This is a genomic window from Priestia sp. FSL P4-0332 (assembly GCF_038005845.1).
In the GTDB taxonomy this organism is placed as follows: Bacteria; Bacillota; Bacilli; order Bacillales; family Bacillaceae_H; genus Priestia.
Window position 1 is genome coordinate 40,001 of sequence record NZ_JBBOUA010000001.1, and the last position, 52,500, is coordinate 92,500.

51 protein-coding genes, 2 tRNA genes and 4 rRNA genes (2 of these 57 only partly in view) are annotated in these 52,500 nt (G+C 38.5%); 54 read left to right on the plus strand and 3 right to left on the minus strand.

The annotated features are described in order from the left end of the window. The 12 genes from MKY06_RS00225 to rsmI all read left to right on the plus strand — a co-directional run. A 23S ribosomal RNA gene (locus MKY06_RS00225) occupies positions 1 to 535 on the plus strand; it begins 2,401 nt to the left of the window's first position. Positions 536 to 598: 63 nt separating this feature from the next. Beyond that, a 5S ribosomal RNA gene (rrf, locus tag MKY06_RS00230) occupies positions 599 to 714 on the plus strand. Positions 715 to 853: 139 nt separating this feature from the next. Further along, on the plus strand, positions 854 to 1,036 hold the full coding sequence (locus tag MKY06_RS00235; protein ID WP_013054842.1) for a sigma factor G inhibitor Gin: 183 nt from the start codon (positions 854 to 856) through the stop codon (positions 1,034 to 1,036). A gap of 158 nt (positions 1,037 to 1,194) precedes the next feature. After that, positions 1,195 to 2,619, plus strand: a complete 1,425-nt coding sequence (locus MKY06_RS00240; protein ID WP_025601520.1) for an aminotransferase class I/II-fold pyridoxal phosphate-dependent enzyme — start codon at positions 1,195 to 1,197, stop codon at positions 2,617 to 2,619. A 16-nt stretch (positions 2,620 to 2,635) separates the two neighbouring features. Beyond that, the gene (tmk, locus tag MKY06_RS00245; protein ID WP_013054844.1) at positions 2,636 to 3,262 is read left to right on the plus strand and encodes a dTMP kinase; all 627 of its coding nucleotides are present in this window, start codon (positions 2,636 to 2,638) and stop codon (positions 3,260 to 3,262) included. Between the two features lie 63 nt (positions 3,263 to 3,325). Next, on the plus strand, positions 3,326 to 3,655 hold the full coding sequence (locus tag MKY06_RS00250) for a cyclic-di-AMP receptor (protein ID WP_013054845.1): 330 nt from the start codon (positions 3,326 to 3,328) through the stop codon (positions 3,653 to 3,655). 33 nt (positions 3,656 to 3,688) lie between these two features. Further along, positions 3,689 to 4,681 carry a DNA polymerase III subunit delta' gene (gene holB / locus MKY06_RS00255; protein WP_013054846.1) on the plus strand — a complete coding sequence of 331 codons (993 nt, stop codon included), beginning with the start codon at positions 3,689 to 3,691 and terminating at the stop codon, positions 4,679 to 4,681. Positions 4,682 to 4,685: 4 nt separating this feature from the next. Beyond that, on the plus strand, positions 4,686 to 5,513 hold the full coding sequence (locus MKY06_RS00260) for a PSP1 domain-containing protein (protein WP_013054847.1): 828 nt from the start codon (positions 4,686 to 4,688) through the stop codon (positions 5,511 to 5,513). Positions 5,514 to 5,527: 14 nt separating this feature from the next. Next, entirely contained in the window at positions 5,528 to 5,893 is a 366-nt protein-coding gene (yabA, locus tag MKY06_RS00265; RefSeq protein WP_013054848.1) for a DNA replication initiation control protein YabA, read from the plus strand. Between the two features lie 78 nt (positions 5,894 to 5,971). Further along, positions 5,972 to 6,718, plus strand: a complete 747-nt coding sequence (locus MKY06_RS00270) for a tRNA1(Val) (adenine(37)-N6)-methyltransferase (protein WP_013054849.1) — start codon at positions 5,972 to 5,974, stop codon at positions 6,716 to 6,718. After that, entirely contained in the window at positions 6,705 to 6,992 is a 288-nt protein-coding gene (locus MKY06_RS00275) for a GIY-YIG nuclease family protein (protein WP_013054850.1), read from the plus strand. The genes MKY06_RS00270 and MKY06_RS00275 overlap by 14 nt, the downstream gene beginning before the upstream one ends. Further along, on the plus strand, positions 6,970 to 7,842 hold the full coding sequence (gene rsmI, locus MKY06_RS00280; protein ID WP_025601516.1) for a 16S rRNA (cytidine(1402)-2'-O)-methyltransferase: 873 nt from the start codon (positions 6,970 to 6,972) through the stop codon (positions 7,840 to 7,842). Before MKY06_RS00275 ends, rsmI begins: the two co-directional genes overlap by 23 nt. Positions 7,843 to 7,874: 32 nt before the next feature. On the opposite strand, the gene MKY06_RS00285 is transcribed toward rsmI, so the two are convergent. Continuing rightward, complete coding sequence (locus tag MKY06_RS00285) at positions 7,875 to 8,165, minus strand: AbrB/MazE/SpoVT family DNA-binding domain-containing protein (RefSeq protein WP_170836841.1); 291 nt, start codon at positions 8,163 to 8,165, stop codon at positions 7,875 to 7,877. A 565-nt stretch (positions 8,166 to 8,730) separates the two neighbouring features. Here MKY06_RS00285 and metG point away from each other — a divergent pair. The 25 genes from metG to MKY06_RS00410 all read left to right on the plus strand — a co-directional run bounded on the left by metG (position 8,731) and on the right by MKY06_RS00410 (position 32,302). Further along, positions 8,731 to 10,713: a methionine--tRNA ligase gene (metG, locus tag MKY06_RS00290; protein ID WP_025601514.1), complete on the plus strand. Its 1,983-nt coding sequence runs from the start codon at positions 8,731 to 8,733 to the stop codon at positions 10,711 to 10,713. A 71-nt stretch (positions 10,714 to 10,784) separates the two neighbouring features. Beyond that, on the plus strand, positions 10,785 to 11,555 hold the full coding sequence (locus MKY06_RS00295) for a TatD family hydrolase (protein WP_025601512.1): 771 nt from the start codon (positions 10,785 to 10,787) through the stop codon (positions 11,553 to 11,555). 223 nt (positions 11,556 to 11,778) lie between these two features. Continuing rightward, entirely contained in the window at positions 11,779 to 12,342 is a 564-nt protein-coding gene (gene rnmV / locus MKY06_RS00300; RefSeq protein ID WP_013054855.1) for a ribonuclease M5, read from the plus strand. Then, positions 12,336 to 13,214, plus strand: a complete 879-nt coding sequence (gene rsmA / locus MKY06_RS00305) for a 16S rRNA (adenine(1518)-N(6)/adenine(1519)-N(6))-dimethyltransferase RsmA (protein ID WP_340960161.1) — start codon at positions 12,336 to 12,338, stop codon at positions 13,212 to 13,214. The genes rnmV and rsmA overlap by 7 nt, the downstream gene beginning before the upstream one ends. A 77-nt stretch (positions 13,215 to 13,291) precedes the next feature. Next, a complete protein-coding gene (yabG, locus tag MKY06_RS00310) occupies positions 13,292 to 14,164 on the plus strand; it encodes a sporulation peptidase YabG (protein ID WP_025601509.1) in 873 nt (290 codons plus the stop codon). A gap of 273 nt (positions 14,165 to 14,437) precedes the next feature. Beyond that, on the plus strand, positions 14,438 to 14,671 hold the full coding sequence (gene veg / locus MKY06_RS00315) for a biofilm formation stimulator Veg (RefSeq protein ID WP_013054859.1): 234 nt from the start codon (positions 14,438 to 14,440) through the stop codon (positions 14,669 to 14,671). 194 nt (positions 14,672 to 14,865) lie between these two features. Further along, entirely contained in the window at positions 14,866 to 15,036 is a 171-nt protein-coding gene (locus MKY06_RS00320; RefSeq protein ID WP_013054860.1) for a small, acid-soluble spore protein, alpha/beta type, read from the plus strand. 198 nt (positions 15,037 to 15,234) lie between these two features. After that, a complete protein-coding gene (gene ispE, locus MKY06_RS00325; protein ID WP_013054861.1) occupies positions 15,235 to 16,104 on the plus strand; it encodes a 4-(cytidine 5'-diphospho)-2-C-methyl-D-erythritol kinase in 870 nt (289 codons plus the stop codon). Between the two features lie 56 nt (positions 16,105 to 16,160). Beyond that, positions 16,161 to 16,982 carry a pur operon repressor gene (gene purR / locus MKY06_RS00330; protein ID WP_013054862.1) on the plus strand — a complete coding sequence of 274 codons (822 nt, stop codon included), beginning with the start codon at positions 16,161 to 16,163 and terminating at the stop codon, positions 16,980 to 16,982. A 21-nt stretch (positions 16,983 to 17,003) separates the two neighbouring features. Beyond that, on the plus strand, positions 17,004 to 17,381 hold the full coding sequence (locus MKY06_RS00335) for a RidA family protein (RefSeq protein ID WP_013054863.1): 378 nt from the start codon (positions 17,004 to 17,006) through the stop codon (positions 17,379 to 17,381). A gap of 155 nt (positions 17,382 to 17,536) precedes the next feature. Beyond that, the gene (spoVG, locus tag MKY06_RS00340; RefSeq protein ID WP_013054864.1) at positions 17,537 to 17,827 is read left to right on the plus strand and encodes a septation regulator SpoVG; all 291 of its coding nucleotides are present in this window, start codon (positions 17,537 to 17,539) and stop codon (positions 17,825 to 17,827) included. 194 nt (positions 17,828 to 18,021) lie between these two features. Continuing rightward, entirely contained in the window at positions 18,022 to 19,401 is a 1,380-nt protein-coding gene (gene glmU, locus MKY06_RS00345; protein ID WP_025601867.1) for a bifunctional UDP-N-acetylglucosamine diphosphorylase/glucosamine-1-phosphate N-acetyltransferase GlmU, read from the plus strand. A gap of 18 nt (positions 19,402 to 19,419) precedes the next feature. Further along, entirely contained in the window at positions 19,420 to 20,373 is a 954-nt protein-coding gene (locus MKY06_RS00350; protein WP_013054866.1) for a ribose-phosphate diphosphokinase, read from the plus strand. A gap of 187 nt (positions 20,374 to 20,560) precedes the next feature. Then, positions 20,561 to 21,190, plus strand: coding sequence for a 50S ribosomal protein L25/general stress protein Ctc (locus MKY06_RS00355; RefSeq protein WP_098278399.1), 630 nt, complete (start codon positions 20,561 to 20,563; stop codon positions 21,188 to 21,190). A 139-nt stretch (positions 21,191 to 21,329) separates the two neighbouring features. After that, positions 21,330 to 21,887, plus strand: a complete 558-nt coding sequence (gene pth / locus MKY06_RS00360) for an aminoacyl-tRNA hydrolase (protein WP_013054868.1) — start codon at positions 21,330 to 21,332, stop codon at positions 21,885 to 21,887. 59 nt (positions 21,888 to 21,946) lie between these two features. After that, positions 21,947 to 22,177, plus strand: a complete 231-nt coding sequence (locus tag MKY06_RS00365; RefSeq protein WP_013054869.1) for an anti-sigma-F factor Fin family protein — start codon at positions 21,947 to 21,949, stop codon at positions 22,175 to 22,177. 69 nt (positions 22,178 to 22,246) lie between these two features. Then, positions 22,247 to 25,777 carry a transcription-repair coupling factor gene (gene mfd / locus MKY06_RS00370; RefSeq protein WP_098322115.1) on the plus strand — a complete coding sequence of 1,177 codons (3,531 nt, stop codon included), beginning with the start codon at positions 22,247 to 22,249 and terminating at the stop codon, positions 25,775 to 25,777. Positions 25,778 to 26,213: 436 nt separating this feature from the next. Further along, complete coding sequence (spoVT, locus tag MKY06_RS00375; RefSeq protein ID WP_013054872.1) at positions 26,214 to 26,750, plus strand: stage V sporulation protein T; 537 nt, start codon at positions 26,214 to 26,216, stop codon at positions 26,748 to 26,750. 229 nt (positions 26,751 to 26,979) lie between these two features. Further along, positions 26,980 to 28,593: a putative polysaccharide biosynthesis protein gene (locus tag MKY06_RS00380; protein WP_098278397.1), complete on the plus strand. Its 1,614-nt coding sequence runs from the start codon at positions 26,980 to 26,982 to the stop codon at positions 28,591 to 28,593. Between the two features lie 4 nt (positions 28,594 to 28,597). Then, a complete protein-coding gene (mazG, locus tag MKY06_RS00385) occupies positions 28,598 to 30,058 on the plus strand; it encodes a nucleoside triphosphate pyrophosphohydrolase (RefSeq protein ID WP_029325202.1) in 1,461 nt (486 codons plus the stop codon). Positions 30,059 to 30,078: 20 nt separating this feature from the next. Further along, on the plus strand, positions 30,079 to 30,345 hold the full coding sequence (locus MKY06_RS00390) for an RNA-binding S4 domain-containing protein (protein WP_013054875.1): 267 nt from the start codon (positions 30,079 to 30,081) through the stop codon (positions 30,343 to 30,345). Positions 30,346 to 30,444: 99 nt separating this feature from the next. Further along, positions 30,445 to 30,750, plus strand: coding sequence for a sporulation protein YabP (yabP, locus tag MKY06_RS00395; protein ID WP_013054876.1), 306 nt, complete (start codon positions 30,445 to 30,447; stop codon positions 30,748 to 30,750). Then, a complete protein-coding gene (gene yabQ / locus MKY06_RS00400) occupies positions 30,747 to 31,370 on the plus strand; it encodes a spore cortex biosynthesis protein YabQ (RefSeq protein WP_029325203.1) in 624 nt (207 codons plus the stop codon). Before yabP ends, yabQ begins: the two co-directional genes overlap by 4 nt. A gap of 4 nt (positions 31,371 to 31,374) precedes the next feature. Further along, positions 31,375 to 31,746 (plus strand): FtsB family cell division protein, encoded by a 372-nt coding sequence (locus tag MKY06_RS00405; protein ID WP_013054878.1) that lies wholly within the window; start codon positions 31,375 to 31,377, stop codon positions 31,744 to 31,746. Positions 31,747 to 31,834: 88 nt separating this feature from the next. After that, positions 31,835 to 32,302: a S1 domain-containing RNA-binding protein gene (locus MKY06_RS00410; RefSeq protein ID WP_013054879.1), complete on the plus strand. Its 468-nt coding sequence runs from the start codon at positions 31,835 to 31,837 to the stop codon at positions 32,300 to 32,302. A 120-nt stretch (positions 32,303 to 32,422) separates the two neighbouring features. On the opposite strand, the gene MKY06_RS00415 is transcribed toward MKY06_RS00410, so the two are convergent. Beyond that, positions 32,423 to 32,494, minus strand: a tRNA-Glu gene (locus tag MKY06_RS00415). Between the two features lie 10 nt (positions 32,495 to 32,504). After that, positions 32,505 to 32,578, minus strand: a tRNA-Met gene (locus MKY06_RS00420). Positions 32,579 to 32,890: 312 nt separating this feature from the next. On the opposite strand from MKY06_RS00420, the gene spoIIE reads away from it, so the two are divergent. The 17 genes from spoIIE to MKY06_RS00505 form a co-directional block, all read left to right on the plus strand. Then, complete coding sequence (spoIIE, locus tag MKY06_RS00425) at positions 32,891 to 35,368, plus strand: stage II sporulation protein E (RefSeq protein WP_013054880.1); 2,478 nt, start codon at positions 32,891 to 32,893, stop codon at positions 35,366 to 35,368. Between the two features lie 71 nt (positions 35,369 to 35,439). Further along, positions 35,440 to 36,180 (plus strand): VWA domain-containing protein, encoded by a 741-nt coding sequence (locus tag MKY06_RS00430; RefSeq protein WP_013054881.1) that lies wholly within the window; start codon positions 35,440 to 35,442, stop codon positions 36,178 to 36,180. Next, a complete protein-coding gene (locus MKY06_RS00435; protein ID WP_098449802.1) occupies positions 36,149 to 37,114 on the plus strand; it encodes a protein kinase domain-containing protein in 966 nt (321 codons plus the stop codon). The genes MKY06_RS00430 and MKY06_RS00435 overlap by 32 nt, the downstream gene beginning before the upstream one ends. Positions 37,115 to 37,210: 96 nt before the next feature. Then, positions 37,211 to 38,587 (plus strand): tRNA lysidine(34) synthetase TilS, encoded by a 1,377-nt coding sequence (tilS, locus tag MKY06_RS00440; protein ID WP_029325205.1) that lies wholly within the window; start codon positions 37,211 to 37,213, stop codon positions 38,585 to 38,587. Positions 38,588 to 38,614: 27 nt separating this feature from the next. Beyond that, the gene (hpt, locus tag MKY06_RS00445; protein WP_013054884.1) at positions 38,615 to 39,154 is read left to right on the plus strand and encodes a hypoxanthine phosphoribosyltransferase; all 540 of its coding nucleotides are present in this window, start codon (positions 38,615 to 38,617) and stop codon (positions 39,152 to 39,154) included. Between the two features lie 93 nt (positions 39,155 to 39,247). Then, a complete protein-coding gene (gene ftsH / locus MKY06_RS00450; RefSeq protein ID WP_013054885.1) occupies positions 39,248 to 41,158 on the plus strand; it encodes an ATP-dependent zinc metalloprotease FtsH in 1,911 nt (636 codons plus the stop codon). Between the two features lie 217 nt (positions 41,159 to 41,375). After that, positions 41,376 to 42,143, plus strand: a complete 768-nt coding sequence (locus MKY06_RS00455) for a type III pantothenate kinase (RefSeq protein WP_098526852.1) — start codon at positions 41,376 to 41,378, stop codon at positions 42,141 to 42,143. Positions 42,144 to 42,155: 12 nt separating this feature from the next. Then, entirely contained in the window at positions 42,156 to 43,034 is an 879-nt protein-coding gene (hslO, locus tag MKY06_RS00460; protein WP_013054887.1) for an Hsp33 family molecular chaperone HslO, read from the plus strand. Positions 43,035 to 43,234: 200 nt separating this feature from the next. Further along, positions 43,235 to 44,173 carry a cysteine synthase A gene (gene cysK / locus MKY06_RS00465; RefSeq protein WP_013054888.1) on the plus strand — a complete coding sequence of 313 codons (939 nt, stop codon included), beginning with the start codon at positions 43,235 to 43,237 and terminating at the stop codon, positions 44,171 to 44,173. Positions 44,174 to 44,270: 97 nt separating this feature from the next. Beyond that, on the plus strand, positions 44,271 to 45,686 hold the full coding sequence (gene pabB / locus MKY06_RS00470) for an aminodeoxychorismate synthase component I (RefSeq protein ID WP_097813011.1): 1,416 nt from the start codon (positions 44,271 to 44,273) through the stop codon (positions 45,684 to 45,686). Between the two features lie 2 nt (positions 45,687 to 45,688). Beyond that, a complete protein-coding gene (gene pabA / locus MKY06_RS00475; RefSeq protein WP_013054890.1) occupies positions 45,689 to 46,270 on the plus strand; it encodes an aminodeoxychorismate/anthranilate synthase component II in 582 nt (193 codons plus the stop codon). Positions 46,271 to 46,274: 4 nt separating this feature from the next. Then, positions 46,275 to 47,138: an aminodeoxychorismate lyase gene (pabC, locus tag MKY06_RS00480; RefSeq protein ID WP_013054891.1), complete on the plus strand. Its 864-nt coding sequence runs from the start codon at positions 46,275 to 46,277 to the stop codon at positions 47,136 to 47,138. Between the two features lie 21 nt (positions 47,139 to 47,159). After that, positions 47,160 to 47,519, plus strand: a complete 360-nt coding sequence (gene folB, locus MKY06_RS00485; protein WP_013054892.1) for a dihydroneopterin aldolase — start codon at positions 47,160 to 47,162, stop codon at positions 47,517 to 47,519. Next, entirely contained in the window at positions 47,520 to 48,065 is a 546-nt protein-coding gene (gene folK / locus MKY06_RS00490) for a 2-amino-4-hydroxy-6-hydroxymethyldihydropteridine diphosphokinase (protein ID WP_013054893.1), read from the plus strand. Between the two features lie 272 nt (positions 48,066 to 48,337). Continuing rightward, complete coding sequence (gene lysS, locus MKY06_RS00495; protein WP_013054894.1) at positions 48,338 to 49,822, plus strand: lysine--tRNA ligase; 1,485 nt, start codon at positions 48,338 to 48,340, stop codon at positions 49,820 to 49,822. Between the two features lie 282 nt (positions 49,823 to 50,104). Further along, positions 50,105 to 51,656 (plus strand): 16S ribosomal RNA (locus tag MKY06_RS00500). A gap of 225 nt (positions 51,657 to 51,881) precedes the next feature. Next, positions 51,882 to 52,500: ribosomal RNA gene (locus tag MKY06_RS00505) — 23S ribosomal RNA — on the plus strand (it continues 2,317 nt past the right edge of the window). Together the 16S and 23S rRNA genes form the textbook arrangement of a ribosomal RNA operon.

Here is a 52,500-nt window from a genome sequence, read left to right on the forward strand (position 1 = left end):
GAGCAGGGACGAAAGTCGGGCTTAGTGATCCGGTGGTTCCGCATGGAAGGGCCATCGCTCAACGGATAAAAGCTACCCCGGGGATAACAGGCTTATCTCCCCCAAGAGTCCACATCGACGGGGAGGTTTGGCACCTCGATGTCGGCTCATCGCATCCTGGGGCTGTAGTCGGTCCCAAGGGTTGGGCTGTTCGCCCATTAAAGCGGTACGCGAGCTGGGTTCAGAACGTCGTGAGACAGTTCGGTCCCTATCCGTCGTGGGCGTAGGAAATTTGAGAGGAGCTGTCCTTAGTACGAGAGGACCGGGATGGACACACCGCTGGTGTACCAGTTGTCTTGCCAAAGGCATCGCTGGGTAGCTATGTGTGGACGGGATAAGTGCTGAAAGCATCTAAGCATGAAGCCCCCCTCAAGATGAGATTTCCCATAGCGCAAGCTAGTAAGATCCCTGAAAGATGATCAGGTTGATAGGTCAGAGGTGGAAGCGTGGCGACATGTGTAGCTGACTGATACTAATCGATCGAGGACTTAACCAAAACTTTAAAAGCGTAAGCTTTACTCAGCAAACTGTTATCTAGTTTTGAGAGAGCAATCTCTTGTCTGGTGGCGATAGCGAAGAGGTCACACCCGTTCCCATACCGAACACGGAAGTTAAGCTCTTTAGCGCCAATGGTAGTTGGGACTTTGTCCCTGTGAGAGTAGGACGTTGCCAGGCACCTGAAAAAGGACTAGCTATTTTAGCTAGTCCTTTTTTTATTATTCACAGAGTATAAGCTATCTACATAAAATGGGTTAAATGAACTGCATAAAGAAGTTGCATCTTGTCGATACTTATTTAGTGGAGGTGGAGAGTAATGGAAAAACAAATTAAAACATGTTCCGTTTGTCATGAACAGCATACAAAGGGTATTGAGGTGTTTTCCAGCTTTATATGCCAACACTGCGAGGTAGAGATTGTAGAGGTGGATTCATCTCATTTTCGTTATCAATTGTTAGTAGATCAATTAAAGAGAATATCAGGAGCGTTTTCTTACTAAAAGCCCTTTTTTATAAGGGCTTCTTTATATGGTTCAAAAAAATCATCTAAGTTTGTTATAATGAAAGAAAAATGAATTTTGATAGGAAAAATACTTACATATTATATTCTTTTATCAAGTTAGCAATGTTATATTTACAAAAAGTAAGGAATGGATGTATGGATACATATTTACCTTTATATAACTGTTTAGTAAGGCACAGCGAAAAGAGGTCACTCTCTTATCACGTGCCCGGCCATAAAAATGGTCAAATTCTACCTTCACATATTCAGTCTTCTTACGCAGACTTTTTGCAATACGATCTAACAGAAATTAGCGGATTAGATGATTTACATGAAGCAGAATCTGTTATTAAAGAAGCACAAGAGTTAACGGCAAAGTTGTATGGAGTAGATGAAAGCTTTTTTTTAGTTAATGGTTCTACTGTAGGCAATCTCGCAGCAATTTTATCTCTTTGTCAAGAAGGAGATAAAATTGCTGTCCAAAGAGATTCTCATAAATCTATTTTTAATGCTATTGCTTTATCAAAGGCATCACCTATTTTTTTAGCTCCTGAAATAGATTCAAAAACACATCTTAGTACAGGTGTATCCATTAAAACAATTAAGGCGGCTTTAGAGCATTCTGAGGATATAAAAGCATTTGTGTTAACAAATCCTACTTACTACGGGGTGGCGCGAGATTTAAAGGAGATCATTGACTTTATTCATGGCTACAATATTCCTATAATTATTGATGAAGCTCATGGAGCCCATTTTATTTTAGGCAATCCTTTTCCTTCTTCAGCTGTTACGTATGGAGCCGACCTTGTCGTTCAGTCAGCACATAAAACGCTGCCAGCTATGACAATGGGTTCTTATTTACATATGCAAGGAACATTAGTAAATAAGCAAGCCGTGCGGCATTATCTACAAGTACTGCAGTCAAGCAGTCCTTCATACCCTATTATGGCTTCTCTCGATTTGGCACGGTATTATCTTCAGCAGTTTACACAGCATGATATCGATAGAATGACTGACAATATTCATTCGTTTGCTGAAAAAATTAATGAGATTGATACACTTTCAACTATCGATGTGGAAACAGATCAAACTGCTACCGACCTTTTGAAAATGACGTTGACTTGTTCGGCGGCAACAGGATATCATTTGCAAAAGGAACTGGAAAAGCAAAATATTTATACAGAACTAGCTGACGTTAACTATGTATTGTTTGTTCTACCGTTAAGCAGCAGTTGGGATTTTAATGATACAATTAAGCGGGTTAGACAAGCAGTAGAGAATATACAGCGTAAGTCATATGAAAAACCACTAATCAAACCATTTCGTTTTTCAAGAGCAACCGTTCTCCTGTCTATGGAAGAAAGAAAACTAAGATCAAAGCATATGTGTTCGTTTGAAGAAGCGATTGGGTGTGTAAGCGCACAATCTGTTATTCCATATCCTCCTGGAATTCCTATTTTAATGGAGGGAGAAACGATTACGAGCAATCATATTGACTATATTTTGCATATTCAAAGGTTAAACGGTCATATTCAAGGCGGCTCTTGTATGGAAAAAGGAAAGATAGAAGTATTTAAATAGAGAAAGGAATTTATACATGTCAGGAACGTTTATTACATTCGAAGGGCCAGAGGGTGCTGGTAAGACGACCATCATCCATATGGTTCAACAAAAATTAATACAAGAGGGCTATACCATTGTATTAACAAGAGAGCCTGGAGGCATACGAATTGCTGAACAAATTCGTGAAATCATCTTAAATCCATCTAACACGGAAATGGATGCCAGAACCGAAGCACTTCTTTACGCTGCGGCTAGAAGACAACATCTTGTGGAAAAAGTGATTCCTGAGCTAAATAAAGGGAATATAGTATTATGTGACCGTTTTATTGATAGCTCACTTGCTTATCAAGGAAATGCGCGGGGTATAGGCGTAGAAGATATTTTTGCTATCAATCAATTTGCTATTGAGCAAACGATGCCACAGGCCACTTTATATTTTGATATTGAGCCTGAGGTAGGGTTAGAAAGAATTAATAATGGTCGAAAAGATGAGATTAATCGATTAGATTTAGAATCCTTAGACTTTCATTACAAAGTACGAGATGGATATTTATCTCTTTTGAGTGAATTTCCAGAGCGTATTCGAAGAATTGATGCAAATCAATCCGTTGAAAAAGTCTGTGAAGAAGCTTATAAACAAATAAAATTGATTTTAAAATAAATACAGATGATCGTTATTCTTGCTATACTATTCTTAACAAAAAAGTAAAATGAGGTGTTATTCATGAAATTAGTAATGGCCGTTATTCAAGATTCAGATAGCTCAAAGCTTTTAAATGCACTTGTAGAAAGAGGGTTTCGTTCAACCAAATTATCAAGTACGGGCGGATTTTTAAAATCAGGGAATACAACAATTATGATTGGTACAGATGATCATAAAGTAGATGAAGTACTTGATATTATTAAGGGCCAATGTGAAAACCGCAGACAGATGATTTCTCCTGTGGCACCGATGGGCGGTAATGCAGATTCATACATTCCGTATCCTGTTGAAGTTGAAGTGGGCGGAGCTACAGTATTCGTACTACCAGTAGATCAATTTCATCAATTTTGAGAGAGAAGATTTTAAATAGAAAGTGATGATTGAATGGGAAATACATGGGAACAGCTTGAAGCTCTTCAGCCGAACGTATTAAAGATTTTGCAAAACAGCTTACTTAAAGAGCGAGTTGCTCATGCTTATTTATTTGAAGGAAGCAAAGGAACAGGTAAAAAACAAATTAGTTTTTTGTTTGCTAAAGCGCTGTTTTGCCAAAATCCAGTTAATCATAGGCCATGTCATGAGTGCAGTAACTGCCGGCGAATTGATTCAGGTAATCATCCAGATATTCACTTGATTGAGCCAGCTGGTCTATCGATTAAAAAAGAGCAAATTCAATTCTTGCAATCAGAATTCACAAAAACTGGTGTTGAATCTAATAAAAAGTTATATATTGTGAATCATGTTGATAAAATGACAGTAAGCGCAGCAAATAGTTTACTGAAATTTTTAGAAGAGCCTGGCAACGGAACTTATGCAATTTTATTAACAGAAAATATACAGCGCTTATTAGATACGATTATCTCACGTTGCCAAGTAATATCATTTCGATCTCTTACACCAGAACAGTTAGCTGAAAAACTAGTAGAAAATGGCCTTTCGGCAGTAGATGCGTCCATCTTGTCTAATTTAACAAACAGCATTGATGAAGCAATTGAATTAAGTAAAGATGAATGGTTTGGACTTGCAATAAAGTTAGTGATACAATTATATGAAGTGTTAACAACGAGACCTCAACAAGCTCTTCTTTTTATTCATGAAAAGTGGGTAACACATTTTAAAGAAAAAGAACAAGCTCATATTGGTTTAACTTTATTGATGCTTCTTTATCGTGATTTGTTGACGCTGCAAGTTGGACAAGAGTCTAAAATCGTCTATCGTCATAAAATAGAAGAATTAAAACAGCAAGCTCTTCAGACAACGCAGGAAAAAGCGATTTATCGCTTAGAGGTTATCTTGAAGGCCAAAAATAAATTAAATTCAAATATGAATCTACAGTTATTAATGGAACAGCTGGTGTTGGATTTGCAGGAGGGATAAAAGCTTGTATGATGTAGTAGGCGTTCGCTTTAAAAAAGCGGGAAAAATATATTATTTTGACCCTGGAGAACTTACAATTCCAGATGGTGAGTTTGTTATTGTAGAAACAGTTCGTGGTGTTGAATTTGGCAGAGTGGTTATTAATAAAAAGCAAGTAAGTGAACATGATGTCGTACTTCCTTTAAAAAAAGTAATCCGCATTGCCGAACAAAAAGACAGGCTGATTGTGGATGAAAATAAACAAGCTGCTAGAGAAGCGTATGACGTATGCGTGCAAAAAATTCAATCACACGATTTAGATATGAAGTTAGTAGATGTAGAATATACGTTTGATCGTAATAAAGTCATTTTTTATTTTACAGCAGACGGCCGTATTGATTTTAGAGAGTTAGTTAAAGATTTAGCTGCTATTTTCCGTACGCGAATTGAGCTTCGTCAAATCGGTGTACGAGACGAGGCAAAGCTGTTGGGCGGGATAGGTCCTTGTGGACGTATGCTATGTTGCTCAACGTTTTTAGGTGATTTTGAGCCGGTTTCTATTAAAATGGCCAAAGACCAAAACCTATCGCTTAATCCAACGAAAATTTCTGGTTTATGCGGACGTTTAATGTGTTGTTTAAAATATGAAAATGATGAGTATGAAACGGCAAAAGAACAGCTTCCTGATATAGGCTCAACAATTAAAACTTCAGATGGTTCAGGACGTGTAGTGGGGTTGAATATTTTGGAAAGAATTATTCAAGTGGAACTGTCAGATCACGAACAAATTTTAGAGTATACTCTGGATGAGATCAATAATGAAGGTGCTGTTTCGTTTCAAGCCACAGATTAACGAGGTGGGCAAAGGTGGATAAAAAAGAGATTTTTGATTCGGTGACAAACATGGAGGAACAAATTGGTCATTTATATAAGCAGTTAGGTGAGTTGAAAGAGCATCTTGCTGAGCTAATTGAAGAAAATCATCACCTGCAAATAGAAAATGATCATTTGCGCCGTCGCCTTGACCAGACAAACTTCGAAACGAAGCTGAAAAATAGACATTCAAAAGCAAGCGCTCAAACAAAAGAGCAAAAACAAATTGATATCGGAGAAGGATATGACAATTTGGCTCGCCTTTACCAAGAGGGTTTTCATATTTGTAACATTCATTATGGAAGTGTGCGTAAAGATGGAGACTGTTTGTTTTGCTTGTCATTTTTAAATAAAAAGTAACAACACCTCTCCCTTTTGGAGAGGTTCTTTTTATGAGTAAAAGATATAAATAATAGATGTACAAGGAGAAGAACGACTATGGTTGAGTTATATGGAGATGAACGTTTAGATTATCTATTAGCCGATGAGGAGATGCGCATTATTCAAAGTCCGTCTGTCTTTTCCTTTTCATTGGATGCTGTGCTTTTATCTCACTTTGCTTATGTCCCAATTCGTAAAGGTAACTTGGTTGATTTATGTTCAGGAAACGGTGTAATCCCACTGTTTTTATCTAAACGAACAAAGGGAAAAATCATTGGTGTAGAAATTCAAGAGCGGCTACACAGTATGGCGCAAAGAAGTATTGCGTATAATCAGCTGGACGGACAGATTAAAATGATACATGGCGATTTAAAAAATGCGCCTCAAGAACTGGGTTATGGAAAATATGATGTTGTAACATGTAATCCTCCTTATTTCACCACATCCAATAAAGAAGAGATAAATGAAAACGAACACTTTGCAATCGCTCGCCACGAAATTCATTGTTCGTTGGAAGATGTGATTAGAGCCAGCAGTCAACTAGTGAAGCAAGGCGGAAAAGTGGCATTAGTTCACCGTCCAGGAAGACTATTAGATATCGTTACGTTAATGAGGCAGTACCGTTTAGAGCCAAAGAGACTTCAGTTTGTCTATCCTAAAGATGGGAAAGAAGCAAATACACTTTTAATTGAAGGTACGAAGGATGGAAGTCCAGATTTAAAGATTCTTCCTCCGCTTGTGGTCTACCAAGATAATGATGAATACACGGACGAATTAAAAAGGATTTTATATGGAACAAAATAATCATTATTTTTATGTAGTTGAATGCAAGGACTGTACGTATTACGCTGGTTACACGAATAATTTGCAAAAACGTATTTCTGTCCATAATGAAGGAAAAGGGGCAAAATATACGAGAGCAAGAAGGCCTGTTTCACTAATTTGGCATGAGGTGTTTACTTCTAAAACAGAAGCTATGCAAAAAGAATATTGGTTCAAACAGTTAAGCAGAGTGCAAAAACAGGCTTACATTCGAAGGGAGCAAGAAAAGCAGAATGAAATCACAAAAAAGTTATGATGTATCAAATGAGCGAGGCGTTTTATATTTAGTTCCCACTCCTATTGGAAACTTAGAGGATATGACATTTCGTGCGATTCGAATTTTAAAAGAAGTTGATTATATTGCCGCAGAAGATACGAGACAAACGAAAAAACTATGTAACCACTTTGAGATCGATACGCCTATTACAAGTTATCATGAACATAATAAACATACAAAAAGTGAACAGCTGTTAAGCGACTTAGACGGTGAAAAAAATATTGCTTTAGTAAGCGACGCGGGCATGCCTTGTATTTCAGATCCCGGTTATGAGTTAGTGGTAGCTGCCGTTAAAAAAGGGTATACGGTTGTTCCGCTGCCGGGGCCTAACGCAGCATTAACAGCTTTAATTGCTTCGGGACTACCTACAGGGCAGTTTTATTTTTATGGATTTTTAAACAGAAATAAAAAACAGCGTAAAGAACAGCTTCAAGAGCTTCAGTATATTAAGGAAAGCATGATATTTTATGAAGCCCCTCATCGATTAAAAGAAACACTAAAGAGTATAGAAGAAATTTTAGGGAACCGATCTATTGTGTTATGTAGAGAGTTAACAAAACGCTATGAAGAATTTTTAAGAGGAAGCGTATTAGAAGCAATTGAATGGACAAATGCCACAGATATTAGAGGCGAATTCTGCTTAATTCTTGAAGGGACAAATGAAGAAGCGCCAGATGAAAGTCATCTATGGTGGGAACAGCTCACCATTATCGAGCATGTTGATCACTATGTAGAAGAAGGACTTTCAAACAAAGAAGCTATTAAGCAAGTGGCAAAAGACCGAGATGTGTCAAAGCGAGACATTTATAGTGAATATCACGTACATTAAAAAAAGCTGTCTATCATAGACAGCTTTTCGTTTTATTTAGAAGCTTGTAAAGAATCTTGAAGTTCTTTCATGATTTGTTCTGCACCTTCACGGCTTAGAATTAATTTGCCGCTAGCAAGTTGAATGTTATCATCAGATACTTCACCTGTTACTTGGCAAGTCATGTTTGGTTTGTATTTTTTTAAGATGATGCGCTCTTCATCTACATAGATTTCTAGAGCATCTTTCTCTGCAATTCCTAATGTACGACGTAATTCAATTGGAATTACTACGCGTCCTAATTCATCAACTTTACGAACAATACCTGTAGATTTCATGTTAATCGTTCTCCTCTCAGTAATCATTTTTCTATGTTATTACTTTCGTCATTATTCGACAATTTCAACGTACTTTCATAATACCAGCGTTTCCAAAACTAGTCAATCATTTTATATGTAAAAAAATGTAGCTGGTAAAAAATTTTTTTTCGACTTGTTTACAAGCTAATTGTGACCGTCAGTCAAGGAATGACAAGGGGTTTCATTGGAAAAAAGATTAATCGTCTAAATAGCTTGATATTAACTATTTTGAAGATAGGGTAAATATAATTCGACATAAAACGACAAAATTAGACCTATTTGTCGTTTTCATCAAAGTGACTTTTTGAATGAGGGTATATTTTATATAAAAATAGGGCGAAGCTGATACAATTAACAGGATTATTTTTTGGAAAAATAACGATTATTTAAAAATGAAGTGAATCAGTCATATTCCCGTGTATATAGGAAGAGAATGTTTTGAAATTATCATGTAAAATAGTATGATAGATAGTAGAATAAGAAGACAGGGTTTATATGATTACATACATATAAATCAAAATGTTGAAATGGAATGTTGGAGGTTATGAACATGGCAGATGGAAATAATACATTTTATATTACTACGCCGATTTATTATCCGAGTGGTAAATTACATATAGGGCATGCATACACGACGGTAGCGGGAGATGCAATGGCTCGTTATAAACGTTTGAGAGGGTTTGATGTACGTTATTTAACAGGTACAGATGAACATGGTCAAAAAATTCAGCGAAAAGCAGAAGAGAAAAACGTGACACCTCAGCAATACGTAGATGATATTGTATCTGGAATCAAAGAGCTGTGGGATAAGATGGATATTTCGTATGATGATTTTATCCGTACAACGGAACCAAGACATAAAGAAATCGTGGAAAAGATTTTCGCACGCCTTTTAGAACAAGGTGATATTTATCTTGATGAATATGAAGGCTGGTATTCAGTTCCCGATGAGACGTACTATACAGAGCATCAGCTAGTAGATCCAATCGTTGAAAATGGAAAAGTTGTAGGCGGAAAAAGCCCGGATAGCGGACACCCTGTAGAGCTCGTTCGAGAAGAGTCCTATTTCTTTAAAATGGGGAAATACGTAGATCGTTTACTAGCTTTTTATGAAGAAAACCCTTCATTTATTCAACCAGAGTCCCGTAAAAACGAAATGATCAATAATTTTATTAAGCCTGGCCTTGAAGACTTAGCTGTTTCTCGCACGACGTTTGATTGGGGGGTAAAAGTTCCAGGTAACCCAAAACACGTTATTTACGTATGGATTGATGCGCTTTCTAACTATATCACCTCTCTTGGGTATGATACAGAGAACGATGAAAACTATCGAAAATATTGGCCGGCTAACGTACATTTAGTAGGAAAAGAAATCGTACGTTTCCATACTATTTATTGGCCAATCATGTTGATGGCACTTGATTTGCCACTTCCTAAGAAAGTATTTGCTCACGGCTGGTTATTAATGAAAGATGGAAAAATGTCGAAGTCAAAAGGGAATGTAGTAGACCCAGTGACATTGATTGACCGCTATGGATTAGATGCCCTTCGTTACTACTTACTTCGTGAAGTTCCATTCGGTTCAGACGGTGTATTCACACCAGAAGCGTTTGTTGAACGTATTAACTTTGACTTAGCAAATGATCTTGGCAACCTAGTTAATCGTACAGTGGCGATGATTAATAAGTATTTTGATGGTGTTATTCCGACTTATGAAGGCAATGTAACAGAGTTTGATGCACTTATCGTCCAAGCTCAAAAAGATACAGTGAATAAATATGAAGAAGCGATGGAAGATATGGAGTTTTCAGTGGCTCTTGCTTCTATCTGGCAATATGTAAGCCGCACGAATAAATACATTGATGAAACGCAGCCTTGGGCGTTAGCAAAAGATGAGAATAAGCGTGCAGAACTTGCTTCCGTTATGACACATCTAGCTGAATCAATTCGTCACATTGCGGTATTACTGCAGCCATTCTTAACGCGTACGCCTGAGAAAATTTTTGCTCAGATTGGTGTAAAAGAAGATGTATTAAAAACGTGGGAAAGCACGACGCGTTTTAATATGCTTAAAGAAGGCACAAAAGTAGAAAAAGGTGAGCCAATGTTCCCTCGTCTAGATCGAGAAGAAGAGGTAGCGTTTATTAAAGAGCAGATGCAAGGGAGTGCTCCAAAGGAAGAAAAACCTGTTGTGAAGGAAGAGCCTTCTGAAGAGATTATGATTGATGATTTCATGAAAGTAGAGCTTCGTGTAGCGCAAGTTACGCAAGTAGAACCAGTTAAAAAGGCAGATAAACTATTAAAGCTGCAGCTTGATCTTGGCTATGAAAAACGCCAGGTTGTATCAGGTATTGCCAAGTTTTATAAGCCTGAAGAATTAGTAGGTCGAAAAGTAATTTGTGTAACCAACTTAAAACCTGTGAAACTGCGCGGTGAACTATCACAAGGAATGATTTTAGCGGGGGAAGATGAGAATGGTCTTTCACTAGCAAGCGTAGATCAAAACTTAGCAAACGGCACGAAGATAAAATAAGTATAGGTAAAAGGGGTGTTTCACGTGTAACATGCGAGGACCCCCTTTTATTCATGGAAAGGATCGATTAGATGTTATTTGATACACATGTTCATTTAAACGCAGAACAGTATGAAGATGATTTGCAAGAAGTAATTAATCGTGCGTTAGAAAAAGGTGTTCAAAACATGGTAGTTGTTGGATTCGATGAACCTACCATCAAAAAGGCTATTCAAATAGCTGAAACGTATGACTTTATCTATGCTAGTGTAGGATGGCATCCAGTAGATGCAGTTGATATGACGGATGAGCACTTAACTTGGATTGAAGAGTTAGCTCAGCATCCGAAAGTTGTTGCTTTAGGAGAAATGGGATTAGACTACCATTGGGATAAATCACCTAAAGAAGTTCAAAAAGACGTATTTCGCCGTCAAATTCGCTTAGCTCGCAAAGTGAATTTACCTATCATTATTCATAATCGTGATGCAACGGAAGACGTGGTAACCATTTTAAAAGAAGAGCACGTAGAAGAAGTAGGCGGGATTATGCATTGCTTCACGGGCAGTATTGAAGTAGCGAAGCAGTGTATGGATATGAATATGTATATTTCTTTTGGCGGACCTGTTACTTTTAAAAATGCGAAAAAGCCAAAAGAAGTTGCTACAGAGCTTCCTTTAGATAAACTATTAATTGAAACAGACTGTCCTTATCTAACTCCTCATCCATTCCGCGGCAAGCGCAATGAACCTGGTTATGTTTCATACGTAGCAGAGCAAATTGCAGAGTTAAAAGGTATAACGTATGAAGAATTAGCTGCTATTACAACAGCTAACGCCAAAAAGCTATTTGGCATTAATGATTAAAACTTTTTCTCATATAACAATCATTTTCGTGTTAAAGTAAAGATAGGCGCAGAGGAGAATGTTATCCTCTGCCTTTTTCAGTTAAAATAACAGGTAGATGTTTTTTAATTTAGTTGATAATAAGATAAAACGTTGATTTCATAGAAGAAAAATGATGTGCGTAACGAGCATTTCATTTTTACTGAAAAGCAAATGAACAAAACTGAATGTTTTGGAGGAAGCAATGAAGATTAAAGAAATTATTGTAGTAGAAGGCCGAGATGACACTGTAGCGATTAAACGTGCAGTGGATGCGGATACCATCGAGACAAATGGATCAGCTGTAAATGAAGAAACCATTGAGAAAGTAAAATTAGCTCAAAAAACAAGAGGCGTGATTATTTTTACAGATCCAGATTATCCAGGACAGCGAATTCGAAATATTGTTTCAGAACGTGTTCCCGGATGTAAACATGCATTCTTAGATAAAGAAGAGGCTCGCCCTAAAAATGGCAAAGGTATTGGAGTTGAACATGCTTCTATTGCATCTATTCAAAAAGCACTAGAAGATGTGAAGCAAGAGTGGATGGGGGCAGCTATGGAGATTTCTCAAGAGGATTTAATCGTAGCTCGTTTGATAGGAGATAGTAAAGCCAAGTCTCGACGTGAAAGAATAGGGAAGTTATTAAAAATTGGTTATGCCAACGGAAAGCAGCTCCATAAACGATTACAGATGTTCCAAATTTCAAAAGAGGACTTTATCAGAGCTGTTGAGCAGATAAATAAGGAGGAAAAGGGATCGTGTTAAAAGATATTGCAACGCCTAATCGAACCAAGGAAATTTTAAAGAAATACGGTTTTACATTTAAAAAGAGTTTGGGACAAAATTTTTTAATTGATACGAACATTTTACATCGTATTGTTGATCATGCGGAAATAACAGAAGAAACGGGAGCTATTGAAATTGGACCTGGTATCGGTGCCTTAACTGAACAGCTAGCAAAGCGCGCAAAAAAAGTGCTGGCATTTGAAATCGATCAGCGTTTGCTTCCGATTTTAGCTGATACTCTTTCTCCTTACTCAAATGCAAAAGTTATTCATCAAGATGTGTTAAAAGCGGATTTAAAAGGGACGCTCGAACAAGAATTTGAAAACATAGAAGATTTAATGGTCGTTGCGAATTTACCGTATTACGTGACGACACCCATTTTGATGAAATTATTAGAAGAGCAAATTCCGGTACGTGGAATCGTCGTTATGCTTCAAAAAGAAGTTGCCGACCGTATAGCAGCTAAACCGGGAACAAAAGAGTACGGTTCACTTTCTATTGCGATTCAATACTATACAGAGGTTGAGACGGTTATGATCGTGCCTAAAACAGTGTTTAATCCGCAGCCTAATGTAGATTCAGCTGTTATTCGATTGTTGAGAAGACCAAAGCCCGCGGTAGAAGTACAAGATGAAGCATTCTTCTTCCAAGTTGTACGAGCAAGTTTTGGACAGCGTCGAAAAACAATTTTAAACAATCTAGTGAACAACTTGCCAAATGGTAAGCAGAAAAAAGCGGACATTGAGCAAGCACTTTCAACTGCTGAAATTGATCCGAAACGAAGAGGCGAAACTTTATCTATTCAAGAATTTGGAAAGCTAAGTGATCAACTTTTAAAATCATTTCGCTAAATCATCACATTTTTATCATGAAGTCATAGGCTATGAAGAGAATTTATTTTTGAAGTAGCAAAGACGGAGTGAAGCATATGAACATCAAAATTGGTGATATAGTTACACGACCTTCTTATCAAAGAGATTTGCTTTTTCGTGTTATAGCTATTAATGACAGCGAAGCGGGGAAATATGCGACTTTAATAGGGGAAGACGTTCGGTTGATCGCCGACGCTCCTTGTACAGATCTAGAGGTTGTGGATGCTAAAGAACAGGATCAAAGAAAAAAACAAGAAGAAGAACTTTTAGAAAGATCTTTGGAGCTTATTCAACAGGATTATCGGCTCGTTCGAGAGAAAACTGAATATAGCATGACAAATGGATACAGCCATTCACATCGCTTATTTCAAATTCCAGGAAAGGTCCTGCACGTAGACGGAGACCCTAATTATTTACGTAAATGTTTGTTGGTTTACGAAAAAATTGGTGTTCCTGTTTATGGTGTTCATTGCGTCGAGTCAGAAATGCCGGAGAAAGTTGGAAAGCTAATTGAGGATGTAAGACCCGATATTCTGGTGCTGACAGGCCATGATGCCTATTCCAAAGGAAAAGGAAATAAAGATGATCTCCTTGCTTATAGACATTCCAAGCACTATATTCAAACAGTCCAAGAAGCAAGAAAAAGAGTTGGTAATTTAGATCAGCTGGTGATTTTTGCAGGTGCCTGTCAATCGCATTTTGAATTATTGATTCAAGCTGGAGCAAACTTTGCTAGTTCACCTTCACGTGTAAATATTCATGCGCTTGACCCTGTGTATGTAGTAGCAAAACTAAGTTTTACTCCTTTCACGGATCGTATTAATGTATGGGACGTCTTACGTAATACATTAACGGGTGCTAAAGGTTTAGGAGGAGTAGAAACAAAAGGGCTGCTTCGCACGGGCATGCCTTATGAAAGCGATGAGTAGAAATAAAAACAACTGGTTACAGCATGTACACGCATGATGTGCAACCAGTTGTTTTTTCGTATGAAGCCAAAGTATACGCTTAATTATACAAAATCATTTTCAATATTTGCTAAAGATATACATATTTCGTTGAAAAACGAGCATACTAACAGCGAAATGTAGATTCATGTTGAAAATTATTTATTGACACAATTAGAGATAGATTGTTATAATTTTATGTTTTTGACTATTTTTCTAACATGTGTTACACTATACATAGTGAGGTGGACCAATATGGCGAAAACTTTGTCTGATATTAAGCAAGCGCTGGATTTGCACCTAGGCCAACGATTAACTTTAAAAGCAAACGGTGGTCGTAGAAAAACAGTAGAACGTTCAGGTGTATTAACAGAAACGTACCCATCTGTTTTTATCGTTGAATTAGATCAAGAGGAAAACTCTTTGGAGCGCGTTTCGTATAGTTACGCAGATGTGTTAACGGAAACAGTGCAACTAAAATTTTTCTAAGAATGACATAGGCAATATAGCAAGTGGTGATGAGCAGTGGACATTGGTTTACTGCTTTTTTATTGGTCTTTTTTTCAAATTATATATGCATTATTTTTTATACATACTATACATATCGTCCTCGCGTTTCTTATGTAAAAGAGCGAGGAGATTCAGGTTGAAATTTCATTTTATACGTAAAGGAGCCATGTGCAATGTCAAGGCGTAGAGGGATTATGTCATCGAAGCTGAAAGAAGAACTGGCTAAAGAACTTGGTTTTTACGATACTGTACAAGCAGAAGGCTGGGGCGCTATTCGGGCAAAAGACGCAGGCAATATGGTGAAGCGAGCTGTAGAGCTTGCACAGCAGCAGCTAAAGCAATAGCATAGTGAAAATCAATGCTTATACGACTATTTAAAGTGAAATGAGGAAAACCGAAGTGTATAACCGCTTCGGTTTTTTTGTCCCAAAATGAAAGATAAAACAGAGGATTAAACAAAGATGTTTAAATGAACAGCTATATCTTGTTCATTTTATGATAAAATAGCGTTAAACTCGATAAGATGAAGTAGGTGAAGTAAGTTGAAATTAATGGTGAAAGCACCGGCTAAAATAAATTTGTCACTTGATGTGTTACATAAACGTCCAGATGGTTACCATGAAGTTAAGATGATTATGACAACAATTGATTTAGCGGACAGAATTGAACTTTCTGACCGTGAAGATGGACGAATTGTTATCTATTCTCATAATCGCTTTGTTCCAGATGACCAGCGAAATCTCGCTTATCAGGCAGCGCAGATTTTGAAGCGACGTTATAACATTTCAAAAGGTGTAAATATATTAATTGATAAACATATTCCAGTAGCTGCTGGATTAGCTGGAGGCAGCAGTGACGCGGCTGCTACATTACGCGGTTTAAATACGTTATGGGAATTAGGGTTATCATTAGACACACTTGCAGAAATAGGGGCTGAGATTGGCTCTGACGTATCTTTTTGCGTGTACGGAGGGACAGCTCTTGCTACAGGGCGCGGAGAGATTGTAGAGCATATTGAGGCACCTCCAAGCTGCTGGGTGATTTTGGCTAAGCCTGAAATAGGTGTTTCTACAGCAGATGTATATCGAAACTTAAAAATTGAAGAGATGGATCATCCTAAAGTAGATGAGATGGTTCACGCCATACAATCAGGAAATTATGATCAAATGTGTAGCCTTGTAGGAAATGTATTGGAAGCAGTAACGCTGAAAATGCATCCGGAAGTAGCTCTCATTAAAGAACAAATAAAGCGTTTTGGCGCCGATGCTGTGCTCATGAGCGGCAGTGGGCCAACTGTATTTGGACTTGTACAGCATGATTCACGTATGCATCGCATTTATAATGGATTACGTGGCTTTTGTGATAAAGTTTATGCAGTTAGGCTACTAGGTGAACGAATAACGCTTGAATAAATCCGTATGTTAATGTTATATTTACATTAAAATATTCGGATTTTCAGGAGGATGTTATGAAGTTTCGACGTAGTGGACGATTAATTGATATGACCAACTATTTCATTCAAAACCCTCAGCGCCTTATCCCTCTTACGTATTTTGCAGATAAATATGATTCCGCAAAATCATCTATTAGCGAAGATATGGCGATTATTAAACAAACTTTTGAACAGCAGGGTATCGGAACTTTGGTTACGCTACCAGGGGCTGCCGGCGGAGTTAAATTCATTCCAAAGATGACGAATGAAGAAGCCGGTCAGCTTGTTCAAGAATTATGTGGGTTGATTGAAAAACCTGAGCGTTTACTGCCAGGTGGATATTTATATTTAACTGATATTTTAGGGAACCCCCGCGTTGTGAATAAAATCGGTCGCTTGTATGCATCGCTTTTTGCTAACCGCAAAATCGATGTGGTGATGACTGTAGCAACAAAAGGTATTCCTATTGCGTATGCGGTTGCTCAGTATTTAGACGTGCCCGTTGTTATTGTGCGCAGAGACAGTAAAGTAACTGAAGGATCGACCGTTAGTATTAACTACGTGTCGGGTTCATCTAAGCGCATTCAAACGATGCTGTTAGCTAAAAGAAGTTTAGCGGTGGGGTCAAATGTACTCATCATTGATGATTTCATGAAAGCTGGCGGTACTGTAAATGGAATGGTTAGCTTGCTTGAAGAGTTCGATGCAACTGTTGCTGGTATTGGAGTTTTAGTAGAATCAGAAGATATTGAAGAACGTTTAGTGGATGAGTATGTGTCCCTTGTACAATTAACAGATGTAAATATCAAAGATAAACAAATTCGTGTACAAGAAGGCAATTACTTAAAATATATTTGATCAAGTAAGGGAGAGGAACATATGTTACAGGTTCAAACAAAAAATGCACCGCAAGCTATTGGTCCATATTCACAGGGAATTGTTGTGAATAACTTGTTTTACAGTTCAGGTCAAATTCCACTTCGTCCAGATGGTACGTTGGTCGAAGGAGATGTTCAAGTACAAGCTACTCAAGTATTTGAAAATCTAAAAGCAGTTCTTGAAGAAGCTGGAGCTTCTCTAAATACAGTTGTAAAGGCAACCGTGTTCATTAAAGATATGAACGACTTCGCAGCGTTAAATGAAGTCTATGGCGACTACTTTGGCGACCATAAGCCGGCACGTTCATGTGTAGAGGTAGCGAGACTACCTAAAGATGTACTTGTTGAAATCGAAGTTATTGCGCTCGTTAAAGGGTAATTAAATTAACAAATTTCTAACAAAAAGCAAGTAACTTCCAATTGTTCACTTTTTTTGCGAAAATTTTCTAAAAATTTTTTCTGAATAGCAGGAAAACACAAAATTCTGTGGAATTAAGTATGTAAAGCTTCGCATAGAAAAAGGTGGTGAACAAGATGGAAGTAACTGACGTAAGATTACGCCGCGTGAACACTGAAGGACGTATGAGAGCGATTGCTTCAATCACATTAGATGGTGAATTTGTTGTTCATGATATTCGTGTGATTGATGGTAATAATGGCTTATTTGTAGCCATGCCAAGTAAACGTACACCGGATGGTGAGTTCCGTGATATTGCACATCCAATCAATTCAAATACTCGCGGAAAGATTCAAGATGCTGTTTTAGCAGAATATCATCGTTTAGGTGAGGTAGAAGTTGAATTTGAAGAAGCGGGTGCTTCGTAAACATATGATACATTAAGAGTCTACTGAAAAGTAGACTCTTTTCTTTTTGATTACCACTTATATAATTTCACACCTTTGTAAAACTTTAGCATTACCAAAAAATAAAATTCATGACTTATAAATGATTCCTTGAAATGCTGTCATTTTTGATATAATATTCTTAATGGATAAAAAGGTAAAATTGGAGGCCTGTTATGTCAAAAAGATATGCAGTCATATTGGCAGCTGGTCAGGGTACACGTATGAAGTCATCTTTATATAAAGTGTTACACCCTGTGTGTGGCAAACCGATGGTGCAACACGTAATTGATCAGTTATCACGTTTGGATTTAACAAATTTAATTACAGTTGTAGGTCACGGTGCCGAAAAAGTGAAATCACATGTTGGAGATAAAAGCTTATTTGCTTTACAAGAAGAGCAGTTAGGAACAGCTCATGCAGTAATGCAAGCAGAATCTTTACTTGCACATGAAAAAGGTACGACAATTGTTGTATGTGGAGATACTCCGCTTATTACAGCTGAAACAATTGAATCTTTATTAAAGCATCATGAAGCAACAAATGCAATGGCAACTATTTTAACAGCTCATGCAGAAGATCCAACAGGATATGGACGCATCATTCGAAATGAACAAGGTTCTGTTGAAAAGATTGTTGAGCATAAAGATGCCACGGAACAAGAGCGTCTTGTACAGGAAATTAATACTGGTACGTATTGTTTTGATAATGAGAAATTATTTGAGACACTTTCAAAAGTTTCAAATGATAATGTACAGGGAGAGTATTATTTACCTGATGTTATCGAAATTCTAAAAAATGAAGGTCAAATTATTTCTGCATATCAAACATCCGATTTTGCTGAAACATTGGGCGTTAATGATCGATTTGCTCTGTCTCAAGCAGAAGAAACAATGAAAAAGCGCATCAACAAGCAGCATATGTTAAATGGAGTGACGATTGTGGATCCTTCTAACACGTACATTTCAGCAGATGCTGTCATTGGCAGAGATACGTTTATTTATCCTGGTACGGTTATTCAAGGAACAGTTGTAATTGGAGAGAATTGTGAAGTAGGACCTAACAGTGAAATTAAAGACTGCAAAATAGGTAATAATACTTCTATTCGCCATTCTGTTGCTCACGATAGTGAAATTGGTCACGAAGTCACAATTGGCCCATTTGCACATATTCGTCCTCAATCATTAATTGGAGATGAAGTGCGCGTAGGAAACTTTGTAGAAATTAAAAAAGCATCTTTTGGCAAAGGTAGCAAAGCTTCTCATTTAAGTTATATTGGAGACGCAGAGGTCGGAAAAGGTGTAAACTTAGGGTGCGGATCTATTACAGTTAACTACGATGGGAAAAATAAATTTTTAACAAAGATTGAAGATGGGGCATTCGTAGGATGTAACTCAAACTTAATTGCACCTGTAACAATTGGTGAAGGCGCCTATGTTGCAGCTGGTTCAACCGTAACGGATGATGTGCCAAGAAAAGCATTATCAATTGCTCGTGCGAAACAAGTAAATAAAGAAAACTATGCTGAAAAGCTTGATATTAATAAAAAATCCTGACGGAGGTTTCACAATAAAATGTCAAATGTATATGCTGATGAAAATTTAAAGTTATTTACGCTAAATTCAAACAAGGCTTTAGCTGAAGAGATCGCAAAAGTAATTGGTGTGGAATTAGGTAAATGTTCGGTTGATCGTTTCAGTGACGGTGAAATTCAAATTAACATTGAAGAAAGTATCCGTGGTTGTGATGTATTTATCATTCAATCAACAAGTGCTCCAGTTAACGAACACTTAATGGAATTATTAATTATGATTGATGCATTAAAACGTGCATCAGCTAAAACAATTAACATCGTTATGCCTTACTATGGCTATGCTCGTCAGGATCGTAAAGCTCGTGCACGTGAACCAATCACTGCCAAATTAGCAGCAAATATCATTGAAAAAGCGGGAGCTACTCGTATTATCACATTAGATTTACATGCTCCTCAAATTCAAGGTTTCTTCGATATTCCAATTGACCATTTAGTAGGTGTTCCAATTTTAGGTGAATACTTCAAGAGTAAAAACCTTGATGACGTTGTTGTTGTATCTCCGGACCACGGTGGCGTAACGCGTGCTCGCCGTTTAGCGGAACGTCTAAAAGCGCCGATCGCTATCATTGACAAACGTCGCCCACGTCCAAACGTAGCAGAAGTTATGAACATTGTTGGACAAGTGGAAGGAAAAACAGCAATCTTGATTGATGACATGATTGATACAGCTGGTACAATTACAATTGGTGCAAGTGCATTAATTGAAGCAGGTGCAAAAGAAGTATATGCTTGTTGTACACACCCAGTGCTTTCAGGCCCTGCGATTGAGCGTATTCAAAACTCTACAATCAAAGAGCTAGCTGTAACAAACTCTATTGCTTTAACAGAAGATAAGAAAATTGATAAAGTAACAGAACTTTCAGTAGCTCCGTTAATCGGTGAAGCGATTATTCGTGTTCACGAAGAGCAATCAGTTAGTACATTATTTGATTGATAAATAGAACCTCTTTCCATTTGGAAAGAGGTTTTTTTGAAAAAAATTTAAATGTGCTAACCCTTGATTTTAAAGCGCTTTGGACGGAATGACCAAAGATATATTACTGTTCAAACTGGGTTTCATGTTTAGCAACCTTCTAAAAAGGGTACATTTTAAGTAGAAAACATACTGGAAGGTGAATAAAATGAGTATTTCAATTCAAGCAAATAAAAGAACGGATTTCAAAAATTCTACAAATAGAAAGATTCGCGACGAAGGAAACTTCCCAGCGGTTGTTTACGGAAATAAAACAGAATCCACACCTATTTACTTAAACAGTGCTGATTTTATTAAGACTATTCGTGAAGCAGGACGCAATGGAGTGTTAACATTACAAGTGGATAAGCAAAAATATTCCGTAATGTTACATGATATTCAAACCGATCCATTAAAAAACGAAATTGTCCACGCCGATTTCCAAGTGGTCGACATGAAGAAAGAAATTGATACTGAAGTTTCTTTATCTCTAGTAGGAGAAGCAAAAGGAACAAAAGAAGGCGGCGTATTACAGCAGTCCCTACATGAAATTTCATTAAAAGGCTTGCCTCAAGATATCCCATCATCTATTGATGTAGATGTATCAGGTTTAGGAATTAATGATACAATCACAGTAGCGGATATTAAGGTAGATAAAAAGCTAAAAATTACGCATGATGCACAAGATACAGTTGCTTCTGTACTACCTCCTCAACAGGAAGAAGAGCCGGACAGCGGCGAAGTTCAGGATGCTGAAGGCGATGTTGAAGCAACAAAAGAAAAAGATAACGAAGAATAATATAAAAAGACGTAACCAAAAGGTTACGTCTTTTTGTGTGAATTGATTATAATAAAAGTGATACTATATAGTAATGTAAAACATTAAAGACATTTACCTATTATGTACAACTTACATAGAGTGGAAAGGAGTATCTATTTTGAAATTAATCGTTGGTTTAGGAAATCCTGGAAAAGAATATGACCGTACTCGTCATAACATAGGATTTATGGCAATTGATAAAATTGCTGAACAGTTTATGATTTCATTAGATAAAACAAAGTTTAACGGAATATATGGAACAGGTATAATAAAAGGAGAAAAAGTCATATTATTAAAGCCTCTAACATATATGAATTTATCAGGAGAAAGTATTCGCCCGTTAATGGACTATTTTGATATAGACGTCGAAGACTTGCTTGTTATTTACGATGACTTAGATTTACCGTGCGGAAAAGTAAGATTGCGTACAAAAGGAAGTCCGGGCGGCCATAACGGAATAAAATCAATTATTCAGCATTTAAAAACCCAAGAGTTTAACCGAATTCGTATTGGAATTGATCGTCCGAAAAACGGTATGAAAGTAGTTGATTACGTACTAGGGCGCTTTACAGAAGATGAAATGGTTCATATGGAAGAAGCGATGAAAACGTCTGTACACGCGAGTGAAGATTTTTTAGGTAAAACGTTCTTAGAAGTAATGAATCGCTATAATTAAGTAGAATAAAATTTCTCTCAATCGTCCATACTAACACTAAAAGATTTGGGAGGATTTGTATGTCTATTCATTATTTCTGTAGACATTGTGGCGCAAAAGTCGGTATGATAGAAAAGACAGCTCACAATACAGAAGCACTCGGTTTTAATCACCTAACCGCAGATGAACGAAAAGACTTTATTCACTACCATAATAGTGGAGATATCGTGGTTAAAATTATTTGTGAAGACTGTCAAGAAGCGCTAGAACGAAATCCAGACTATCATCAGTACGAAACATTTATACAATAAAAAGCTTTGGTCTCAAACCAAAGCGTTTTTCTGTTTAGTTTAGACATATCATGGGAGGAGGGAATTCCTTTGCGAGGGATTAGACAGCAATTTGAAGAAAATAAAGAAATTGGAGCTGTTGTCAGCAGTTTAGAAGAAGGTTTGAAAGAACAGTTAGTAACGGGAATTTCCGGTTCAGCTCGATCTGTATTAATGGCACTCTTAAATGAGGATAAAAAATACCCCTTATTAGTAGTGACTCATAATTTATATCAAGCTCAAAAAGTGTATGAAGACCTTTTGCATCTTTTACCGGAAAAAGACGTTTTCTTATACCCTGTTAACGATTTAGTTGCTACAGAAGTGGGGATTGCAAGTCCAGAATTAAAGGCTCAGCGAATTGAAGTACTCAATTATTGGAGTCAACATACAGGTGGAGTAGTTGTAACACCGCTTGCAGGAATTCGAAAGCTGCTGCCTCCTAAAGCAAGATGGGAGCAAACGCAGCTGCCGTTTCAAATGGGAATTGACATCGACGTTGATCATTATTTAAAAAGGTTAGTTGAGTTGGGTTATGAGCGGGCATCGATGGTTTCAGCTCCGGGTGAGTTTAGTGTGCGCGGAGGAATCATTGACATTTATCCGTTAACAGAAGAGCTACCTGTCCGAATTGAACTATTTGATACGGAGATTGATTCCATTCGTACTTTTACAATCGAGGATCAACGCTCTCAAGAGCAGTTAAAAGAAATTTCAATCGGCCCTGCTACGGAAATCATTGTGAACCGAAATGAAGTGGCCCAAGGAATTGAAGAACTAGAAGCACAGCTGGCTTCGACGCTGCAACAAGTGAAAAACGCAGCGCTAAAAGCTACCTTAACAGAAAATATTAAAGGTGAAATTGAACAGCTGCGTCAAGGTCAACTTCTTGAAAATATGTTCAAGTATTTATCATTCTTCTACGAATCGCCTGCTAGTTTACTAGATTATTTACCAGAAGACGGCCTTGTCATCTTTGATGAGACAACTCGAATTCAAGAAACGTCTGATCAGCTTGAAACAGAGGAAGCTGAATGGATAACAGAATTATTAGGACAGGGGCAAATTGTTCGAGACGTTCAATTATCTCATAAGCTCCCATCTCTTATTCAGCGAGCAAAACATCAGTTTTTATACTTATCGTTATTTTTGAAGCACGTATCGTATACGAGTCCGCAAAATATTATTAATATTTCATGTAAGCAGATGCAGCAGTTTTACGGCCAAATGAACTTATTAAAAAATGAAATTGAACGTTGGAAAAATGCTAATTATACGGTAGTCCTCTTAGGAGCAGATAAAGAGCGCGTGAAAAAACTCGAAGGTGTGCTAGCAGATTATGATATTGATTCATCTATTTTAGATGGAAATGGTCAGCTTGTGCCAGGTCTTGTTCAAATTATTGAAGGCGATTTACAAATGGGCTTTGAACTGCCGATGCAAAAATTAGCTGTTTTAACCGAGGAAGAATTGTTTAAAAAACGGGTAAAGAAATCAAAGCGTCGTCAAAAGCTTTCCAATGCAGAGCGTATTAAAAGCTATTCAGAGTTAAACGTAGGTGACTATGTCGTTCACGTGAACCACGGTATTGGCCGTTATTTAGGAATGGAAACGTTAGAGATTAACGGTAATCATAAAGATTATATCCATATCAAATATGAAGGCTCTGACAAGCTGTACGTTCCTGTTGAACAGATTGATCAAGTACAAAAATATGTAGGCTCTGAAGGGAAAGAGCCAAAAGTATATAAACTTGGCGGAAATGATTGGAAGAAAGTGAAACGAAAAGTTGAGTCTTCTGTTCAAGACATCGCTGATGACTTAATTAAACTGTATGCAGAGCGTGAAGCAAGTAAAGGTTATGCATTTTCCCCAGATGGCGATTTACAGAGAGAATTTGAAACAGCTTTCCCTTATCAAGAAACCGAAGATCAGCTTCGTTCTGTACAAGAAATTAAAAAGGATATGGAACATGAAAGACCAATGGATCGTCTGCTTTGTGGAGACGTTGGATATGGAAAAACAGAAGTAGCCATTCGTGCTGCGTTTAAAGCTGTGACAGATGGAAAACAAGTGGCTATTTTAGTGCCAACCACTATTTTAGCTCAGCAGCACTATGAAACCATCCGTGAGCGTTTTCAAGACTATCCAATCAACATTGGGCTATTGAGCCGCTTTCGCAGCCGTAAACAGCAGCAAGAAACAATTAAAGGGCTAAAAAACGGGACCGTAGATGTAGTGATTGGTACACATCGTTTACTATCTAAAGACGTGATTTATAAAGATTTAGGATTGTTAGTTATCGATGAAGAGCAGCGTTTTGGTGTAACGCACAAGGAAAAAATCAAGCAAATGAAAGCAAACGTTGATGTCCTTACACTCACAGCAACACCTATTCCACGAACATTACATATGTCTATGCTGGGCGTAAGGGATTTGTCTGTTATTGAAACGCCGCCTGAAAATCGTTTTCCGGTTCAAACATATGTAGTGGAGTATAATCCGGTTTTAGTTCGTGAAGCGATTGAGCGTGAGTTAGCGCGTGATGGCCAAGTTTACTTTTTATATAATCGCGTAGAAGATATTGAACGAAAAGCAGAAGAAATTTCGATGCTCGTGCCTGATGCTAGGGTAACGTATGCCCACGGAAAAATGAATGAAACCGAACTCGAAGCGGTTATCTTAAGCTTTTTAGAAGGCGAATATGACGTGATTGTGAGTACAACCATTATTGAAACAGGAGTAGATATTCCCAATGTAAATACGCTTATTGTCAATAATGCTGATAAGATGGGATTATCACAACTGTATCAATTAAGAGGGCGTGTAGGTCGTTCAAATCGCGTGGCATATGCGTACTTTACGTATCACAAAGACAAAGTACTGACAGAAGTAGCTGAAAAGCGTCTGCAAGCTATTAAAGAATTCACCGAATTAGGTTCTGGTTTTAAAATTGCTATGCGTGATCTTTCAATACGTGGTGCCGGAAACTTACTGGGTGCTCAGCAGCATGGATTTATCGATTCTGTCGGTTTCGATCTCTACTCACAAATGCTTAAAGAAGCGATAGAGGAAAGACGCGGGTCTGACGGAGAAAGTGTAAAATTTAATGTGGAAATGAATCTGGATTTAGACGCGTATATTCCTGATCAGTACATTACAGACGGCCGCTTGAAAATTGAGATGTATAAGCGCTTTAGAGGAATTGAAGGACTAGAGGATATTCAAGAATTGCAGGATGAAATGATTGATCGTTTTGGAGAGTATCCGGCTGAGGTTGAGTATTTGTTTAAAGTAGCTGAAACAAAAGTATATGCAACGCAGAACTTAGTAGAATCTATTCTTCAGTCAAAACAAGAAATTTCTATTCTGCTGTCTGAAGAAGCGAGCTCAACGGTAGACGGCCAAAAATTATTCATGCTAGGTGATCAATTTGGCAGAATGGTCAGCTTAGGTATGGAAGGCAAGAAAGTAAAATTAGTGGTTAATGTAAAAGGACTTGCTCAAAAAGAATGGCTCAATATTGTGTATCAGTTAGTAAAAGGAGTAGCCACTGTTAAAAAAGAACAAGTTACGAATTAAAACAGGCAAGACAAAAGTATTTTAGTTAAAGGAAAATCCGAACGATGAATTGAGGTTCTTGATAAAGAATCCAACTCGTTCGGATTTTTTTATTGATATGGTGAACGCAGGTTTCATGTATGTGGCTGCTTCTAGCTGGTGTCTCAAGCGGTTCACCTCATTTCTCCTATTTGTTCGTCTTTAGGCGAGATAGGTTTAGTTATGTCTCAGCCTCTTTTGTATAGTCAAATAAAAATATCCAAATCCCCATGTTTTGGCGGTTTTTTGGACATTTTTTTAATAAAAGCACACTTTTTAACAAAAAAAGAGATGGTTGGTGAATAGAAGTTGTAGAGTGAAGAATACTAACCTCAACAAAGGTGAACCTTTTATCATATAGCCATCAGTGATATTCACCAACTATTTTAATCATCATATGAAAGAGAGGCTTCAATGAATGAAAGCAACAGGTATTGTTCGTCGTATTGATGATTTGGGTCGCGTTGTGATTCCAAAAGAAATTAGAAGAACGCTTCGTATCCGAGAGGGAGATCCGCTAGAGATTTTCGTCGATCGCGATGGAGAAGTTATTTTAAAGAAATATTCGCCAATTAGTGAATTAGGAGACTTTGCAAAAGAGTATGGCGAAGCGCTATACGATAGCTTAGGTCATCCTGTACTTATTTGTGACCGCGATGTATTTATTGCGGTAGCAGGAAGTTCTAAAAAAGAATACTTAAATAAAAACATTAGTTCGTTAGTGGAATCTGTTATGGAAAGCCGCAGTTCTTCTTTAGTAACTGATGGGAAAAACCTGGAATTTGTCGATGGATACGAAGAAAATATTTCTTCTTACACAATCGGTCCGATTATTGCAAATGGAGATCCGATTGGAGCTGTTGTCATTTTCTCAAAAGATAAGTCTCTTGGTGAAGTAGAGCATAAAGCAGCCGAAACAGCAGCTAGCTTCTTATCTCGTCAAATGGAGCAGTAAGCGTAATTATCTTTATTTTACATTATTTACTGAAAAGGTAGCAGTTTCTGCTGCCTTTTTTCATGCTGTCTTACCTTAGAAATAAAGAGAACATGATATAATGGTACGGTATTTTATTTATTGGAAAGTGCAGGATGTTTTATAAGAACAAAGCTCTATTCTATTGCGGTTAGAGGCTAATAAAAAGAGTTGTTCATATCATTACAAGCTGCAGGTGAAAGGTGTAGGAATGCAGAAACAATCAAAGCTCTATTCTATTTTTAACGGCGCCGTTATTTTAACGCTCGCAGGTTTATTTACGAAAATCTTAAGTGCCACTTATCGTATTCCATATCACCATATCGCGGGAGATATAGGGTTTTATATCTATCAGCAAGTTTATCCGCTATATGGAATTGCGCTACAGCTAGGTACATATGGTTTCCCTGTAATTATTTCAAAGTTAGTAGCTGAGTATGCGGTAACAAATCGGAGAAAGGAAATCCGAGGAATACTTCAAGTTTCGTTTGCTTTTTTATTTATAGTAGGCTGCACGATATTTGCGTTCGAATATATTTTCGCAGAAACGATTGCCGAATGGATGGGAGATCGTAAGTTAACAGTTCTCATTCAAATTATTTCATTTTCCTTTTTACTTATTCCGTTTATTGCTGTTATTCGTGGTTATTATCAAGGGTTACATAATATGTTTCCTACAGCGTTGTCTCAAATTGCAGAACAAGTTGTACGGGTAGGGACTATTTTGTATCTGTCTATTTTCTTGATCCAACATGGTTATGATTTATATACTGCAGGGGCGGGAGCTATTTTTGGTTCTATAACAGGCGGTATAACATCCCTTGTTATTTTATTTTTATTTGTTTTTAGAACAAAGACAAATTCTAAGGGAGTATTTCAACGCATAAAAAAAGCAGACATCAAGAGAATATTTAAAATCCTTGTTATTCAAGGCTTATTAATTTGTATTAGCGGTATGGGTCTGCTGTTTATCCAGCTTATTGACTCCTTTACTTTATATTCTAGTCTAACGGCGCACGGCATGGCTGAAGAAGCAGCACAAATTTTAAAAGGTATTTACGACCGTGGTCTTCCGTTGATTCAATTAGGTACAGTAGTAGGTACAGCTTTTTCGCTTTCGCTTGTACCTGTTATTTCTTCAGCCATTGCGAAAAAGAACCTGTCATTTGTGGTTGAAAAAGTTCAGCTGTCTCTCCGTCTATCGCTTGTAGTCGGAGTTGGAGCAGCTTTTGGCTTGATTGCGCTGATGAAACCCATTAATATGCTTTTATACGGTGACTCCCACGGAACGGACGTTTTACAAATTTTGAGCTTGTTAGTTATATTTACAACAGTAGCAGCAACTGCTGGAGCTGTGCTGCAGGGGATGGGCGCTGTTTTCGCGCCTGTAATAGCCGTCATCGCTGGCATGGCAGTCAAACTGATATTGAATCTTTGGCTAATACCAGATTTTCAAACCATAGGAGCAGCCATTGCTTCCTCAACTGGATTCGCTATCGTTGCAGCAATCAATCTATTTTGTCTGTATAAAAAGCTAGCTGTACTTCTTGTTCCGAAAAAGGCGAGTGGAGGTATTTTTATAACGGGCATAGCAATGGTCGTTCTTTTGCAAAGCTATTTATTTTGTTTACATCACTTTGCATGGTCTAATGGTTTAGATACAAGCAAACAAGTGGTTGAAACAGGAGCTGGTGTTTTAATAGGCAGTTTGTTTTATTTGTTTATCATTATGAAACAAAATATTTTTACCGAAGAAGAATTACGTTTACTTCCAATGGGAAGTGTTTTAGCTAAATACGTATTAAAAAATAAATTAAGAAGGTGAAGCAATGACAGGTAAAGTAACAGTTATTGGTTTAGGAGCAGGCGATTTAGAACAGCTACCTGTAGGCATTTATCGCTTGCTACAGCAGGAAAAGCATATTTATATGCGCACAAAAGAACATCCTGTAATCAAAGAATTAGAAAGTGAAGGCTTGACGTATGTATCCTATGATGACGTATACGAATCTTATGATGCATTTGAACAGGTATATGAACATATATCAAATGATTTAATCGATAAAGCTTCAATAGAAGAAGTAGTGTATGCCGTTCCCGGGCACCCTTTAGTGGCAGAACGTACGGTTCAATTACTTTTACAAAAAGGAAAAGAACGAGGCATTCCTGTTGAAATTAAAGGAGGACAAAGCTTCTTAGACCCAATTTTTGGTGCGCTAAAGATCGATCCTATCGAAGGGTTTCAGCTACTAGACGGAACAGATTTAAAGCGAAGCGAAATAGAGTTAACCGGTCATGTTCTAATTGCTCAAGTGTACGATCAGTTCGTTGCCTCAGAGGTAAAGCTAACGCTGATGGAACATGTTCCTGATGATTACCTCGTTTACATTGTAACAGCAGCGGGAAGCAGCGAAGAAAAAATCCAGCCGGTCAAGCTGTATGAATTGGATAGAGAAATGTCGCTCAATAACTTAACGACTATTTATGTCCCTCCAGTAGCAGATGAAACAATTTTATACCATCAATTTGACGCATTCAGAAGGATTATTGCCACGCTCAGAGGACCAAACGGATGTCCTTGGGATCAAAAACAAACGCATGAATCGCTCAAGCGCTATTTGTTAGAAGAGTCTTATGAGTTATTAGATGCAATTGACCGTCAAGATGACGATAATATGATTGAAGAGCTTGGTGATGTATTGCTACAGGTATTGCTTCATGCACAAATCGGTGAAGATGAAGGAATGTTTTCAATTGATGATGTCATTCGCAGTGTTGCAGAGAAAATGGTAAGGCGCCATCCGCATGTATTTGGTGAAGTAAGCGTAAATGATGCAGACGAGGTCTTAAAAAATTGGGATGAAATCAAAAAAGAAGAAAAAGGAGAGGAACCTTCTTCTCTGTTAGCTTCTGTACCTGGGGCTATGCCTTCTTTAATGAAAGCGCATGGATACCAAAAACAAGCTGCAAAAGTTGGTTTCGATTGGTCAGAAGTTGAACCAATGTGGGAAAAAGTACAGGAAGAACTTGCTGAATTCCAAGAGGAAGTACAGCATGCTGATAAAGAAAAAATGAGCGATGAATTTGGAGATATTTTATTTGCTTTAGTGAATATTGCAAGATTCTATAAAATCGACTCTGAAGCTGCATTAGCCAAAACGAATACAAAATTTTTAAATCGATTTCAATATATTGAAGAAAAAGTGAGAGCTTCTGAAAAACCATTTGAATCTTTTTCGTTAGAAGAGTTAGATGAATTTTGGGAAGAAGCAAAAAAAACAGGTTTGTAAAACAGAAAGGTGAGGGAATTATGAGGTTAGATAAATTTTTAAAAGTATCACGTTTAATTAAGCGCCGTACATTAGCAAAAGAAGTATCAGACAAGGGCCGTATTACCATTAATGGAATCGTTGCAAAAGCAAGCACAAATGTGAAAGTAGGAGATGAATTAGCGATCACATTTGGCACGAAGAAAATTACCGTTAAAATAGAGGCTCTTCAAGAAGCAGCTAAAAAAGAAGAAGCAGCTAATTTGTACTCAATTGTCAAAGAAGAGCGTATTTCATCTGAAGTATAACTGATGAAGGCTTGTTCTAAATCACCTTTCTCATTCATATGTTTTAAACAACAGATAACAAGAGCGAATGCTCTTAATGAATGAGGTGGGGATGAAGATATGAGCCAATTTTACGAAACAAGCAATTCAAACAAAGACCATACTCCAAATCATGATTTAGTGATGAAGGGTCGGCGTCTCTTAGATATCACGGGTGTGAAGCAGGTAGAGAGCTTTGACAATGAGGAATTTTTACTTGAAACAGTGATGGGTTTCTTGTCAGTTAGAGGGCAAAATCTGCAAATGAAAAATTTAGACGTTGATCAAGGAATTGTATCGATAAAAGGAAAAATCTTTGATATAGTTTACTTAGATGAGAACCAATCGGAGAAGGCTAAAGGATTCTTTAGTAAGTTGTTTCGATGAGTTTAAACATTCAGCTCTATACAATGCTTGCGATGGTATCGATGGGAAGCGGTTTAGGTGCTTCTCTCGATACTTATCGTTACTTTGTTAATCGCTCTAAATCACGCCCATGGTTTGTATTTGTGAATGACGTATTGTTTTGGATGGTGCAAGCTCTTCTCATTTTTTATGTGTTGTTTTTAGTGAATGAAGGAGAACTGCGTTTGTATGCATTTCTTGCTTTGTTTTGCGGCTTTGCCGCGTATCAAAGCTTATTTCAATCACTGTATTTAAAAGTATTAACATTTACTGTCTCGAGCGTATTAAGTTTATATCGAGGTGTTTTAACGCTTAGTAATATTTTTTTGGTCAAGCCTATCCGCTTCTTTATTCATATTTTAGTTGTAGTCGCTTTAGGGATCTACCGAGCTGTTCATAAGCTGCTCGTATTCTGTCTAAAGCTTATTTACGTACCGACCAGGTGGGTTCTTTTCGTATTTTGGAGAATGATGCCTAAACCTGTAAAACGATTTTTACATATGGGTTTTCGGTATATAGAAGGAATTTACAATCGTGCAAAGAATATGATAATGAGAATCGTTGCATGGGTGAACACTTTAAAAAACAAGGGGGACGACTAATTCAATGAGTGCGGTACGAAAAAAAAAGGTCGCGAAGTTAAATACTGATTATAGCCATAAACAAGAGCAAATTAAACAAAATACAGATCGAAAGCGTATCGGTTTAATTAGGCGTTTGACTGTTTTCGGAGTGTTGGCCTTAATCATTGGTGGATTGATGGTATCAGCTTTAATTACGCAAACCTCAGCTATTGAGAACAAAAAAGCTGAGAAGGTGAAATTAGAACAGCAGCTGACAAAATTACAAAGCAAGCAAAAACAGTTAAAAGGTGAAATCGTCAAGTTAAATGACGATGATTATATTAAAAAGATTGCCCGCAGAGATTATTTTTTATCAGAAGACGGGGAAATTATCTTTAATGTAAAAAAAGACTAAACGTATGGTTCGTTGACAGTGTATTTTTGCTTTTTGTATAATATAATAAATTGATTTCTTTTATCATTTAAGGAGGAGCATTTTTTTTATGTCAATCGAAGTAGGCAGCAAGTTACAGGGAAAGGTAACAGGTATTACGAACTTTGGAGCTTTTGTTGAGTTACCAGGAGGTTCAACAGGCTTGGTTCATATCAGTGAAGTAGCTGATAATTACGTAAAGGACATTAACGACCATTTAAAAGTGGGCGACGAAGTTGAAGTCAAAGTAATTAACGTTGAGAAAGATGGTAAAATTGGTCTTTCAATTAAGAAAGCGGTAGACAAACCAGAACGTCCAGAAAGACCAGAGCGTCCTGCAAGAGCGCCACGCTCAGACCGTCCACGTGATTCACGCCCACAACGTAATAATAATCGTGGTGGCGGTAATGATTTCCGTACAAAAGAAACATTCGAACAAAAAATGAATCGTTTCTTAAAAGACAGTGAAGAACGTTTATCTTCCCTAAAACGCCATACCGAATCAAAACGCGGTGGACGCGGTGCAAAACGCGGTTAACTTGCTGCTTATATCAAATAGATAGCGAGTTTTTGGAAAGTACCTTTTATTTAAAAGGTGCTTTTTTTATATGTAAAAAAGAGTAGAAAAAAAGCATGTACTGTTGTACATGCTTTTTGATGACCCGTACGGGATTCGAACCCGTGTTACCGCCGTGAAAGGGCGGTGTCTTAACCGCTTGACCAACGGGCCGTTATTCGAGTAGCGGCGGAGGGGATCGAACCCCCGACCTCACGGGTATGAACCGTACGCTCTAGCCAGCTGAGCTACACCGCCATTATACGTTCTCTAAAAGACATTTATAATAATATAAAAAAGCAGGGTTATTGTCAATAACTTTTTTGTTATTTTTATAGACTTTTATTTGCTTTTAAAAAAGCATGATGAGCATAGGCTTTCTCTGAGGCAAACAGTATCTCTGATATTTTTTAAATTGCCATGTAAGATTGTACATCTTTTTGTATAGTTTTCAATATAATACTAGAAAATAGTCGAACGATTATAGGTATTTTGCTAGTCCGTTTGACAAAATTTCACCTTTCGCCGCGATATAATAATGAATAAGTATAATTAGCGGGTGGTGGGAGAATGCAAAAGACGGAAAGAGATTTTGCAAGTCCAACAACAGAGGCGGTATTTAACCGAACTAGATTAGAAATGTCCCGTGTGTTTACAAAGGCGGGTATGAAAACGGAAAAGGTGTTATTTCAATGGGGATTGTTGCTGCTAGTCGTAGGTTTTTTATTAGGACGAGCGTTAATTTTAATGAAAATCATGCCATTTGCTTTGCCATTCTTTGCAGCTGTAATGGCTATAAAGAAAGAAAAAGCACCGCTAGCAAGTTTAGCCGTATTGGCAGGGGCATTTAGTGTTTCCATTCAAAATGGAGGTACCGTATTTGCTACACTATTTGTTTTCTTACTAATTCATCGATTTAGCGGCATACTGACAATGGATCCGTTAAAGAAGCTGCCGTTCACTGTATTTAGCGCGATGTTACTTACAAAACTAACTATTTTTTATGTGTTTACCAAGGAATTCACCATGTATGATTTTACATTTGTGGCAGTAGAAGCAGGGTTGAGCTTTATCTTAACAATGATTTTCTTACAAAGCGTGCCTTTAATTTCATACCGAAAGCGAAAACAATCATTAAAAACAGAAGAAGTGATTTCTCTAATTATTTTGTTGGCATCTGTTATGACGGGGACAATAGGGTGGATGATTTACGGGCTTTCGGCCGAACATATATTATCTCGTTACTTAGTATTAGTTTTTGCGTTTGTATCTGGCCCCACGATAGGAGCTACGGTAGGGGTCGTAACCGGTTTAATTTTAAGTTTCGCGAATGTTTCTAGTTTGTACGAAATGAGTTTACTCGCTTTTTCAGGCTTGCTTGGAGGACTTTTAAAAGACGGTAAAAAGCTAGGCGCAGCTCTTGGGCTGGTTGTTGGTTCATTGCTAATTGGCCTATATGCTCAGGCAGATCAAGGATTGACGACTAATTTGTATGAATCACTGACGGCCGTTGTCCTATTTTTATTAACCCCATCTTTTGTTTTGAAAAACTTAAGTAAACTCGTACCAGGGACATCTGAAAACATGCTTGAACAACAGCAGTACGTGCGCAAGATCCGAGATGTAACAGCGAATCGCGTAGAACAGTTCTCAAATGTTTTTCAAGCACTTTCCAAAAGCTTCACGCAAAATGGATTTTATGATGAAAAACCAAGCGCGGATAAAGAAGTCGATTATTTCTTAAGCAGCGTTACCGAAAGGACGTGCCAATTTTGTTTTAAAAAAGAACAATGTTGGGCACAGCAGTTTGATACAACCTATGAATATATGAAGGAAATTATGCTTGAAGTTGATAATGGCACTCTTGAACAAAATCCAAGACTAATCCGAGAAATGGACAAACATTGTGTGAAATCGAAAAAAGTCATCGATGTGATTGAGCATGAACTTACGTATTTTAAAGCCAATCAGCACTTAAAAGCCCAAATTCAAGAAAGTAGAAGGATTGTAGCAGAACAGCTTCACGGTGTTTCTGAAGTCATGGGGAATTTTGCAAAAGAAATTAAGCGAGAGCGCGAAAATTTAAATGTACAAGAAGAACAGATTTTAGAAGCTCTTCGTAACTTTGGGATGGAAATCAATCAAATTGAAATTTATAGCTTAGAACCTGGAAATGTAGATATTGAAATGTGGGTGCCATATTGTCACGGAAGAGGAGAATGCGAGAAGATTATTGCGCCAATGCTTACAGATATTTTAGGTGAAAGTATTGTAGTAAAGAACGAAGAATGTGCTAAATATCCTCAAGGCTATTGCCACGTTTCGTTTGGCTGTACAAAAGCGTACGTTGTTGATACAGGCGTAGCACATGCTGCTAAAGGCGGAGGGTTTGTATCCGGTGACAGCTACTCCATGATTGAGCTAAACGCCGGTAAATATGCACTAGCTATTAGCGATGGTATGGGGAATGGAGAGCGTGCCCACTATGAAAGCAGCGAAACGCTTCAGCTGTTAAAACAAATTTTACAAACAGGAATAGAAGAGACAATTGCAATTAAATCGATTAACTCTATTTTATCGCTGCGTACAAACGATGAGATCTTTTCTACGTTAGATTTAGCGATGATCGACTTACAAGATGCCAATGTAAACTTCTTGAAAATCGGTTCTACGCCAAGCTTCATCAAACGCGGAGATAAGGTGATTAAAATACAGGCAAGCAATTTGCCAATGGGCATTATTGAAGAATTTGAAGTGGATGTTGTGAATGAACAAATGAAGGCGGAAGATTTATTAATTATGATGAGTGACGGCGTATTTGAAGGACCGAAACACGTTGAGAATTACGAAATGTGGATGAAGCGAAAAATTGGCGAGCTTCAAACAAACGATCCACAAGAAATTGCAGACTTAATTATGGAAGAAGTTATTCGAACAAAATCAGGTTTAATTGAAGATGATATGACGGTAGTTGTGGCAAAACTTCAGCACAATACCCCGAAATGGTCATCGATTCCTTCTTACGCTTATCGTAAAAAAGCACAATAGTTAGATAGAAGTATATTTTATCTCCTCCTCGTCTATCATGTTAATACTGATAATGAGGAGGGGATTTTTTTATGAAAAAAGGTACATTGAAACAGATGTTGGTCATTACGGACGGTGGTTCGAATACAGGTGAAGATCCGGTAGCAATGGCGGCACTGGCTAAAGAACAAGGGATTAGTGTAAACGTTATTGGTGTGATGGAAGAGGACACAATTGATGAGCAAAGCACGAATGAAATAGAAGGCATTGCCATGTCAGGCGGTGGCGTGAGTCAAATTGTTTACGTAAAACAGCTGTCTCAAACTGTTCAAATGGTTACAAGGCAGGCAATGACGCAAACACTTCAAGGCGTTGTAAATAAAGAACTTCAGCAAATTCTAGGTTCCTCTAATTCAAGATTAGAAGAGTTATCTCCTGAGAAGCGAGGAGAAATCATGGAAGTTGTTGATGAACTTGGGGAAACGGTTGACTTAGAGATTCTTATTTTAGTTGACATGAGCGGAAGTATGAAAAATAAGCTTCCTACTGTAAAGGAGTCGCTGTTAGATTTATCGTTAAGCTTGAATGCTCGCATGGGGCATAATCAATTTTCAATCTTTTTATTTCCTGGGAAAAAGAAAGACGTAGAGAAGCTAATGGACTGGAATCCAAGGTTAGAGTCGCTTTCAACGATTTTTCCGAAACTAACAGCAGGAGGTATTACGCCTACTGGACCGGCTATCAAAGAGGCTACTCATTATTTCACCAAAAAGCGCTCATTGAGAGGGTTGTTAAAAAATAATGAACAATACATTGAAGAATCAGGTATGTAACCTATCTCCGGGAACAGAAATTCAAGGAAAATGGCATCACGTCCATTATAAAATTCTTGAGAAATTAGGCGTGGGGGCAACTGGAGTTGTCTATTTAGTTCAATTAGTAAACGGAACGCTAGCGGCGTTAAAAATAAGCTTTTCCAACATGTCCGTTACAGCAGAAGTGAATGTATTAAAAAAGCTCTCTCAAGTCAAAGACAAAGTGCTAGGACCGCGCTTACTTGATGTAGATGATTGGAGCTATGGTTCTCACGCTCTTTCTTTTTATGTAATGGAATATGTGAAAGGGCAGCCTCTCCTTTCCTTTATCTCAACAAGAGGGACAGAATGGCTGCAAGTATTTGCAAGTCAGCTCTTAACAGACTTAGAAAACCTTCATGAAGAAGGGTGGGTATTTGGCGATTTAAAACCAGAAAACCTGGTCGTAACATCTAACCCCGTAAAAGTTCGGTGGATTGACGTCGGGGGAACAACTCTACAAGGGCGGTCAATAAAAGAATTTACCGACTTTTATGATCGAGCGCACTGGGGGCTTGGCTCCCGAAAAGCAGAACCAACCTATGATTTGTTTGCTGTATCTATGGTTTTGATTCACGCAGCTTATGGCAAGCGAATTAATAAAACAGACAAACCAGCTGAACAATTAAAACAATTTATATTAACAACAAAGCAGTTAGAACCTTTCGGAGACGTTTTGTATCAAGCGGTTACGGGAAAGTATAAGTCAGCTAAAGAAATGAAAACAGAGGTGTTATCGGTCGAAAAAAGAAGAGGGGCAAAAAGTAAGGGAACAAAGCCTCAAAACGTTCGTCAACCGTCTGCCCCTCGTGTTAAAGTAAAGAAGAAGCGTTCTCACATGTTAGAGACGCTACTACTTTGTACGTCTGTAATGTTGATTTATATTTTGTATCTATTTATTCAAGTGCTATAAAGTTTGGAGAAATTGTGAAACTTTCCTTATAGTCATTCGTATAAAGTAAATTAATGATACATTATTGCGTGTACATTATAAGGATGAGTCATTCCTATGGAAAAGCAAGTGAACAATTTTATGACAAAACATCAGTTATTATCCGCAGGCTCTACAGTGGTTGTAGGTATTTCTGGTGGTCCTGATTCTTTAGCACTGCTGCATTTCTTATGGAGTCTGAAAGAGCAAAAATCTCTCACGATTATTGCTGCTCATGTTGATCATATGTTCCGGGGCAAAGAGTCACAGCAAGATATGGAATATGTGCAGAACTACTGCAAACAATTGAATATTAAATGTGAGGCGAAGCAGATTGATGTTACTGCCTATCAGAAGGAAAGAAAGTTATCTTCTCAAGTAGCAGCCAGAGAATGCCGCTATACATTCTTTACTCATGTTATGAAGAAGCACAAAGCAAATCTTCTTGCATTAGGACATCACGGAGATGATCAGATTGAAACGATGTTAATGCGAATGGTCCGAGGCAGTACGATGAATGGATACGCAGGGATGCAGCCCAAGCGGCCATATGCGGATGGATTTATTATTAGGCCGTTCCTAGCCGTAACGAAAGAAGAAATCAATCGCTACTGTAAGCTACATGGCCTTACCCCTCGGATTGATCCGAGTAATGAGAAAGACTCGTACACAAGAAATCGGTTTCGTCATTACGTTTTGCCATTTTTAAAGCAAGAAAACGCAGCTGTACATGAAAAATTTCAACAATTTAGCGAGAACTTGCATGAAGATCAAGCATACTTAGAGGAATTAACGACCGGTGTGATGAATAAAGTAATGAGAAAGAAATTGCAAAATGAAATTCTCATTGATAGAGATTGTTTTCTAAGGATACGCAAGCCTTTACAAAGGCGTGGTATTCAACTAATATTAAACTATCTCTATAAAGAAATTCCTCCAACCCTTTCCTCAGCGCATATTGACATGTTAGTAGGATTTTGTGAAAGTGAAAAACCGTCTGGTACGCTTGACTTTCCAAATGGTTTGCGCATTATCCGATCTTACAACGACTGTCTTTTCACCTTTAATGAGGGGAACATCGAGCCATATGAATTTATTGTTCCGATTCCAGGGGTCGTCGAGCTTCCAAATGGTCACCAGCTTATTTGTGAAATACATAATAAAGTCGAAGATATAAAAGGAAACGATGTTTTTCTTTTAGATGAAGCTCACGATTTACAATCATTAAAGGTAAGGACACGAAAAAATGGCGATAAAATGCGAGTAAAGGGCATGAAGGGACATAAAAAAGTAAAGGATATTTTTATCGATGAAAAAATTCCTTTACAATTCAGAGATCATTGGCCGGTAGTGGAAGATAGCCAAGGAACTATTTTGTGGCTACCTGGTTTGAAAAAATCTGCTTATGAACTGCATACACATAAGTCCAGATATGTTATTTTATACTATAAGTAGCGAAAACTTCTAGGAGGCAAGTAAGGAATGAAGCAGGATATTCAAGAAATTTTGATTTCAGAAGAAGAAATACAACAGAAAGTAAAAGAATTGGGTAAGCTATTATCTGAGGAATACGCTGACCGTTTTCCCTTGGTAATCGGTGTATTAAAAGGCGCTATGCCTTTTATGTCTGATCTAATTAAGCGTGTTGATACATATTTAGAAATGGATTTTATGGATGTATCAAGTTATGGCAATGCGATGGTTTCTTCTGGTGAAGTAAAAATCCTAAAAGATTTAGATACATCAGTTGAAGGTCGAGACATTCTTATCTTAGAGGATATTATCGACAGCGGCTTAACGCTTAGCTATCTTGTAGAGTTATTCAAGTACCGTAAAGCTAAGTCAATTAAGATTGTCACACTCTTAGACAAACCAACAGGTCGTAAAGCATCTATTAAAGCAGATTACGTTGGATTTGAAGTACCTGATGCATTCGTAGTAGGGTATGGATTAGATTATCAAGAAAAATATCGTAACCTGCCGTATATTGGGGTTCTTAAACCGCAAGTATACAGCAATTAATAAGCACATATCCAAGTGCAATTTATTGGATAGGATAAATGTTCTATGTTAGTATTGAATACAGTATTTGTTTATCGTGGGAGGAGGTAAGAAATGAATCGGATCTTCCGTAATACCATCTTTTATTTACTTATATTTTTAGTCATTATTGGCGTGGTAAGCTTCTTTAGTGGCTCTAATCAAAAAGCAGAACCAATGAGATACGATACATTTGTTCAACACTTAGACAAAGGTGATGTAAAATCACTCTCTATGAAGCCTGAAAGAGGCGTGTATGTTGTGCAAGGGAAGTTAGATTCTTATAAAAAGGATCAAACGTTCCAAACTTACATCGTAGATGGTGACAAAGCACTTGATCGTATTGACGCTGCTTCAGAAAATAATCAAGTAGAAGTTGATTTTAAACCTGCTGATGAAACAAGCGGCTGGGTAACGTTCTTTACGTCAATCATTCCGTTTGTTATTATTTTCATCCTATTCTTCTTCTTACTGAACCAAGCTCAAGGTGGCGGAAGCCGCGTTATGAACTTCGGTAAAAGTAAGGCTAAGCTTTACAGTGAAGAAAAGAAAAAGGTTAAATTTAAAGACGTAGCTGGTGCAGACGAAGAAAAGCAAGAACTTGTGGAAGTTGTTGAGTTCTTAAAAGATCCTCGTAAATTCGCAGAGCTAGGTGCAAGAATTCCGAAGGGTGTCTTACTTGTGGGACCTCCTGGTACTGGTAAAACATTATTAGCAAGAGCTGTTGCTGGTGAAGCAGGCGTTCCTTTCTTCTCTATCAGTGGTTCAGACTTTGTTGAAATGTTTGTTGGGGTCGGTGCTTCTCGTGTTCGTGATCTATTCGAAAATGCGAAGAAGAATGCTCCATGTATTATCTTTATTGATGAAATCGATGCTGTAGGTCGTCAACGTGGCGCAGGTCTTGGTGGCGGACACGATGAGCGTGAACAAACATTGAACCAATTGCTTGTTGAGATGGATGGTTTTGGTGCTAACGAAGGTATCATTATCATTGCAGCAACAAACCGCCCGGATATCTTAGATCCAGCGTTATTACGTCCAGGCCGCTTCGACCGTCAAATTACGGTAGATCGTCCAGATGTAAATGGCCGTGAAGCAGTGCTTAAAGTACATGCTCGCAATAAGCCTTTAGATGAATCAGTAAACTTAAAAGCAATTGCTATGCGTACGCCAGGTTTCTCAGGTGCAGATCTCGAAAACTTGTTAAACGAAGCTGCCTTAGTAGCTGCTAGACAGGACAAAAAGAAAATTGAAATGGTTGACATTGACGAAGCAACAGACCGCGTAATTGCAGGTCCAGCTAAGAAAAGTCGAGTTATTTCTAAAAAAGAACGCAATATTGTTGCTTATCATGAAGCAGGACATACAATTATCGGTGTCGTATTAGACGAAGCTGATATGGTACATAAAGTAACCATTGTTCCACGTGGGCAAGCTGGTGGATATGCTGTTATGTTACCAAAAGAAGATCGCTACTTTATGACGAAGCCAGAGCTGCTGGATAAAATTGTTGGATTGCTTGGTGGTCGCGTAGCTGAGGAAATTATTTTCGGCGAAGTGAGTACAGGTGCTCACAATGACTTCCAGCGTGCAACAAGCATCGCTCGTAAAATGGTAACAGAATACGGTATGAGTGAAAAGTTAGGACCAATGCAATTCGGTCAATCACAACAAGGCCAAGTATTCTTAGGTCGTGATTTACACAGTGAACAAAACTACAGTGATGCGATTGCTCATGAAATTGATAATGAAATCCAACGTTTCATTAAAGAAAGCTATGAGCGTGCGAAGCAGATCTTAACGGAAAACCGTGACAAGTTAGAGCTTGTAGCTCAAACATTGTTAGAAGTAGAAACGTTAGACGCTGAGCAAATCAACCACTTAGTAGATCATGGAACTCTTCCAGACCGTTCTAGTCACGTAACAGATGAAGATGTTAAAGTAAATATCCAAACAAAGACAGACGATGAAGAGCCAAAAGCATAAGACAATAAAAATCAGTGGAGATATTCTCCACTGATTTTTTTATGAGCAAAAGTTAGATTTGATAAAAGGTTTTCGTATATATGGTGGATAAGTAGGATATCCACTAGAGAATCGTGTCATTATATTCCTATTTTATCTAGAATATACACGTCTATTTACCAGTTATGGTATGATGGTTTCAGTGTGAATACTGAATTTATATAAAGTGGTGATTGAAATGATTTTTGTATTAGATGTTGGAAATACGAATACGGTATTAGGTGTATACGATGGAGATGAATTAAAGTATCATTGGCGTGTAGAAACAAGCCGTAATAAAACAGAAGACGAGTATGGCATGACAATCAAAGCCTTGCTTGAGCACGTTAGTTTATCTTTTAAAGATATTCATGGTATTATTATTTCCTCTGTTGTTCCTCCTATTATGTTTGCATTGGAGAGAATGTGTCAAAAGTATTTTCATTTAAAGCCGCTTGTTGTTGGTCCTGGAATTAAGACGGGTTTAAATATTAAATATGAAAATCCGCGTGAAGTGGGAGCAGACCGTATTGTAAATGCTATTGCTGGAATTCAGCTATACGGAAGCCCTTTAATTATCGTTGATTTTGGTACCGCAACCACGTATTGCTATATTGATGAAAATAAGCAATATATGGGTGGTGCGATTGCCCCTGGTATTAATATTTCGACAGAAGCTCTTTATTCAAGAGCATCTAAGCTTCCGCGAATTGAAATTGCGCGACCAAATAGCATTGTGGGAAAAAATACAGTATCTGCGATGCAAGCAGGTATTTTATATGGATACGTTGGACAAGTAGAAGGAATTGTAGCAAGAATGAAAGAGCAAGCAACAGTAAATCCTAAAGTTATTGCTACTGGAGGACTCGCAACATTGATTGCTAAAGAGTCGGATATTATTGATATTGTGGATCCATTTTTGACTTTAAAAGGATTGCAAATAATTTATACAAAAAATATGGAGTAAGAGGTGTATATTATGGGTGACTATTTAGTAAAAGCACTAGCTTACAATAGTCAAGTTCGCGCTTATGCAGTAAAAACAACGGATACAGTTGGAGAAGCGCAGCGCCGTCACTATACATGGCCTACAGCCTCTGCAGCATTGGGACGTTCAATGACTGCGGGAGTCATGATGGGGGCTATGCTAAAGGGTGAGCAAAAGCTAACAATTAAAATTGAAGGTCGCGGCCCAATTGGCGTTATTTTAGTAGACAGCAATGCTAAAGGGGAAGTGCGCGGATATGTAACGAATCCACAAACGCACTTCGATTTAAATCAGCATGGAAAATTAGATGTAGCACGTGCTGTAGGTACAGATGGTACGCTAAGTGTCGTAAAAGATATCGGAATGCGTGATCAATTTAACGGACAAGTACCTATTGTATCGGGAGAATTAGGAGAGGATTTCACGTATTATTTTGTGACATCTGAACAAGTCCCATCTTCAGTAGGTGTAGGTGTACTTGTTAACCCTGATAACACGATCTTAGCTGCGGGCGGATTTATCATTCAGCTTCTGCCAGGAACAGATGATAAAACGATTACAGCTATTGAACAACGCTTACAGACGATTGAACCAATTTCAAAACTGATTCAAAAAGGTCTTTCTCCTGAAGAAATCTTAGAAGAAGTTCTTGGAAAAGAAAATGTAAAGTTTCTGGAGACAATGCCTGTAGAGTTCAAATGTCAGTGCTCAGAAGAAAGAATTGCCAATGCTATTATCAGCTTAGGACAAGAAGAGATTCAATCGATGATTGAGGAAGACGGCCAAGCTGAAGCCCAGTGTCATTTCTGTAATGAGACCTATCGTTTTGATAAAAAGCAGCTTGAAGAAATGAAAGAACAAGCAATTTAAATGAAATAAAAGATTCTTAAAAGGCGTCATTTTATAAATGAGCGCCTTTTTTATAGATATTAAGTTCTATTTCTGTATATATTGATCTAAAAATATAACAAAATTAGGTAAATGGAAAGACAAAATGATTGACAATTTAGAAAATATCTGATAAATTGTATACAAAATCAATAAAATTAGTTGGTATTAGGAGTGGTCATATGGCACGTATTGCAAATTCAATTACAGAGTTAATTGGTCAAACACCAATCGTAAAACTAAACCGTCTAGTTGAAGAAGATATGGCGGATGTATATTTAAAATTAGAATTTATGAACCCGGGGAGCAGCGTAAAAGATCGTATAGCATTAGCGATGATCGAAGATGCGGAAGCAAAAGGTGTGTTAAAACCTGGCGACACAATCATTGAACCAACAAGTGGTAACACAGGAATTGGCTTAGCAATGGTAGCTGCAGCAAAAGGATACCGTGCTATTTTAACAATGCCTGAAACGATGAGTATTGAGCGTCGTAATCTGCTTCGTGCGTACGGTGCAGAGTTAGTGTTAACACCAGGTCCAGAAGGAATGAAAGGGGCGGTTAATAAAGCAACTGAGCTTGCAAAAGAGCACGGCTACTTTATTCCTCAGCAGTTCCAAAACGAGGCGAACCCAGAAGTGCACCGTCAAACAACGGCTAAAGAAATTATCGAGCAGTTTGGCGATCAGCTAGATGGATTTGTGGCAGGTATCGGTACTGGCGGTACTATTACAGGTGCTGGTGAAGTGTTAAAAGAAAAGTATCCAAATATCAAAATTTATGCGGTAGAGCCAGCTGATTCTCCGATTTTAAGCGGTGGTCAACCAGGACCTCATAAAATTCAAGGAATTGGTGCAAACTTTGTTCCGGATACGCTTAACACGGAAGTATATGACGAAGTTGTCGCTGTTCAAAACGACCAAGCTTTTGAATATGCCCGTAAAGTAGCAAAAACAGAAGGTGTACTAGTAGGTATCTCTTCTGGGGCTGCGATTTATGCTGCGTTAAAAGCTGCAAAACAGCTTGGAAAAGGTAAAAAAGTGTTAGCGATTATTCCAAGTAACGGTGAGCGTTACCTAAGTACTCCATTGTTCCAATTCGAGGAACAAACACAAGCATAAAAACGATAAAAAAACAGCTTCTATATGAAGCTGTTTTTTTTCATCTAAGAATCATGTAAAATGAAAGCAGGTGATTTATTTTTAGGAGAGTGAACAAATGCAGCAAAGAATGACTTGGGGCGAATCTATTTCTATCTCTAAAAACCAATGGTTCAAAAAATATCAAGAGTTGTCAAAAGAGGAACCGAATCATATCCTGCTTGAAAGCGGTCGAGGCGGAAAGTTTCAAATGATGGGATTAAAACCTGTAGCCATTTTGCGAGGCGAACAAAACGAGCTTCATATCAAAACGGATGACCAAGCTACTGTTCAAAAAGGTAATCCGCTTCATCTTATGCGAGACTGGATGAAGAAGTTTGAATCAGAGGTGAATCCAGATCTACCTCCTTTTCAAGGTGGAGCAATTGGCTTTATTAGCTATGATTATATCCGCTATGTAGAAACCATACCTGACCTTGCTGAAGATTCATTGAAAACGCCGGACGTTTATTTCCTTATTTTCGATGACGTATTTGTATACGATCAAGAAAAGGAAAAGCTCTGGATTATCGTTAATGACGAAGCAGATTGTAAAGAGCAGGCACATAAGCGTATTGATCAATACAAAAAGGACTGGATGGAGGCAAGTGCTGAAGGACTCTCATATGAGCGGATTCATCGTGTTGCCGAAAAGAGTGAGGTTTCGATGTCTGAAGCTGCTTTTTCAGATGCCACAACTCGCGTACATGAGTACATTGGGCAAGGCGATGTGTTTCAAGTGAACTTATCTGTTCGACAGTCTCAACAGCTTCAAACTCATCCTATGCATATCTACGAACAGGTACGAAAAATCAACCCGTCTCCTTACATGTCTTATATGCAGACAGAAGAATTTCACATTGTGAGCTGTTCACCAGAACTATTAGTGAAAAAAGCTGGTGATGAAATCAGTACGAGACCGATTGCGGGAACGCGCTCTCGCGGTAAGGATGATCAAGAAGACCAACAGTTAGCGGATGAGCTTATTCATAACGAAAAAGAGCGTGCAGAGCATGTGATGCTTGTTGACTTGGAGCGTAATGATCTTGGTAGAGTAAGCGAATATGGTACCGTACATGTTGACGAGTTTATGGTTATTGAAAAATATTCACATGTCATGCATATTGTGTCTAATGTAAAAGGCAAGCTCGCGCGCAGCAAAGATTTTGTAGATATCGTAGATGCGGTTTTTCCTGGAGGGACGATTACTGGAGCACCTAAAGTTCGTACAATGGAAATCATTGAAGAACTTGAACCAGTTCGACGAGGAATTTATACAGGATCGATTGGTTGGATTGGGTTTAATGGAGATATGGAATTAAATATTGCGATTCGCACTATGATTATTCAAGACGGCCAAGCTTATGTGCAGGCTGGTGCGGGTGTTGTGATTGATTCAAATCCGAAACACGAATACAAAGAATCACTGAAAAAAGCAATTGCACTATGGAAAGCAAAAGAGCAGAGCGAAAATGAGCTGAGTGAGGGTGAGTAAAGATGATATTAATGATTGATAATTATGATTCTTTTACGTTTAATTTAGTACAGTATTTAGGTGAGCTAGGGCATGAGCTTCTTGTAAAAAGAAATGATGAAATTACACTTTCTGAAATTGAAGTGCTAAATCCAGATTTCTTGATGATCTCCCCGGGACCATGCAGTCCTAACGAAGCGGGAATCAGTCTAGAAGCCATCGAGTATTTTGCAGGTAAGATTCCAATATTCGGCGTATGCTTAGGGCATCAGTCGATTGGGCAAGCTTTTGGAGGGAATGTGATTCGTGCGGATAAATTAATGCACGGTAAAACATCTGAAATGCATCATGATGGCCGTACTATCTTTAAAGGTCTTGATAATCCGTTCACGGCAACGAGATATCATTCTTTGATTGTAGAAAAAAGTTCACTGCCGGATTGCTTTGAGATTTCAGCGTGGACAGCAGAAGATGAAATTATGGCGATTCGCCATAAATCATTACCTATTGAAGGAGTACAGTTCCATCCTGAATCTATCATGACTTCTTACGGTAAAGAAATGCTGAAGAATTTTATTGAAACTTACGAAAAAAAGCGAGTGTAATGATATGTATATATACGTAAATGGCGAAGTAAAGCCTGCGTCTGAAGCCACTATTTCTCCATTTGATCACGGATATATGTATGGCCTAGGGCTGTTTGAAACGTTACGAGTTTATGAAGGTCATCCATTTTTAGTTGAAGACCATCTGGATCGACTGTGTAGCAGCTTACGTGAATTAAATATTGTATGGGACTACTCTACACAGGACGTGTTGGGAATCATTAATAGTCTGTTAATGAAAAACAATGAGAGAAATGCGTATGTTCGATTAAATGTCTCAGCAGGAAATGGCGGAATTGGCTTGCAGGTGGAAGAATACGACAAGCCATCTACAATCGTATATATGAAATCAATGCCTCATCCATCGAGCCCCCTTGTAAAAGAGGGGCTTATTCTTGAGACGAAGCGAAATACGCCCGAAGGAACCATGAGATTAAAGTCTCATCATTATTTAAACAATGTACTAGCTAAGCGAGAAGTTGGTTCAGACTTAAATAAAGAGGGTATCTTTTTAACAAAAGAAGGGTTCTTAGCCGAAGGTATTGTGTCAAATTTATTTTTTGTAAAAGGTGATTGTGTATATACGCCGTCTCTTGAAACAGGTATCTTAAATGGAATTACGAGACAGTTTATCTTTACGCTTTTACAAAAGAAAAACATAGAGGTTGTAGAAGGCTTATTTACGGTGGAACAGCTCTTGGAGGGTGATGAAGCTTTCGTTACAAATTCCATTCAAGAAATCGTACCTCTTCGAAGTATAAAGGATAAGCAGTTTTCAGTAGGAGACCATACGCTGACAGCTCAGTTGCAAAAAGAGTATAGCTCTTACACTATGTCGCTAATGAGTCGACACGAGCTACATGTATAAAAGCGAAAGGAGAGGCTAAAGATGGATAAAATTTATGTGAACGATATGCGTTTCTATGGATATCATGGCGTATTTCCAGAAGAAAATAAATTAGGGCAGCGTTTTCACGTGGATTTAGCTGTAGAACTGGATTTAAAGCAAGCCGGTACTACGGATAATTTAGAATACTCGGTGAGCTATGCAGATTTATACCAAACATGCCAGGAAGTCGTAGAGAAGCGCACGTTCAAGTTAGTTGAAACGGTGGCCGAAACGATTGCATCTGAATTGCTTGCTAATTACGAACTCGTGCAGGCTTGTACAGTAAAGGTATATAAGCCCGATCCGCCAATTCCCGGTTATTATCAATCGGTAGCAATTGAAATTAAAAGGAGCCGTTGAATGACAACAGAAGCATATATTGCATTAGGATCAAATATTGAAAATCGAATGGAACATTTGAAGTCAGGAGTTACTGGCTTGATGAAACACTCTGAGGTTAAGGTAGTGGCTGTTTCATCTGTTTATGAAACGGCCCCGGTCGGGTATACGAATCAAGCAAGCTTTTTAAACATGGTAGTAAAAATACAAACAACGTATTCGTCAGAGCAACTTTTAGATTGTTTGCAAGCCATTGAACAAGCCGCAGGTCGAAAAAGAGAGATTGTATGGGGGCCTAGAACCCTTGATTTAGATATCTTACTTTATAGTAATGAAATCATTCATACGGATAGATTGAGCGTCCCTCATCCCCGAATGTTTGAACGGGCGTTTGTGATGGTTCCTCTAAACGAGCTAGCTCCATCTCTTATTCTCCCTGTAGCAGAAGAAAAAGTTGAAACCATCACAACACGTTTATCGGATTTAAAAGATGTAAAATTATTTCGAGAGCAAACAACTGGTATAATAGATATGTTCGAAAATAATAGTAATGATTTACATAAGTAAAAACGAATCTTATTAGTTGATTCATTTTTATATTGGCGTAAAGTAGAGTTCAGAGTAAAAAGTTTAAGGTTTGGGTTCGCAGGTTGTTGGTTTATTCGGTAGCTTGTTAGAGAAATCGAAGAAAAAGAGAAGCGAAGCAAGAATAAAGCGATTTGACATAGAGAAACGACTGAACCTATAATAATTTTAAAGAAACGTAGTAGTTGCCAGTAAACATGCTGGCCTTTTTTCTGTTTCGGAAAACTTAATTATACGATGGAGATGAGTAAACGATGAGTCATGAAGAATTAAATGATCAATTTCTCGTTCGTCGCGAAAAAATGAGCAACCTACGAGATCAGGGTATTGATCCGTTTGGTCAACGTTTTGAACGTACACATACATCACAGCAATTAATTAGTGAGTATGACGAGTTAACAAAAGAACAGTTAGAAGAAAATGAAGTGCCTGTGTCACTAGCTGGTCGTATTATGACAAAGCGTGGAAAAGGAAAAGCAGGTTTCGCTCACGTTCAAGATTTAACAGGACAAATTCAGCTTTATGTACGTAAAGATGCAATTGGCGAAGAACAGTACGAAATCTTCAGCAGCGTAGATATCGGTGACTTGGTAGGGGTTGAAGGTGTTTTATTCAAAACAAAAGTTGGCGAACTTTCTATTAAAGTAAAAGATTTTACGTTACTAACAAAAGCGCTTCGTCCACTTCCAGATAAATATCATGGTTTAAAAGATATTGAACAGCGCTACCGTCAACGTTACTTAGATTTAATTACAAACCCAGAAAGTAAACAAACATTTATCTCAAGAAGCCGCATTATTCAATCGATGCGCCGTTACTTAGATAATCATGGATACTTAGAAGTTGAAACACCGATGATGCATTCAATCGCAGGTGGAGCAGCAGCTCGTCCGTTTGTGACACACCACAATGCGCTTGATATGGAACTTTATATGCGTATTGCGATTGAACTTCATTTAAAACGTTTAATCGTAGGTGGATTAGAAAAAGTATATGAAATTGGCCGTGTATTCCGTAATGAAGGTGTATCTACACGTCACAACCCTGAATTTACAATGATCGAATTGTACGAAGCGTATGCGGACTACAAAGATATCATGGCTTTAACAGAGAACTTAATTGCACACATTGCGCAAGAAGTGCTTGGTACAACAAAGATTCAGTACGGCGACCAAGAGGTGGATTTAACTCCAGAGTGGACAAGACTTCATATGGTCGATGCTATTAAACAATATACGGGCGTAGACTTCTGGGGAGAAACATCTGTTGAAGAAGCTCGTGCTTTAGCGAAAGAACACGGGGTAGAAATCACTGAACATATGCAATATGGACATATTGTAAATGAATTCTTTGAACAAAAAGTAGAAGAGCAGTTAATTCAACCAACGTTCATTTACGGACATCCTGTAGAAATCTCTCCATTGGCTAAGAAAAATGCGGAAGATCCGCGTTTTACTGACCGTTTTGAGCTGTTTATCGTTGCGCGTGAACACGCGAACGCATTTACAGAGCTAAATGATCCAATTGACCAACGTGAGCGCTTTGAAGCTCAGTTGAAAGAGAAAGAACAAGGAAATGATGAAGCGCATGAGATGGATGATGACTTCATTGAGGCATTAGAATATGGTATGCCACCTACAGGTGGTCTAGGAATCGGTATTGACCGCCTTGTTATGTTACTAACAAATGCACCGTCAATCCGTGATGTACTATTATTCCCACACATGCGTCAGCGCTAAAAAAGAGATGGCTACGGCCATCTTTTTTTTAGTTGATAATATTAGAAAATTTAAACTTTTAATTTACCTCTTGTTTTTATGAAATTGATTTGGTATATTTATATCTGTTGCTAACGCAGACAAGCGAAAACAACAAAAAGAAATAAAAAAATTGTTGACATTACGTTAATAACTTGATAAGATAGTAAAGTCGCTTAAGAGCGGCGGTTGAACTTTGAAAACTGAACAAAGCGACAAACGTCAACGTTAATTTTTATTTTTTAATTGAGCAAGTCAAACATTTCTTCGGAGAGTTTGATCCTGGCTCAGGATGAACGCTGGCGGCGTGCCTAATACATGCAAGTCGAGCGAACTGATTAGAAGCTTGCTTCTATGACGTTAGCGGCGGACGGGTGAGTAACACGTGGGCAACCTGCCTGTAAGACTGGGATAACTTCGGGAAACCGAAGCTAATACCGGATAGGATCTTCTCCTTCATGGGAGATGATTGAAAGATGGTTTCGGCTATCACTTACAGATGGGCCCGCGGTGCATTAGCTAGTTGGTGAGGTAACGGCTCACCAAGGCAACGATGCATAGCCGACCTGAGAGGGTGATCGGCCACACTGGGACTGAGACACGGCCCAGACTCCTACGGGAGGCAGCAGTAGGGAATCTTCCGCAATGGACGAAAGTCTGACGGAGCAACGCCGCGTGAGTGATGAAGGCTTTCGGGTCGTAAAACTCTGTTGTTAGGGAAGAACAAGTACGAGAGTAACTGCTCGTACCTTGACGGTACCTAACCAGAAAGCCACGGCTAACTACGTGCCAGCAGCCGCGGTAATACGTAGGTGGCAAGCGTTATCCGGAATTATTGGGCGTAAAGCGCGCGCAGGCGGTTTCTTAAGTCTGATGTGAAAGCCCACGGCTCAACCGTGGAGGGTCATTGGAAACTGGGGAACTTGAGTGCAGAAGAGAAAAGCGGAATTCCACGTGTAGCGGTGAAATGCGTAGAGATGTGGAGGAACACCAGTGGCGAAGGCGGCTTTTTGGTCTGTAACTGACGCTGAGGCGCGAAAGCGTGGGGAGCAAACAGGATTAGATACCCTGGTAGTCCACGCCGTAAACGATGAGTGCTAAGTGTTAGAGGGTTTCCGCCCTTTAGTGCTGCAGCTAACGCATTAAGCACTCCGCCTGGGGAGTACGGTCGCAAGACTGAAACTCAAAGGAATTGACGGGGGCCCGCACAAGCGGTGGAGCATGTGGTTTAATTCGAAGCAACGCGAAGAACCTTACCAGGTCTTGACATCCTCTGACAACTCTAGAGATAGAGCGTTCCCCTTCGGGGGACAGAGTGACAGGTGGTGCATGGTTGTCGTCAGCTCGTGTCGTGAGATGTTGGGTTAAGTCCCGCAACGAGCGCAACCCTTGATCTTAGTTGCCAGCATTCAGTTGGGCACTCTAAGGTGACTGCCGGTGACAAACCGGAGGAAGGTGGGGATGACGTCAAATCATCATGCCCCTTATGACCTGGGCTACACACGTGCTACAATGGATGGTACAAAGGGCTGCAAGACCGCGAGGTCAAGCCAATCCCATAAAACCATTCTCAGTTCGGATTGTAGGCTGCAACTCGCCTACATGAAGCTGGAATCGCTAGTAATCGCGGATCAGCATGCCGCGGTGAATACGTTCCCGGGCCTTGTACACACCGCCCGTCACACCACGAGAGTTTGTAACACCCGAAGTCGGTGGAGTAACCGTAAGGAGCTAGCCGCCTAAGGTGGGACAGATGATTGGGGTGAAGTCGTAACAAGGTAGCCGTATCGGAAGGTGCGGCTGGATCACCTCCTTTCTAAGGATTTTTACATGACGTACGTTTTGACACTTTGTTCAGTTTTGAGAGTTCAATCTCTCAATTATAGAAAGCACACTACTTTCTTCTTATCTAATAAGAAGAATTTTGGTTGCGATTGTTCTTTGAAAACTAGATAACAGTAATTGCTGAGGAAAAGTGAAACTTTTCTTTAATCAAATCAATAAATAACACAACATTATGTTGTACCATTTATTCGCTAATGGTTAAGTTAGAAAGGGCGCACGGTGAATGCCTTGGCACTAGGAGCCGATGAAGGACGGGACTAACACCGATATGCTTCGGGGAGCTGTAAGTGAGCTTTGATCCGGAGATTTCCGAATGGGGAAACCCACTGTTCGTAATGGAACAGTATCTTTATCTGAATACATAGGATATTGAAGGCAGACCCGGGGAACTGAAACATCTAAGTACCCGGAGGAAGAGAAAGCAAATGCGATTTCCTGAGTAGCGGCGAGCGAAACGGAATTAGCCCAAACCAAGAGGCTTGCCTCTTGGGGTTGTAGGACACTCTATACGGAGTTACAAAGGAACGAAGTAAATGAAGCGACCTGGAAAGGTCCGTCGAAGAAGGTAACAACCCTGTAGTTGAAACTTCGTTCCCTCTTGAGTGGATCCTGAGTACGGCGGAACACGTGAAATTCCGTCGGAAGCTGGGAGGACCATCTCCCAAGGCTAAATACTACCTAGTGACCGATAGTGAACCAGTACCGTGAGGGAAAGGTGAAAAGCACCCCGGAAGGGGAGTGAAAGAGATCCTGAAACCGTGTGCCTACAAGTAGTCAGAGCCCGTTAACGGGTGATGGCGTGCCTTTTGTAGAAT

Bases quoted from the DNA above. Each gene is read 5' to 3' on its own strand.
- MKY06_RS00380 (WP_098278397.1), top strand. From the start codon at position 26,980: ATGCAGAAACAATCAAAGCTCTATTCTATTTTTAACGGCGCCGTTATT.
- hslO (WP_013054887.1), top strand. From the start codon at position 42,156: ATGGGTGACTATTTAGTAAAAGCACTAGCTTACAATAGTCAAGTTCGC.
- MKY06_RS00295 (WP_025601512.1), top strand. From the start codon at position 10,785: ATGTTATTTGATACACATGTTCATTTAAACGCAGAACAGTATGAAGAT.
- MKY06_RS00390 (WP_013054875.1), top strand. From the start codon at position 30,079: ATGAGGTTAGATAAATTTTTAAAAGTATCACGTTTAATTAAGCGCCGT.
- MKY06_RS00350 (WP_013054866.1), top strand. From the start codon at position 19,420: ATGTCAAATGTATATGCTGATGAAAATTTAAAGTTATTTACGCTAAAT.
- pabA (WP_013054890.1), top strand. From the start codon at position 45,689: ATGATATTAATGATTGATAATTATGATTCTTTTACGTTTAATTTAGTA.
- holB (WP_013054846.1), top strand. From the start codon at position 3,689: ATGGGAAATACATGGGAACAGCTTGAAGCTCTTCAGCCGAACGTATTA.
- glmU (WP_025601867.1), top strand. From the start codon at position 18,022: ATGTCAAAAAGATATGCAGTCATATTGGCAGCTGGTCAGGGTACACGT.
- spoVG (WP_013054864.1), top strand. From the start codon at position 17,537: ATGGAAGTAACTGACGTAAGATTACGCCGCGTGAACACTGAAGGACGT.
- MKY06_RS00320 (WP_013054860.1), top strand. From the start codon at position 14,866: ATGTCAAGGCGTAGAGGGATTATGTCATCGAAGCTGAAAGAAGAACTG.
- tilS (WP_029325205.1), top strand. From the start codon at position 37,211: ATGGAAAAGCAAGTGAACAATTTTATGACAAAACATCAGTTATTATCC.
- lysS (WP_013054894.1), top strand. From the start codon at position 48,338: ATGAGTCATGAAGAATTAAATGATCAATTTCTCGTTCGTCGCGAAAAA.
- MKY06_RS00435 (WP_098449802.1), top strand. From the start codon at position 36,149: ATGAACAATACATTGAAGAATCAGGTATGTAACCTATCTCCGGGAACA.
- spoVT (WP_013054872.1), top strand. From the start codon at position 26,214: ATGAAAGCAACAGGTATTGTTCGTCGTATTGATGATTTGGGTCGCGTT.
- MKY06_RS00270 (WP_013054849.1), top strand. From the start codon at position 5,972: ATGGTTGAGTTATATGGAGATGAACGTTTAGATTATCTATTAGCCGAT.
- yabP (WP_013054876.1), top strand. From the start codon at position 30,445: ATGAGCCAATTTTACGAAACAAGCAATTCAAACAAAGACCATACTCCA.
- MKY06_RS00365 (WP_013054869.1), top strand. From the start codon at position 21,947: ATGTCTATTCATTATTTCTGTAGACATTGTGGCGCAAAAGTCGGTATG.
- metG (WP_025601514.1), top strand. From the start codon at position 8,731: ATGGCAGATGGAAATAATACATTTTATATTACTACGCCGATTTATTAT.
- pabC (WP_013054891.1), top strand. From the start codon at position 46,275: ATGTATATATACGTAAATGGCGAAGTAAAGCCTGCGTCTGAAGCCACT.
- ftsH (WP_013054885.1), top strand. From the start codon at position 39,248: ATGAATCGGATCTTCCGTAATACCATCTTTTATTTACTTATATTTTTA.
- veg (WP_013054859.1), top strand. From the start codon at position 14,438: ATGGCGAAAACTTTGTCTGATATTAAGCAAGCGCTGGATTTGCACCTA.
- folB (WP_013054892.1), top strand. From the start codon at position 47,160: ATGGATAAAATTTATGTGAACGATATGCGTTTCTATGGATATCATGGC.
- rsmI (WP_025601516.1), top strand. From the start codon at position 6,970: ATGAAATCACAAAAAAGTTATGATGTATCAAATGAGCGAGGCGTTTTA.
- MKY06_RS00275 (WP_013054850.1), top strand. From the start codon at position 6,705: ATGGAACAAAATAATCATTATTTTTATGTAGTTGAATGCAAGGACTGT.
- folK (WP_013054893.1), top strand. From the start codon at position 47,520: ATGACAACAGAAGCATATATTGCATTAGGATCAAATATTGAAAATCGA.
- hpt (WP_013054884.1), top strand. From the start codon at position 38,615: ATGAAGCAGGATATTCAAGAAATTTTGATTTCAGAAGAAGAAATACAA.
- rnmV (WP_013054855.1), top strand. From the start codon at position 11,779: ATGAAGATTAAAGAAATTATTGTAGTAGAAGGCCGAGATGACACTGTA.
- MKY06_RS00405 (WP_013054878.1), top strand. From the start codon at position 31,375: ATGAGTGCGGTACGAAAAAAAAAGGTCGCGAAGTTAAATACTGATTAT.
- MKY06_RS00240 (WP_025601520.1), top strand. From the start codon at position 1,195: ATGGATACATATTTACCTTTATATAACTGTTTAGTAAGGCACAGCGAA.
- yabQ (WP_029325203.1), top strand. From the start codon at position 30,747: ATGAGTTTAAACATTCAGCTCTATACAATGCTTGCGATGGTATCGATG.
- MKY06_RS00250 (WP_013054845.1), top strand. From the start codon at position 3,326: ATGAAATTAGTAATGGCCGTTATTCAAGATTCAGATAGCTCAAAGCTT.
- purR (WP_013054862.1), top strand. From the start codon at position 16,161: ATGAAGTTTCGACGTAGTGGACGATTAATTGATATGACCAACTATTTC.
- spoIIE (WP_013054880.1), top strand. From the start codon at position 32,891: ATGCAAAAGACGGAAAGAGATTTTGCAAGTCCAACAACAGAGGCGGTA.
- MKY06_RS00355 (WP_098278399.1), top strand. From the start codon at position 20,561: ATGAGTATTTCAATTCAAGCAAATAAAAGAACGGATTTCAAAAATTCT.
- MKY06_RS00410 (WP_013054879.1), top strand. From the start codon at position 31,835: ATGTCAATCGAAGTAGGCAGCAAGTTACAGGGAAAGGTAACAGGTATT.
- yabG (WP_025601509.1), top strand. From the start codon at position 13,292: ATGAACATCAAAATTGGTGATATAGTTACACGACCTTCTTATCAAAGA.
- MKY06_RS00430 (WP_013054881.1), top strand. From the start codon at position 35,440: ATGAAAAAAGGTACATTGAAACAGATGTTGGTCATTACGGACGGTGGT.
- MKY06_RS00235 (WP_013054842.1), top strand. From the start codon at position 854: ATGGAAAAACAAATTAAAACATGTTCCGTTTGTCATGAACAGCATACA.
- MKY06_RS00455 (WP_098526852.1), top strand. From the start codon at position 41,376: ATGATTTTTGTATTAGATGTTGGAAATACGAATACGGTATTAGGTGTA.
- MKY06_RS00335 (WP_013054863.1), top strand. From the start codon at position 17,004: ATGTTACAGGTTCAAACAAAAAATGCACCGCAAGCTATTGGTCCATAT.
- cysK (WP_013054888.1), top strand. From the start codon at position 43,235: ATGGCACGTATTGCAAATTCAATTACAGAGTTAATTGGTCAAACACCA.
- tmk (WP_013054844.1), top strand. From the start codon at position 2,636: ATGTCAGGAACGTTTATTACATTCGAAGGGCCAGAGGGTGCTGGTAAG.
- pabB (WP_097813011.1), top strand. From the start codon at position 44,271: ATGCAGCAAAGAATGACTTGGGGCGAATCTATTTCTATCTCTAAAAAC.
- mazG (WP_029325202.1), top strand. From the start codon at position 28,598: ATGACAGGTAAAGTAACAGTTATTGGTTTAGGAGCAGGCGATTTAGAA.